This is a genomic window from Kitasatospora sp. NPDC004272 (genome assembly GCF_053603035.1).
The window spans coordinates 1-56245 of record NZ_JBSGET010000001.1 but is presented as its reverse complement, the minus strand read 5'-3'; the positions used below and the strand labels follow the sequence as shown (position 1 = coordinate 56245).

Genomic DNA, 56245 nt, shown 5'->3' with positions numbered 1-56245 from the left:
AGCGGATGGCGAGCAGGCCGCCGGCCACCGTGCCCGCGCCGAGCGCGCAGTTGACCAGGCCGAACGCGGTGGGGCCGTGGGTGGGCACCACGACGCCCGCGGCGAGCGAGAGTTGCGGTCCCCAGGCGAGGACGGCGTAGACCATCCAGATCAGGATCACGCCCCAGAGCCAGCTGCGGGAGCGGAACTCGTGCCAGCCGACGGCCAGGTCGTGCCAGAGCGAGTGCCCGGCGGGCGGGGCCGGGACCGGCCCCGGCCGCAGCGCGAACAGGCAGCCGGCGCTGGTGGCGTAGGCGAGCGCGGACAGCGCCATCACCCAGCCGGTGGAGCCGAAGCCGACCAGGACGCCGGCCAGCGCGGGCCCGCCCAGGCCGGTGATCGCCTCCGAGGTGCGCAGCACGCCGTTGGCGCCTTGGACGTCGCGGGAGACCAGCGGGACGGTCGAGGAGGCGCCGGGCTGGAACAGGGCGTTGGCGGTGCCCGCCAACGCGAGCAGCGCGTACAGCTGCCAGAGCCGGTCGACGCCGTGCCAGAACAGGACGGCCAGCAGGACGTGCGCGGTGAGGTTGGTCAGGTCGGCGAGGATCATCATCCGGCGGGCGGTGAACCGGTCGGCGAGGACGCCGCCGAACAGCACCAGCCCGGCGAACGGGGCGATCAGGAAGGCCATCGCGTAGCCCGCCGTGTCCAGGCCGCGGCCGGCCGAGAGCAGCCCGGCCGAGACGGCGACCGGGAGCATCGCCCAGCTGAGCAGGCCCGCGCTGCGGGCGGTGAAGTAGCGGCGGAAGTTCCGCGACCAGATGGCGGGTTCGGGAGCGGCCGGGGTCGCGGCCGCGGGGTGGTCGGTCAGACTGGCGGGCACGGCGGCGTCAGCCCTTCGGGGTGGGGGAGGAGCGCACGGCGGGGTCAGTCCTGCGCGGGGGAGGCGGGTGCCCGGCCGGTGGCGGCGGCGAGTTCGGCGCGCAGCAGGGCGTTCTCCCGTTCCAGCCGGTCGAGCCGTTCCAGCCGGTCGCGGACCGGGCCCAGGACGTCGGCGAGTTCGCGCTCGGTGAAGCGCGGGGTGATGTGCTGGGAGCAGTTCCAGGCGTGCGCCTCGACGCGGATGGTGACCAGCTGTTCGACCCGGCCCTCGGTGCGCGGGGTGGCGAGCCGCTCGGCGAGGACTGGGTCCCGGTCGGCCGGGACGGCGGTGGCGCGGCCGAACACCTTGAGGCGGGCCTGCCGGGCGTGGTCGAGGAAGAACAGGGCGACCCGGCCGTCACCGCCGCGCAGGTTGCCGGTGGTGAGGTACTGCCGGTTGCCGCGCACGTCGAGGTAGCCGAGGGTGTGCGGGTCCAGGACGTGGACGAAGCCGGGCGGGCCGCCGCGGTGCTGGACGTACGGCCAGCCGTCCTCGTTGACGGTCGCGAACAGGAAGCCGTCGAGGCCCTGGACGAAGGCGGTCTCGGCGGCGCCGAGCGGTTCGGGCCCGGCGTCGGGCGTGCGCAGCCGGCGCTCGGCTGCGTCCGCGCTGCCCATCTCCTGCTGGACGCGGCGCACGGCGGGGGTGCGGGCGAGTCGGTCGTAACGGCTCAAGGGGTCACCTCGGGGTCCGGAGGGGAGGTGCGACCACGGTAGGGAGCCGGGCTGTACGGGCGGCCGGAACCGGACTGGCGGCGAGCGGGCCGGCGGCGGTGCCGCTGAGCTGCGAAGGCGCGGCGGGGCGGAAGTTCCGTGGAACTTCCGGGTCAGTGCAGCGGAGTTCCGCCCATCGCCCGGGCGAGGTGCAGCGCCTCCCGGCGGTGCCGGACCGCGTCGGCGTCGGCCCCGAGGGCGGCGGCGGCCAGCGCGAGCACCAGGCGGGTCCGGGCCTCGCCGGGGCGGTGGCCGGTCGCGCGGTGCAGGGCGAGGGCGTCGGCGCCGGGGGCCAGGGCGGCGTGCGGCTCGCCGAGGCGGACCCGGACCCGGGCGAGGACGGTCAGGGCGTCGCCCTCGAACATGCGGAACCCGGCGTCGCGGGCCAGGACGAGGGCGCGTTCGGCCGTGCGCAGCGCGCCGCGCGGATCGCTGTCGAGCCGGGCCGCGGCGAGCCCGACCAGGGCGGCGGCCTGCGGGTGCCGGTCGCCCGCGGCCTCGGCCAGCCGCAGCGCCCCCCGGTACGCGGCCGCCGCCCCGGCGGGGCGCCGGGCGCGCAAGTACGCGGTGGCGAGGGCGAGTCGGGCGTTGGCCTGGAGCGCCCGGCTGCGGACGCCCCGGGCGACGGCGAGCGCGGTGTGGGCGAGCAACTGCCCGCTGGCGTGGTCGCCGAGGTCGGTGTGCGCGCCGGAGAGGCAGGTCAGCGCGACGGCCTCGCTGAACCGGTTGCCGTGCCGCCGGTGCACCGGCAGGGTCCGGCCGATCTCGCGGACCGCCTCGCCGGGGAGCCCGAGCGCCCGCTGCACGACCGCCAGGTTGGTCCGGGCGATGGCCTCCCGTTCGTCGGTGCCGCCGGCGTCGTTGGTGCCGTCGGTACCGTCCGGGCCGGGGGAGGCGCCGAGGACGCGGGCGGCCCGGGTGAAGTGCTCGGCGGACTCGGGCAGTCGGCCGAGCTTCCAGCAGATCAGGCCCAGCACGGTGACGTCGTCGGGGTGCGGGGCGTTCCGCCGCCCGGCCGGGTGCCGGTGGCCGGCCGGCTGATCGTCGACCGGCTGATCGCCGAGTAGCTGATCGTCAACCAGCTGATCGTCAATCAGTTGATTGTCCTCGCCCGATTGATCGGTATCGCACAACGCATTGATGTCGGCCCCCACCCGGACGGCCTGCGTGACCGGCCCGGCCACCCGCTGCACGCCCCGTTCGGTCTCCGGCTCTGCCGCCAGCCCCGCCGCGTACGGGTGGAGCAGGCCGGGCAGCCGGTGGTGGCCGGGGGGCTGCTCCCGGACGAGGTGGGCGTCGGCGAGGCGGGCCAGCAGGGCGGCGGCCCCGGGGCGGTCGGTGCCGGTGAGGGCGGCGGCCTCGTCGGTGCCGAGACCGGGGGCGGGGGCCGAGCCGAGGAGGCGGAACAGTCGGCGGGCGGGGGCGGGGAGGGCGCGGTAGGAGAGGTCGAAGGCGGCGCGGAGGCCGGTGCGCGGGTCGTCGGCGAGGTCGAGCCGGGCGAGCAGGGCGGCGTCGGGCCCGGCGGGGGCGTAGTCGGCGAGGGCGGTCCCGCGGGAGGCCAGGTCGGCGGCGGCGATCCGCAGGGCCAGCGGGAGGCCGCCGCAGGCGTGGACGAGCCGGCGGGCGGCGGTGGGTTCGGCGGCGACCCGGCCGGGGCCGAGGACGGTGCCGAGCAGCAGGGCGCCCTCCGCCGGGTCGAGGGCGTCCAGGGTGAGGCGGCGGGCGCCGTCGGCGGCGAGCAGGCCGGTGAGGCGGTTGCGGCCGGTGACCAGGACGGCGCAGCCGGGGGCGCCGGGGAGCAGCGGGCGGACCTGTTCGGCGTCGCGGGCGTCGTCGAGGACGATCAGCACCCGGCGGTCGGCGAGCAGCGTGCGGTAGAGCGCGGCGGCCTCGTCCGGGTCGGCGGGCAGCCGGTCGGGCGGGGTGCCGAGGGCGCGCAGGAAGCGGGCGAGCAGGTCGTCCGGGTGCGGGGCGGGCCGGGGGGAGTGCCCGCGCAGGTCGGCGTGCAGCTGTCCGTCCGGGAAGCGGTCGCGGTGCCGGTGCGCCCAGTGGGTGACGAGGGCGGTCTTGCCGATGCCGGGCGGGCCGGTCACCAGGACGAGCGGCGGGCGGTCGGCCGGCCCGGTCGGGTCGCCGGGGCCGGCCGGGAGCAGGCCGTCGAGTTCGCGCAGCTTCCGGTGCCGCCCGACTAACTGCCCGGGTACGTAAGGGAGTTGGGCGGGCTTCGGGAGGGCGTCGAGCGGGCGCGGCGCGGACGGGCCGGTGGCGGGCGGGCGGTCGGCGGGCGGGCTGCCGGCGGCCAGGTCGGTGGTGGAGCGGCCGGTGGTGGAGCGGCGGTCGGCGGGGCGCCCCGCCGGGTTGCGCGGGCCGCGTAGGACCCGCAGGTGGGCGTCGTGGAGTTCGGGGCCGGGGGTGACGCCGAGCTCCTCGTCGAGCCGGGTGCGCAGCCGGGTGTAGGTGTCGAGGGCGGCGGCCTGGTGGCCGCTCGCGGCGAGGGTGAGGACCAGCCGGGCGTGCAGGGCCTCGTGCAGGGGCTCGGTGTGGGCCAGCTCCCGGAGCAGCGGGACGGCCTGTTCGGGGCGGTGCAGCAGCAGGGCTGTGTCGGCGTGCAGCAGGGCGGCGCGGATCCGGCGTTCGTTGGCGGCGACCGCGGCGGGGTGCCGGCGCAGGGCGGGGTCGGCGTCGGCGAGGACGGGACCGCGCCAGTGCCGCAGGGCGCGGGTGAGGTCCCGGTGGGCGGCGTCCGGGTCGGGGGCGTGCCACAGGCAGGTGGTGCGGGTCATCAGGTCGTCGAAGCGGCCGAGGTCGGTCCGGTGCCGGGGCAGGCCGAGCCGGTAGCCGGTGGGGGTGCGGACGACGCCGGCCGCGGGGTCGTCGGGGGTTCCGCGGCCTCCGGGGTCTTCGGGGCCGAGCAGTCGGCGCAGCCGGCTGACGTGGGTGTGCAGCAGGCTCTGCTGCGAGTCCGGCGGTCCGGCGGGCCACAGGGTGTCGGTGATCTCCTGCCGGGTGGCGGCGGCGGGGTGGGTGAGGGCGAGCAGGCCGAGCAGGCGGCGCAGGGTGGGGCTGCCGATCGGCACGGTGTCGCGGCCGCGGCGCAGCAGCAGCGGGCCGAGCAGCAGCAGGGTGGTGCCGCGGCCGGTGCCGGGCGGGCCGTCGTCCCGGGCGGCGCTCCGCAGCGCGTCGGCCTGCGGTCCGGTCAGGGCGAGCGCGTCGACGAGGCGCTGGACGGTGGACTCCCGGGGTCGGCGGACCCGGTCGTGTTCGAGGTCGCGCAGCGCCCGGGCGCTCAGTCCGGCCCGGGCGGCGGCGGTCTGCTGGCTGAGCCCGGCGCGGGTGCGCAGGTCGCGCAGCAGCGCCCCGAAACCGGCCGGGTCGGCCGGATCGGCCGGTTGCTGCTCCGTCATGACGCCCCCTCGGTTCCGGACGATCAGTGTGGGTTCCGCCGACAGCCCCGGGCAAGGCACCCGGGCAAGGCACCCGGGCAAGGCACCCGGGCAAGGCACCCGGGCAAGGCACCCGGGCGGGGCGCCCGGACGGGGCGCCCGGGCGGGGCAGCCGAGGCGGGGCCGTCCAGGTGCTGGGACGGGTCCGGAAGACCCCTGGGAAGGCATGTGGAGGCTGCATATGCTCGGGGGCGTCAAGATCGCTGCTGGGGCGGTCAGTTCGAGCGGAACACGGTATGGAGGCCGCGGTGACTGTCTGTGTGATCGGTGCGGGGCTGTCGGGATTGGCGGCGGCGTACGCGCTGCGCGAGCGCGGACTTGACTTCGTCTGCCTGGAGAAGTCGCCGGGGGTGGGCGGGATCTGGCGGCGGCCGTCGGCGGGCGAGCCCGGCCCGGCGTACCAGGCGCTGCACCTGAACAGCGCCAAGCAGTTGACGGGTTTCGCGGCGTTCCCGATGTCCGACGAGCTGCCGCTCTACCCGCGGCACAGCGACGTGGCCGGGTATCTGCGGGAGTTCGCCGAGTGGGCGGGGCTGCTGCCGTACGTCGAGTTCCGCACCGAGGTGGTGTCGGTGCGTCAGGACGGCCACGGCGGTTGGACGGTGGTGAGCCGGGACGCCTCGGGGCTGGAGACCCGGCGGGTGTTCGACCAGGTGGTGGTGGCTTCCGGGCACCACAACGTGCCGGCGATGCCGGACCCGCTGCCGCCGGGCGCGGAGTCCTTCACCGGGGCGCTGCTGCACTCCTCGGACTTCATGGACGGCCGGGACTTCGCCGGGCAGCGGGTGGTCGTGGTGGGCATGGGCGCGTCCGGGGTGGACGTCGCGGCGGACCTGTCCCGGTACGCGGCCCGGACGGTGCTCTCGGTGCGCCGGGGCCTGCACGTCATCCCGAAGCAGCTGTACGGCATGTCGGTGGACCTGATAGCGGAGGCGCCCTGGTTCACCGCCAAGTCCCTGGAGGAGCAGCGGGATTTCGTGGAGCAGGCCCTGGAGGTGGCGCGCGGCCGGATGTCGGACTACGGGCTGCCCGAGCCGGACCACCGGATCTTCTCCTCCGCGGTGACCATCTCGGACGAGATCCTGAGCCGGATCCGGCACGGCGCGGTGCTGCCGAAGCCCGGTGTCGCCTCGCTGGAGGGCTCTACCGTCCGGTTCGCGGACGGGAGTTCGACGGAGGCGGACGCGGTGGTGTTCTGCACCGGGTTCGACTGGCGGTTCGGGTTCCTCCCGGACGGCCACCCGGCGGGCGCGGCCGGTCCGGTCCGGCTGTACCGGCGGGTGGTGGCGCCGCAGTGGCCGGGGTTGCTGTTCCTGGGGCTGATCCGTCCGGTGGGGTCGATCACCAGGCTGGTGGAGGCGCAGGCGCAGTGGGTGGCGCGGCTGCTGTCCGGGGAGGCGCTGCTGCCCGCGGCGGACGTGATGGGCAAGGAGATCGACGGGTACCTGGCCGGGATCGAGCGCCGGTACGGGCTGTCGACGGGGTCCTCGATCCAGGTGGACGTCGGCTCGTACCTGCGGGAGCTGCGGGAGGCGTAGCCGCGACGGGGGGAGCGGAGCCGCCCGTGGGTGGGGGTGCCACGGCGGCTCCGCCCGCTGTCCCGTTCAGGGGCGGACGTCGGTCGGCGGTCACAGGGGAGGGACGGCCGGCCGGGGGGTCAGCGGATGTTCGGGGGACGGACCCGGTACGCCTCGGAGGAGAGGTACGCGGTGACCCGCGGCGTGCGGCCGTGCTGGTGGGCCAGGGCGAGGTAGGAGATCAGTCCGACGCCGTCCTCCAGCGGGCGCGGCGTCAGCGCGCCGAGGGCGTCGCGCAGGCCGGCCGGGTCGATGCCGTAGCGGTCGAGCAGCAGGACCGCGCGGTCGAGCACCTCGCCGTCGTGCCGGGCGTAGTCGCGGACCGGCACGTACGCGGTGAACGCCCCGGCCGGGCCGGCGGTGTCGGTGTAGCCGTGGCAGGTCTGGACGGGGCGTAACGCGAGACGGGGGTTCTCGCGGGGACCGAGTCCGGCCGCGGTGCGGACGAAGGACTCCAGTTCGTCGGGGGTGGGGCCGTCCGGTGTCCGGCCGAGGGAGCGGGCGCCGGTCGGGGTGAGGCCGTGGTGGCTGGTGTAGATCTTGAGCCGGGGCTCGGGCCAGTCGCCGAGGTCGAGGGCGAGGAAGAGCAGTTGGTCGCCCTCGGGCAGGTCGGCGTCGGCGTGGTGGTGGCCGAGCCGGCGCAGGGCGGTGCGGACGGTCTCCTCGGCCCGGCGGGCGCCGTTGGCGGCCGGGTTGAGGTACGCCTTCATCCGCGGGGTGCCGCCGGGGAGCAGCTCCAGGGCGATCCACAGGGAGAAGCAGCCCTGCGGCGCGTCCGGGAGGAACAGGTCGGAGACGGCGTCGAGCTGTTCGGTGGAGATCCCCCAGTGGCCGGCCAGTCCGCGCAGGGCGCGCTGGGCGAGGAGGCTGCTCTCGGCGGGGGTGCCGAAGCCGCTGGCGGGTTCGAACAGCACGCGCAGGGTGGGGGCGCGGTCGGGGGAGAAGGACAGCGAGAACTCGACCGGGGTGTGGTCGTCGGAGAGGAAGGACGGGATGCCGGGCGGCAGGTGGAGCGGGCGCTCGGAGACCGGGCCGAGGGCGGCGTTGACGGCGCGGGCGTAGGCGGCGGACTCGGCGGCCCCCAGGCCCGCGAGGTCGCACAGGGCCAGGAGTTGGCGGGCGGTGTGGGCGCCCACCGTCCTGGTCGTCGGTCTGGACGGGCAGAGCGTTTCCGGGCGGTCGGCGGTTCGTAGGAGAGGACGGGGCGGACGGCCGCCGCCCCCTCGTACCGGGCCGGGTATCGGCGGGTGCGAGGGGGCGGCGGTAGGAGGCCAGGCGTCCTTGGAGACTCTCTCCACGACACCCTCCTGTTCTCGGTCAGTGGGCAACCGCATGTGGCGGAGGCAATTGCGCAGCTGAATACCCGAGTCGTTCAGTGTTCATGCGGTGACCGGAAGGTGATTACTGTTGCAAAGATCACTTGGTCAACCAGTTGAGGAACTGGCTCCAACGACCCGTCTTCTCGCTTGCCCTGGGCTTGTCCTGACGGTCCGTCGCGTTCGCGGCGGGCACCGGGCGGGCCGCCTCGACCGGGGTGAACCGGGTGGGCAGCGCGACCAGGCCGCGGTTGAACGGGCCCGGGCGCCAGCTCAGGCTGCTCTCCGGGACGGCCAGTTCGATGTCCGGCAGCTTGTTGAACAGGTTCTCGATCGCGGTCATGGCGATCTGCCGCGCCGGGTCCTTGGAGGGGCAGGCGTGCGGTCCGGCGCTCCAGGCCAGGTGCGCCCGGCTGCCGACCTTCCGCTCGCCGGCCAGGATCGGGCTGCGGTTGGCGGCCGCGAAGGAGACCAGCATCAGGTCGCCGGCCTTCAGCTGCTCGCCCGCGAACTCGGTGTCCACCGCCGGGTAGTGCGGGGCGAGGTTCGCCATCGGCGGGTTCTCCCACAGCGTGTCGTCGATCGCCTCGTAGATCAGGCCGCCCTGGTGGGCGTACGCGTCGTGGGTGAGCAGCCGGTGCAGGGTGGACCCGATGAAGTTGCCCTCCGGGTCGGTCCCCGACAGCAGCAGGGCGAGCTGGTGGACCATCTCCTCGTCGGTGAGCCGCGAGGTGTGCTCCATCATCCAGGAGGCGACGTCGTCGCCCGGACGGCTGCGCTTGAGCGCGACCAGTTCGCCGACGGCGCCGTACAGCACCTCGGCGGCCTGTTCGGCGTTGATGCCGTCGAACATGTTGGAGATGCCGAACAGCACCCGGTCGCCGATGTCGGCGGGGCAGCCGAACAGCTCGTTGAAGACGAACAGCGGCAGCTGCCGGGCGTAGCTGCCGACCAGGTCGACCGAGCCGCGGTAGCCGAACTGGGCGATGAGGAAGTCCGAGACCTGCTGGGTGACCCGGGCCAGGCGGCGGGTGTCGATCCGGGCCATGGTGTCGGTGATCGCCTGGCGCAGCCGCAGGTGCTCGGCGCCGTCGGCGAACATGGCGTTGGGCCGGTGCATGAGCAGCGGCACCACCGGGCTGTCCATCGGGACGGCACCCTCGTTGAACTCGCGCCAGCGCCGCCCGTCCTTGCGGAAGGTGGCGGAGTCCTGCAGCAGCTGCAGGGCGGCCGAGTACTCGGTCACCAGGGTGGCGTTGACCCCGGGGGCGAGCTCGACCGGAGCGGTGGCGCCGTAGTGCCGCAGGTAGTCGTAGTAGGACTGCGGGTTGGCGGCGAAGTCCGGCCCGTACAGCGGCACTCGGCCGCCGTGGGCCGGGCACCCGGGCGGGGGTACCGGGGCGGAGGAGTGAGCGTCCATGACTGCGTGTTGCTCCTAGCTGGCGCGGTCCAGCAAATAGCGGACGAGAGTGGTGAGTGCGGCGGCCGACGATTGCTCGTTGCGCGCGTCGCAGGTGACGACCGGGGTTTCGTCGAGCAGGTCGAGCGCCTCCCGCAGCGCCCGTTCGGCGCGTTCCGGGTTGCCGTCGAAGTGGTTGACGGCGATGGCGTAGTCCAGGCCGTACTGCTCGATCAGGTCGATGACGGGGAAGGAGTCGGCGAGGCGTTCGGGGTCGACCAGGATCAGTGCGCCGAGGGCGCCCCGGGCCATGTCCTCCCACATCTGGACGAAGCGGGTCTGGCCCGGGGTGCCGAACAGGTACAGCACCACGCGTTCGCTGAGGGTGAGCCGGCCGAAGTCCAGGGCGACCGTGGTGGTGGTCTTGCCCCGGACGCCCTTGAGGTCGTCGACGCTCTCGGAGACCCGGGTCATGGTCTCTTCGGTGGACAGCGGCTCGATCTCGGAGATCGATCCGATGAAGGTGGTCTTGCCGACGGCGAAGTGCCCGACGACGAGGATCTTCACGGCGGTCTGGGTCGCACCGCCGGGGACGTAGTCGTCGGTGGTCAGGTCGCGGCGGTCAGCCGAACTTGCGGGTGAGCCCATTGAGCACCTCCTCCAGAAGGTCCTTGTCGGCGTTCCGGGCCCGGGGGACCGGCGGACGGGTCATCAGGTGGCCGCTCTCGGTGAGCGAGGCCAGCACGATCCGGACCACGCCCAGCGGGAGCCGGGTGTGGCCCGCCACCTCGGCGACCGACAGGTAGCCGGCCGAGCAGATGTCGAGCAGCCGCTCCTCCTCCGGCGTGAGCCGGGTGGGGCGGCGCCCCTCGGTCGGGGCTGCGGTGACCAGGGTGATCAGGGAGAGCTCCTGGTCGTCGGGCAGCTCCCGGCCCTTGGTGATGACGTAGGCGCGGACTAAGTCCACCGGCTCGAACTCGAAGTCCTCGCCGCCCGCCCTCACCGGCGGGCCCCGAGGTCCTCGCGCGGCGGGGCGGCGAGGAACTTGCCGAGCTGGCCGACGAGTTGCTGCATCCGGAAGGTGATGTCCTGCATGTCGACGTCCGGCAGCGCGGAGACGCCGAGGTAGGCGCCGTCACCGGCGGAGATCAGGAACACCCAGCCGCCGTCGAACTCGACCAGGGTCTGCTGCCAGCGCTGGGTCGGGTTGTCGCAGAAGAAGCCGAGCGAGCGGCTGAGCGACTGCACGCCGCTCATCGCGGCGGCCACCCGGTCCGCGTTGTCCTTGTCGATGTCCCTGGTGCGGGCCATCAGCAGGCCGTCGGCGGAGATCAGGACCGCGTGCAGGGCCCCCGGGATCTCCAGCGCGCTGTCGAGCATCCAAGACAGATCGTCGTTCACGAGAACTCATGCCCTTCACTGCTTGCACCGCGGGTGCTGGTCGTCTGGTTCGCGTCGTCCCGCTGGGTGGCGCGACCGGACCTGGTGCCGCGCTGGAAGGCCCCCAGGATCGCCGCGGTCTGCTCACCGGAACGGGAAGCGGCCGGGGCGGACGCCGCGGGCGCGCCGTAGGGGGCGGGTTCGGTGGCCGGGACGATCGCCATCGGCCGCTTGCGGCGGCGGATCGGCAGGCCGTCCTCGGTGGCGCCGAACGACTCGGCCGCCGGGGGAGGAACCGCGGCGGCGGGCAGCGCGGCCGGCTGCGCTGCCGGTCGTGCCGCGGGAACGGGTGCCTGGGCCGGGGCCTGGGCGCCCGGGTGGGCGGAGCCGGTGGCGGCGGACGGCTGGGGACGCCGCTCGGGCATGCCGGTCAGCAGCTCGTGCGGCAGCAGCAGCACGGAGCGGACGCCGCCGTACGGGGAGGAGGAGTCCACCGAGACCTCGAAGCCGAAGCGCTCGGAGAGCACGCCGATCACCGCGAGGCCGAACTGCGGGGGGTTGCCGAGGCCGGCGACGCCGGTGACCCGCTCGGTGGTCAACAGCCTTTCTGCGCGGGCCCGTTCCTCGTCGTTCATGCCGACGCCGGCGTCGTCCACCACGATCACCACGCCCTTGGGCACGGTGCGGATGTTGATCTCCACCACGGTGTCGGGGCTGGAGTACGAGGTCGCGTTGTCGAGCAGCTCGGCCAGCGCCAGGGCGACCGGTTCCACCGCCCGGCTGGAGATGCCGAAGTCCACCTGGGAGAGGATCTCCACCCGGCGGTAGTGCCGGATGCGGCCCTGGGCGGAACGCACCACGTCGTACACCGAGGCGACGTCGCGGTGGCGGCCGAGCCAGCCGCCGCACAGGACGGCGATGGACTGGGCGCGGCGGCCGAACTGGGAGTTGGTGTGGTCGACCTCCAGCAGGTCCTGCAGGATGACCGACTCGCCGTACTTGCCCTGCAAGCGGGAGAGGACCAACTGCTGTTCCGCGGCGAGGCCCTGGAGCGTCCGCATGGCGGACTTCAATACCGTTCTGGTTGCTTCGTCCGCTTGTTCCTGAGCGGAGGCGACCGACTGCGTATAGTGGTGCTCCAGGTCGGTGTAGTGCTCCCGGAGCCCGTCGATCTCCTGTCGGAGCGCCGCGGACGCCTTGCGCTGGCGGACCACGACGAGGACCGCGGCGGCCAGGACGAGGAAGAGAACCCAGAGCAACGGGTTCGCTGTGTATTTCGTCATAAGACTCTCTTCAGGCGACTGGCGGCCGACTGCTGAATCCCCGACATCGCAGGGTGAACCCGCCGCTCCCCCAAGCGGGATGATCGTATCATCGGGCGAACAGGTGAACGATCGTCCACATGAATGTGAAGATCCGTCTCATCCCGGATGGACAGGGGTAGTTGGAACCCCAGGTCAGTGCCCTGATTCCGGGTCAACCCGACCCTCGGACGAGCCGCTCCGGCCCGCGCATCGCCTCCCACCGGGCCGTTTATCACAGGGCGCCGGGGTCGGGTGGGACCGACGCGGAGGTTCGGGGGATTTTCTGACGAAACCTCAAGGAGCCGGTCGGCGGACTGCTATCCGGCCACCTGCGGCCAGGGCGCCACGGGGCGCAACCCTCCGTTAAGGCGCGGTCATTCGGTTCACCCCGCCCCCGCACCGTGCACACCGGTTCTGCACCGAACCCGCCGCCTGTGTGCGCCGCGCGCGCGTCGGCCCCCGGGCACCCGGCCGGGCACCCGGGGGCCGACGCGCGCTCAGCCGACCAGGCCGGCCAGCTCCGCCACCACCGCGCCGAGCGCCACCTCGCGGACGGCGCCGTCCGCCCGGGCGGTCAGCTCCACCACCCCGGCGGCCAGCGAACGCGCGCCGACCGTCAGCCGCCAGGGCACGCCGATCAGTTCGGCGTCGGCGAACTTCACCCCGGGCCGCTCCGCCCGGTCGTCCAGCAGCACCCGCACGCCCGCCGCGCCCAACTCCCCGTACAGCCGCTCGGCGGCCCCGGCGACCGTGCCGTCCCGGTCCGGCAGCACCGTCAGCACCAGGTCGAACGGGGCGACCGCGGCGGGCCAGCGGATGCCCCGCCCGTCGTGGTGCGCCTCCACCAGGGCGGCCAGCACCCGCTCCACGCCGATGCCGTAACTGCCCATCAGCGGCACCACCCGCTCGCCGCCGGGCCCGGAGACCGCCACGTCCAGCGCCTCGGTGTAGCGGCGGCCGAGCTGGAAGATGTGCCCGACCTCGATGGTGCGCAGCACCTCCAGGGCCGCCCCGCACTCCGCGCAGGGCTCGCCCGCCGCGACCTCCCGCAGGTCCGCCCAGCGGTCGACCGCGACGTCCCGCCCGACCGACACCCCGCGCAGGTGGACGCCGTCCCGGTTGGCCCCGCAGGTCAGGCCGGTGCGGCCGCGCAGCGCTCCGTCCGCGACCACCGGCAGGCCGTGCCCGCCCAGCGGGCCCAGGCTGCCGGGGGACGCGCCGAGCGCCGCGGTGATCTCCTCGGCGGTCGCGGGCCGGACGGCCGAGGCGCCCAGCGCGTCCAGCAGCTTCTGCTCGACCAGGGCGTGGTCGCCGCGCAGCAGCACCAGCGTCAGCGCCCCGTCGACCACCTGCACCAGGGTCTTCAACTGCCGCTCGGGCGCGACGCCGTGCCGCTCCGCCAGCTCCTCGATGCTGCGCGCCGAGGGCGTCGCGAACTCCTCGGGCGCCTCCTCGCCGGACGGGTCGGCGACGGCGGGCAGCGCGGACAGCGCCTTCTCGGTGTTGGCCGCGTACCCGCAGCCCGGGCAGCGCACCACCAGGTCCTCGCCGGCCTCCGAGGGGCTCATGAACTCCACCGAGGCGCTGCCGCCCATGGTGCCGCTGGAGGCCCGCACCCCGAACGCGGGCAGCCCGAGCCGCTCGAAGATCCGCAGGTACGCCTGCCGGTGCGCCTCGAAGGAGCGCTCCAGCCCGGCCTCGTCGAGGTCGAAGCTGTACGAGTCCTTCATGGTGAACTCGCGCACCCGCAGCAGGCCCGAGCGGGGCCGCGCCTCGTCCCGGAACTTGGTCTGGAACTGGTACCAGACCTGCGGCAGCTGCCGGTACGAGCGCAACTCCTCGGCGAGGTGGGCGAACACCTCCTCGTGGGTCATCCCGAGGGCCTGCTCGGCGCCCTTGCGGTCGGTCAGGCGGAACATCTCCTCGCCCATCGACTCCCAGCGCCCGGTGCGCCGCCACAGCTCGGCCGGGTGCAGCGCGGGCAGCAGGAACTCCTGCGCCCCGATCCGCTCCATCTCCTCGCGGACCACCGCGACGATCCGGGCCCGGACCCGGGCCGCCAGCGGGAGCAGCGAGTAGTGGCCGGCGGACAACTGCCGCACGTACCCGGCGCGGACCAGCAGCCGGTGGCTCGCGGCGTCGGCGTCGGCCGGGTCCTCCCGCAGGGTGGGTACGTACAACTGCGACCAGCGCATGGGACACCGTCCTCTCGGCCCGCGGAAAAGGAGTTCGGAGTCTACGCGCGGAGCGGAGCGGCCCGCTCCGAATAAATCCGCGTCGTCGCAGGTGGCGGGCGGTGGTCGGGCGCGGGGCCGGGCCGGGCCGGGCCGTTGGGATTCTCCGGGACCCTCAGGGCTTCTTCGGGACGAAGCAGACCGTGAAGCTCTTCCGCTTCCTGGTCTCCGAGTACCAGCCGGGGTGCTCCGGCATCGAGCTGCAGGCGGTGGTGTCGCTGCTCTGCACCACCTTGACCACCTTGTAGGTGGCCTTGGCGTCGGTGCACGGCACCACGGTGAAGCTGGGCCGGACCGAGCTGCCGCCGGACTTGTACATGCAGTCGCCGACCTTGGCGGTGCTCGCGCCGTTGTTCGGCACGAACAGCCAGAAGACGAGCATCGCGATCGCGCCCAGCCCGGCCGTGACCAGCGACAGGACCTGCTTGGGCCGCCAGCGGGACACGGTGCGCGCCCCGTAGCCGCCGGGGGGCGCGTACACCACCGGCTGGCCGGGCGCGCCCTGCGGCGGCGGGTACTGGCCCGGCGGCGGGGCGTACTGCCCGGGCGGCGGGTACTGCGCCTGCGGCGGCGGGTAGCCACCGGCCTGCGGCGGGGGGTACTGGCCCGGCGGCGGGTACGGGCCGGGCTGCTGGGCGTACGGGCCGGGCTGCTGGGCGTACGGGCCGGGCTGCTGGGCGTACGGACCGGGCGGCGGCGGGTAGCCACCGGCCTGCGGCGGGGGGTACTGGCCCGGCGGCGGGTAGTGGCCAGGCTGGGGAGTGCTCACGGAGTGCTTCCTTCACGGCGCGAAAGGCGTACGGCCGACGAAGCGTAGTCACGCGTTCGGGAAGGAATGCGGCAACAACGGGGAAAGTATTGCCCGCTCTTTACCTGAATATCGCCAGGAACCCGGCATCTGCCCATGAATTGCCCGCGCATTGCGAAGCGGCCCGGAGTGGTTATTGCCGCTCGGGGGCGGTACGAACCCCCGTTCACTCGCAGGTTTCTGACGACCGCTCCGGCCCGGCCAGCAGGAAGGGCCGCAGCCCGCGCTCCAGCAGCGCGTCGCACCAGGCGGTGCGGGCGTCGGCCAGCCGCTGCTCGTGCCGCGGAGGGTCGGCCGGTCCGGCGCGCCGCCAGGCGGCGGTCAGCAGCAGGCCGATCAGCCCGGTCAGCGCGCCGAGCACCGCGATCGCGACGGCGGTCCAGGCGGCGGTGCGCAGCGGGGCGGTCAGCCCGGCGTGCGGGCGGGACAGGCCGAGGACGGCGCCGAGCAGGAAGAACCCGGCGGCGGCGCTGCCGCTGACGACCGGCACCACCAGGGCCAGCGCGCCGAGCCAGCCGGTCAGCCGCTCGCCCGGGTCGCGGGCCGGGGCGGCCGGTTCGGGCGTGCTGTCCCGCAGCCGGCGGTAGGCCAGGTACTCGGGTCGGGCGGCGGCCAGGATCCGGGCGGAGTGCCGCCGGGCCAGGGTCCGCAGCCGGGCGGCCCGCAGCGGGTCGTCGGCCAGGGCCAGTGCGGCGCGCACCGCCGGGTCGGTCAGGGCCCGGCCGAGGGCGTGCTCGAAGTCGGCCCGGTCCTGCCGGGCGGGGCCGTCGCCGGGGTGCGGGTCCATCGCCGTCGTCCGCTCCGTCCGCCGGTCGGGCTCAGCCGTAGGTGAGGTCGGAGCAGGCGTCCTCGTCGGCGGAGCGGGCCTGGCTGACGCTGGTGGGCAGCGGGCCGGTGGGCACCGGCGGGGCGGCGGTGGTGCCGCCGCCGGCGTAGTCGGCGCCGAGGGTGAGGGCGATCCCGGCCCGGCCCGCGGCCTGCAGCTGGGCGCCGGGGAAGAGCGCGGCGACCTTCTCGGCCTGCGCCTTCTCGCCGGGGCCGTACTCGACCAGGGTGCTGCGGTGGGTGCGGGTGGCGGCGTTGGCCCGGCCGGTGACGGTGAACCCGGAGCCCTCCAGGGTCTCGGCGGCCCGGGCGGTCAGTCCGGCGGTCCCGGTGCCGTTGTAGACGGCGACCTTGATCCCGGCGCCGTCGGCCCGCGCGGGCGCGGAGGGTGCCGAGGGTGAGGGGGAGGGGGCGATGGAGGGGTCGGCGGCCGGGGTGGCGGAGGCGTCCTGCCCGTCCAGGGTGCGGTCGGCCCTGAGGGCGGCCCACAGCTGGTCGACGTCGGGGTGCACCAGGGCGACCCGTTCGCCCTGGTAGCGCCAGGGCACGGTGAGGAACTTGATGTCGTGCAGGTCGACGTCCTTGAGCGACATGGCGAAGTCGAGCAGTTTCGAGGCCGAGCCGAGGCCCTGGTCGACGGTGAGCGACTTGGTGGCGGCGTCGGCCAGCGGCAGCAGCGTGGTGGGGTCCATGCCCTCCGACTTGACCTGCTTGATCAGTGAGGAGAGGAACGCCTGCTGGCGCTTGGTGCGGCCGATGTCGGAGCCGTCGCCGAGGCCGTGCCGGATCCGGACGTAGTCGAGCGCGGCCTGCCCGGAGATGGTCTGGTGGCCGGCCGTGAACAGCTGCTTGCCGCGGTGGCCGAGGTTGGGGTTCAGGTCGCCCTCGTAGACGGCCTCGGGCAGGCAGACGTCGACGCCGCCGACCGCCTCGGTCATGTCGGCGAAGCCCTGGAAGTTGACCACCATGGTGTGGTCGACCCGCAGTCCGGTGAGCTTCTCCACGGTGTTCTGGGTGCAGGCCGGGTTGCCCTTGTCGGTGTCGCCGACCGAGAAGGCGCTGTTGAACATGGCGCTGGGCTGGTCCTTGGTCCAGGTCTTGTCCGGCAGCATGCAGGGCGGCACCTCGACCAGCGAGTCGCGCGGGATGGACACCCCGACGGCGTGCCGGTGGTCGGCGTAGACGTGCAGCAGGATCGCGGTGTCCGAGCGGGCCCCGCCGTCGTCGCCGCCGCCGAGGTCCTTGTTGGTGCCGTCCCGGGCGTCGGAGCCGATCAGCAGCAGGTTGACGGGGGTGCGGCCCTGGGCGTCGGCACTGGCGGCGGCCGGCCGGTCCTTGCTGACGCCGTCGTCGCCGAAGGTGCTGAGGTTGCCGTTCAGCCGCCAGTAGACCAGGCCGCCGGCCAGGACGGCCAGCGAGAGCGTGCCCGCGGTGGACCACAGCACGATCCTGCGCGCCCGGTGGCCGCGGCTCCGCGCGCCGCCGTGACCGCCCTTCGCCCTGCGTGCGGACATGACGCCCCCTCACCCGTTGCCGTCGCCCGAACTTCTACAGAGCTGTAGAAGTCGAGCGAAGCATACAAACCCCGCCCGGTGAAGTCACACCCGTCAGCGGCCGACGCCCCCCGGGTACCCGCACGGCGCGCCGCCACCCGCTCGGCGCAACCCCGATCGTGCCGGTCGCCCGGGGTTCTCACACTCGGTGACGGGGGCGCCGTCCACAGGAAGAGGGCATCATGCACACCGGTCTCCGTCGGATCGCCGTCGCCGTCGCCGCCACCGCGGCCGCGCTCGCCGTGGGCCTGTCCGCCTGCGGCAGTGCCAAGCAGTCGTCCGGCTCCTCGGGCTCCTCCGGCAGTGCGAACCAGGCGGTGAAGATCGGCCTGCTGCTGCCGGAGTCCAAGACCACCCGCTACGAGCAGTTCGACCGCCCGCTGATCGAGGCGAAGATCAAGTCGCTGGTGCCGGACGCGCAGATCGACTACTACAACGCCAACCAGGACGCGACCCAGCAGCAGACCCAGGTGGACACCGCGCTGACCAAGGGCGACCAGGTGCTGATCCTGGACGCGGTGGACTCCAAGGCGATCCAGTCCTCGGTGCAGAAGGCGCACGACGCGGGCGTCAAGGTGATCGCCTACGACCGGCTCGCCCAGGGCCCGGTGGACGCGTACGTCTCCTTCGACAACCACAAGGTCGGCGAACTGCAGGGCGAGGCGCTGGTCACGGCGGTCGGCGACAAGGCGGGCAGCGGCCAGATCATCATGATCAACGGCTCGCCGACCGACCCGAACGCGGCCGACTTCAAGGCCGGCGCGCACAGCGCGATCGACGGCAAGTTGAAGGTCGGCAAGGAGTACGACACCCCGCAGTGGGACCCGAACACCGCCAACCAGGAGGCTGCTGCCGCGATCACCGCGATCGGCGCCCCGAACGTGGTGGGCGTCTACTCCGCCAACGACGGCATGGCGGCCGGCATCGCCACCGCCCTCAAGGCCGCCAACCTGAGCGTCCCGCTGACCGGTCAGGACGCCCAACTCGACGCCGTGCAGCGGATCCTGGCCGGGACGCAGACCATGTCGATCTACAAGCCGTACAAGCCGGAGGCGGACGCGGCCGGCGAGATGGCGGTGCAGTTCGCCCAGGGCAAGAGCCTGGGCGCCTCGCTGAAGCCGACCACCTCGACCAACGGCAGCGGCGCCACGGTCGACTCGCTGCTGATCGCCCCGACCGTGCTCACCAAGGACAACGTCAAGTCCACCGTGATCGCCGACGGCCTCTACACCGCCCAGCAGATCTGCACCCCGGACTACGCCTCGGCCTGCCAGGCCGCCGGGATCCAGTAACCGCCTTCTACACCGGAGAGGAGGTGGTCGCGGTGACGGGCGAGACCGTGCTGGCACTGCGGGGGATCTCGAAGCGGTTCGGCGCCGTCCAGGCGCTCACCGACATCGAGCTGGAGGTCCGGGCCGGCGAGGTGGTCGCGCTGGTCGGCGACAACGGCGCCGGGAAGTCGACCCTGGTGAAGACCGTCGCCGGGGTCAACCAGCCGGACGAGGGCGTGATCGAGTGGGAGGGCCGGCCGGTGGCCGTCCACCGGCCGCAGGACGCCCAGCACCTGGGCATCGCCACCGTCTACCAGGACCTCGCGCTCTGCGACAACCTGGACGTGGTCGGCAACCTGTTCCTCGGCCGGGAGCTCAAGCAGTTCGGGCTGGTCCTGGACGAGGTCGCGATGGAGCAGCGCTCCCGGCAACTGCTGGACAGCCTCTCGATCCGGATCCCCAGCGTGCGGATCCCGATCGCCTCGCTCTCCGGCGGCCAGCGCCAGGTGGTGGCGATCGCCCGGGCCCTGATCGGCTCGCCCAAGGTGGTCATCCTGGACGAACCGACCGCCGCGCTCGGCGTCGAGCAGACCGCGCAGGTCCTCGACCTGGTCGAGCGGCTGCGCGACCAGCGCCTCGGGGTGATCCTGATCAGCCACAACATGGCCGACGTGATGGCGGTCGCCGACACCGTCGCGGTGCTGCGGCTGGGACGCAACAACGGGGTCTTCGACAAGCGCTCCACCAACCAGGAGCAGATCATCTCGGCCATCACCGGTGCCACGGACAACGCCGTGACCCGCCGGCGGGCCCGCGGCGAGGGAGGCGAGCGATGAGCGGGGACACCCCGGGGCCGGAGCACCGGCCGCTGCCGGAGGACTCGATGCCGACCGGCGGGGTCAACGCGCCCGTCCCGGTCGCGGCGGAGGCCACCCCGGCCGTCGACCCGCGGCTGATCGTCCGGCAGGAGGGCCTCAAGGGCTACCTGATCGAGTTCAAGCGGCGGCTGACCAGCGGCGAGCTGGGCTCGGCCCCGGTGGTGGTCGCGCTGATCGTCATCTGGGCCGTGTTCGGCTCGCTGAACAGCAGCTTCCTGTCCGCGCAGAACCTCTCCAACCTGTCCCAGCAGATCGTCGGCACCGGCATGATCGCGCTGGGCGTGGTGTTCGTGCTGCTGCTCGGCGAGATCGACCTGTCGGTCGGCTCGGTCAGCGGCCTGTGCGCGGCGATCTTCGCGGTCATGAACGTCACCCACGGCGTCAACCAGTGGGTGGCGCTGCTGTCCGCGATCGCCGGCGGCGCGCTGGTCGGCCTGATCCAGGGCCTGTTCTTCGCCAAGGTCGGCGTCCCGGCGTTCGTCGTCACGCTGGCCGGCAACCTCGGCTGGAACGGCCTGATGCTCCAGATCCTCGGCGCCAGCGGCACCGTCAACCTGTCCGGCAAGGACATCGTCTCCCGGCTGTACTCCACCATCTACGGGCAGCAGATCGCCGCGTACGGGATGGCGGCGGCCGGGGTGGTGCTGTTCCTCGGCTCCTCGCTGCTGGACGGCCGGCGGCGGCGGGCGGCCGGGGTGCCGTACCGGACGCTCACCGACGTCCTGGTGCGCACCGCGGCGCTGGCGGTGGTCGGGTTCCTGGTCGCCTACACGCTCAACCAGTACAAGGGGCTGCCGCTGGCGCTGCTGGTGTTCGTGGTCTTCGTGGTGGTGCTGGAGTTCGTGCTGCGCCGCACCCCGTACGGGCGGAAGGTGTTCGCGCTGGGCGGGAACATCGAGGGCGCCCGGCGGGCCGGCATCAACGTCTCGCTGGTGCGGATCACGGTGTTCATGATCTGTTCCACCATGGCGGCGATCGGCGGCCTGTTCCTGGCCGCGCAGATCCAGTCGGCCTCGCAGACCTCCGGCGGCGGCAACCTGCTGATGAACGCGATCGCGGCGGCCGTCATCGGCGGCACCAGCCTGTTCGGCGGGCGGGGGTCGACCTGGTCGGCGCTGCTGGGTGCGCTGGTGATCGGCTCGATCCAGTCCGGGATGAACATCCAGGGCCTGAGCAACGCGATCCAGTTCATGATCACCGGAGCGGTGCTGCTGGCCGCCGTGGTGATCGACTCGCTGGCGCGGCGGACCCAGAAGTCGGCCGGGCGGGCTTAGCGCCCGGGAACGGCGGATCCCCCGGCGGCCCGGCGGCCGGCGGGGGATCAGTGCGTGCGGAGCAGTCCGAGGTGGACCACGGTGACCTGGGCCAGGTCGAGGTCGGCGTCGCGGCGGTGGCGGCGGGCCTCGGCCGACTCGGCGCGCTCGATCGCCTCGCGGCGGGCGTCCTCCTCGGCGTCGGCGTCCACGATGAACAGGTGGCGGCCGGAGCGGATCTCGTTGGCGTGCGGAATCTCGACGCACCAGCGATGACGGCTCTGGATGGCGTTCATCGGCCTTCCTCTCCCGGCGCGTCCTGCGTACCGGCACATGAGGTGCTACTGCTGCCCTAGACGATAGGTATAGGCCAATTCGTCCGTCAAGAGGACGAGCAGACTGATAAATAATCCGTTCAACGGTGAAAATGGGCGGCGAGTCCGCTACCGTTCCGTGCATGACAGCCCCCGCCACCCCGGCCCCCTCGGCCCGCCGCCTGCGCACCCGGGCCACCCTGCTCGCCGTCCTCGGCGAACACGGCACGCTCAGCCGGGCCGAGATCAGCCGGCTCACCGGGCTCTCCCGCTCCGCCGTCAGCAGCGCCGTCACCGACCTGCTCGACGAGGGCCTGGTCAGCGAGACCACGGCCCCCGCGCCCTCGGCCGCCGGGCGCGGCCGCCGCGCCGCCGCCGTCACCCTGCGCCGCGCCCACGCCCTGGTGCTCGCCTTCGACTTCGGCCACACCCACGTCACCGCCGCCGTCGCCGACAGCGCCGGCACCGTCCTCGGCGAGGCCACCGCCCACCTCGACGTCGACAACCACCCCCGCGAGGTCCTCGCCGCCGCCCGCACCCTCGCCGGAGCGGCCCTCGACGCCGCCGGGCACCACCTCGACGAGATCACCGCCATCGCCGCCGGCATCCCCGGCGCCCTCGACACCCGCACCAACGTGGTCCGCGCCCCCTCCACCCTCTCCCAGTGGATCGGCATGGACCCCGCCGCCGAACTCGGCCGGGTCTTCGACCGCCCGGTCACCGTCGGCAACGACGCCGAGATGGGCGCCCGCGGCGAACGCGCCTACGGCACCGGCCGCACCGTCAACGACCTGGTCTACGTCAAGGCGTCCACCGGCATCGGCGCCGGACTCCTGCTCGACGGACGCATCTACCGCGGCGCCAGCGGCATCTCCGGCGAGATCGGCCACATCCAGCTGCCCGACACCGGCACCTGGTGCCGGTGCGGCAACCGCGGCTGCCTGGAGTCCGTCGCCTCCATCGTCGAGGTCCGCCGCCGGCTGGTCCACGTGCTGTCCCCCGGCGCCCGCCCCGGCGAAGCCGTCGACCTCCCGCCGCTCGACCGGCTCGCCGACGTCCCCGCCGCCGCCCGGGTCATCGGCGAAGCCGGCCGCACCATCGGCCGGGTCCTCGCCGACCTGGTCAACTGCCTCAACCCCGCCGCCATCATCATCGGCGGCGAACTCGGCCAGGCCGGCGCCCCGCTCGTCCACGGCATCCGCGAGTCCGTCGACCGCTACGCCCAGCCCGCCGTCGCCGAGGCCGTCGACATCCGCGCCAGCCGCCTCGGCCTGCGCTCCGAGCTCTACGGTGCGATCGACGCGGCCGTGGCGATCGCCGTCGGACGCTGACCCGCTGCGCGGGGCAGGTGGAGGGGGACGGGGGAGAGGGCCCGGGGCGGGCCCGCCGCCGCCGGGCGGCAAGATCCGTCCGCTGCGCGGGGCACGTGGAGGGGGACGGGGAGAGGGTCCAGGGTTGCCGCGCACCGGGCCCGCCACCGCCGGGCGGGGCGCTGGGGTGCCGGTCGGGCGTGCGCCTTGCGCCGCTGCGCACCGGGCCCGCCGCCGGGCGGCAAGATCTGTTCGCTGCGCGGGGCACGTGGAGGGGGGACGGGGGGAGGGTCCGGGGTTGCCGCGCACCGGCCCCGCCACTGCCGGAGGGCGGGGCCCCCGCCGGGTGGGGCGCCGGGGTGCCGGCCGGGCGTGCGCCTCGTACCGCTGCGCACCGGGCCCGCCACCGCCGGGCGGCTATGCGTCGGGGCCGGTGCGGGCGGGGCGGCGGGCCCGCTCGGTGAGGTGGCGGCGTTCAGGCAGGGACGGGGCGAGGGCGGCGCCGCGGCGGAAGGTGGCGGTAGCGGCGGGGGCGTCGCCGGTGCGCAGCAGCAGCTCGCCGCGGACCGCGTGGTAGCGGTGGTTGCGGTCCAACTCGCCCGCCAGGGCGTCGAGTTCCTTCAGTGCGGCGGCCGGGCCGCGGACTTCGGCGAGGGCCACCACCCGGTTCAGCGCGGGCACCGGGCCCGGGGCGACCCGCAGCAGCAGGTCGTACAGGGCGAGGATCTGCGGCCAGTCGGTGGCCGCCACGTCCGGTGCCTCGTCGTGCAGGGCCGCGATCGCCGCCTGCAACTGGTAGGGCCCCACCCGCCCGGCGGGGAGGGCGCGTTCGACCAGGGCGGTGCCCTCGGCGATCGCCGCCGCGTCCCAGCGGCCGCGGTCCTGCTCCGCCAGCGGGACGAGTCCGCCGTCGGGGCCGGTGCGGGCGGGGCGGCGGGCGTCGGTGAGGAGCATCAGCGCGAGCAGCCCCATCACCTCGGCGTCCCGGGGGAGCAGCCGGTGCAGCAGCCTGGTCAGCCGGATCGCCTCGTCCGACAGCGCCGGGGCGGTCAGGCCGTCGCCCGCGGTGGCCGTGTAGCCCTCGTTGAAGACCAGGTAGAGCACCTGCAGGACCTCGCGCAGCCGCCCGTCCGCCTCCTCGGGGCCGGGCAGCGCGAACGGCAGGCCGGAGCCGCGGATGGTCTGCTTGGCCCGGCTGATCCGCTGCGCCATCGTCGCCTCCGGGACGAGGAACGCGGCCGCGATCTGCGCGGTGCTCAGGCCGCCGACCGCGCGCAGGGTCAGCGCGATCCGGCTCGGCGCGGTCAGCGCGGGGTGGCAGCAGAGGAAGAGCAGGGCCAGCGAGTCGTCCCGGTCGGCGTCCGGGCCGGCGTCGGCGGGGCGGCCGAGCAGTTCGGACTGCGGGGTGGCCAGGAACAGCCGCTCCTCGCGCTCGCGCCGGGCCCGGTCGCTGCGGACCAGGTCGACCAGCCGGCGGGAGGCCACCGTCACCAGCCAGCCGCGCGGGTTGTCCGGCCGCCCGTCCCGGGGCCACTGCTCGGCGGCCGCGAGCAGCGCCTCCTGCACCGCGTCCTCGCAGGCGTCGAACGCCCCGGCGTGCCGGCGCAGCAGCGCCGCCAGGACCTGCGGCGCGAGGGTGCGCAGCAGGTCCTGGTCGGCGGGGGCGGGGAGGCTCACTTGGCCTCGTGCAGGATCGGCCACAGCTCGACCGGCTCGCGGTCGGCCCAGGGCATGTCGGCGGCGATCTCCAGGGCGCGCTGCTCGCTGTCGACGTCGAGCAGGTAGAAGCTGGCCATGTACTCCTTGGTCTCCAGGTAGGGGCCGTCGCTGACCACCGGCAGCCCGTCCTCGCGCCCCACCATCCGGCAGGCCGCGGCGTCGCCGAGGCCGTAGGCGCCGATCAGTTCGCCGCTCTCCTGGTAGCGCTTGTTGAAGGCGTCCTGCTGGGCGATCGCCTCGGTCCAGCCCTCGGCCGGCAGCGAGTCCCACTTCTCCTGGTTGCCGTAGGTCATCAGCAGGTACTTCACGGGGACCACGTCCTCTGTTCGTCTCGTCGTGCGGTTCGTGCTTGCGTCCAGTGGTCGGAGCCGGGGAGGCGGTCTCTACATGCTGCCGGATCTTTTTCGCGGAGATCTTCCGGTGGCGCGTCCTCGCAGGTCAGTCGGCGGGCGGGGTCCAGACGTACGGGGTGGTGGTGGTCACGGCGTGCATGCCGAGGCGGCGGAGGATCGGGGTGCTGTCGGGGGAGGCGTCGACCTGGAGGTGCCGGATGCCGTGGTCGAGGGCCCAGCGGGCGCGGTGGGCGACCAGCGAGCGGTAGATGCCGCGGCCGCGCCAGGCGGCCAGGGTGGAGCCGCCCCAGAGGCCGCCGAAGCCGGTGCCGGGGGTGCTGGTGAGCCAGGCGGCGGAGACCACCTCGGGGCGCGGGGCGTCGGTCTCGGCGACCAGGACGAGGAAGTTCTCGGCGTCGGCCGCGCGGGAGGCGAGGTCGTCGGCGAGCCAGGACCAGTCCTCGCCCCAGACCTCGCTCTGCAGCGCGGCGATCCGCCGGGTGTCGGCGGGGTCGGTGACCCGGCGGACGGTGACGCCCTCGGGGGCGGGGGCGGGGACGGCGAGTTCGGCGGCGAGGCCGATCAGGACGGTTTCGGGCTCCTCGCCGACGAACCCGGCGGCGGTGAGCCGCTCGGGCAGGTCGGCGGGCAGGTCGTGGCCGCGGGTCTTCCACTCGACGGCCTCGCCCCGCGCGGCGAAGAAGTCGCGCTGGCGGGCGATGAGTTCGTCGAGTTCCCGGCCGCGCAGGCCGAGGTCGGGGCGGGGGGAGGTGACGAAGCCGCGGAAGCCGCCGTACTTGCGCAGCAGCGGGCCGTCGCTCCCGTGGGTCTCGCCCTCGCCGCGGGTGCCGAGCCCGCGCATGTGCTCGTCGTAGGCCGCGAGCAGGGCCGTGGTCGGGTCGGTCATCAGGTGAGCGTAACGATCGGTGCAAGCGGGTTTCCGGGGCTGGCGTTGACGCCGGGGTGAAGGTCTACCGTCGGGGCATGCGGATCGGCGAGCTGGCTCAGCGGGCGGGGACCACCACCAGGGCGCTGCGGTACTACGAGTCGCGGGGGCTGCTGCCCGCGCGGCGCGGCGGCAACGGGTACCGGGCGTACGACGAGGAGGACCTGCGGCTGCTGCGGCAGATCCGGGTGCTGCAGGACTTCGGGTTCGGGCTGGAGGACACCAGGCCGTTCGTGGAGTGCCTGCGGGCGGGTCATCCGGAGGGTGACTCGTGCCCGGCCTCGCTGGAGGTGTACCGGGCGAAGCTGGCCGAACTGGACGCCATGGTGGCCAGGTTGAGCGAGGTCCGGGAGGAGGTGGCGGGGCAGCTGGCCCGGGCCGAGGCGGCGCGCGACGCGCTGGCCGGGGCCGGGGGCGGCGAGCCGCGCTGCGAGCTGGTCCGCGCCGAGGAGTGACGGCGGGCGTCGGCGGGTGTCGGCGCGCGTCGCCGGGTGACGACGGGCGACGACGGACGACGACGATCGCCGACGAGAGCGAGGAGGAGCCGATGAGCGGTGTGCGGACGGTGACGGACCGGGACTTCGCGACCGAGGTGCTGGCGGCCGAGGGCCCGGTGCTGGTGGAGTTCACCGCCGAGTGGTGCCCGCCGTGCAAGCAGCTGGCGCCGGTGCTGGCGGAGCTGGCCCGGGAGCAGGAGGGCCGGCTGGCGGTGGTGGCGCTGGACGTGGACGCGAACCCGGAGACCCGGATCGCGTACGGGGTGCTGTCGATGCCGACCCTGATGGTGTTCAAGGGCGGCGAGCCGGTGCGGTCGATGGTGGGGGCGCGGGCGAAGAGCCGGTTGCTGCGGGACATCGACGACCTGCTGTAGCCGGGTGAGCTGTGCCACAGGGCGGGGCGGGGGATGGATGCGAACCATTCTCGCGTTGTAAAGTGCAACTAAATATTAGTTGTACTTGCCAACCATGGAGTCGTGATGTCCTCGCTGTCAGCGGTGTCCCGCCCCGCCCTGCGGCACGTCCTCGTCCACCTGGTCACACCGCTGCTGATGTGCCTCGGCATGGGGATCGCCTACCTCTCCGCCTTCCACGCCCCCGCCCCGCACCGGCTGCCGGTCGCCGTGGTCGGCCAGGGCCCGCAGGCCCAGGCGCTGGCCCAGGGCCTCCAGGACAAGGCCGGCGACAAGCTGGAGGTCACCACCGCCGGCGACGCCGACGCCGCCCGCGCCCGGCTGCTCGACCGCGAGCTGGCCGCCGCGTACCTGCCGGACGCCGACGCGCCGACTCTGCTGGTGGCCACCGCGAACTCGGAGACCTCGGCGAGCGCCGCCGAGAAGGTCTTCACCCAGGTCGCCGCCCAGCAGGGCAAGCCGCTCGCCGTCCAGGAGCTGACCCCGATGGCGGCCGGCGACCCCACCGGGCAGGGCCTGTTCTTCCTGCTGGTGGCGCTGAGCATCGGCTCCTACGGCTCGGTCGCGGTGCTCGGCGCGGCCGGCGCGGCGCTGGCGATGCGGGCGCGGGCGCTGCTCGGCCTCGGCGTGGCGCTGGTGGTCAGCCTGTTCGGCGCGGCGCTGGCCGGGCCGGTCTTCCACCTGGTCGACCACGGCCTGTTCGGCGTCTGGGCGATGAGCTGGCTGTACTCGGCGGGCATCATCGCGATCGGCACCGCCCTGCACACCTTCCTCGGCCGGTGGACCACGCTGACCATGATGGCGCTGTTCGTGATGCTCAACTTCACCAGCTCCGGCGGCATCTTCCAGCCCGAGCTGCAGAACGGCTTCTACGGCGCCCTGCACTCGTTCTGGAACGGCGCGGGCTTCCTGGAGGGCGCCCGCGACCACGTCTACTTCGGCGGCCGGGCCGGGCTCGGCGGCCACGTCGCCACCCTGTTCGGCTGGCTCGCGGCCGGCGCGGCGCTGCTCGTCCTGGCCGCCCGCACCGAGCGGCGGCGGGCCCGGGCGCTGGCCGCCGAGCAGCCCGCCGAGGAGGAGATGGAGGAGGCGGTCGGCGTCTGACCGCGGCTACCCCTACCGTGGTCCGCAACACCGCGCACGACGAAGGAGCCACCGCCATGCCCGACCGCGACGCCGCGCTGGAGACCATCCAGCGGGAGCTCACCGCGTTCGCCCGCCGGGCCCGCCACAAGGCAGCCCAGCTGCACCCCGAACTCTCGCTGGTCACGTACAGCATGCTCGACCTGGTCAAGGAGCGCGGGTCCTGCCGGGCCGCCGACCTGGCCTCGCACTTCATGCTCGACAAGTCCACCGTCAGCCGGCAGGTCGGCGCGCTGGAACGGCTCGGGCTGCTGGGCCGCAAGGCCGATCCGGACGACCAGCGCGGCCAGTTGCTGCACCTGACCGACGCCGGCGAGCAGCTCCTGGCGGAGGCGTACGAGCAGCGGCGGCGGGCCTTCACCGACCGCTTCACCTCCTGGGGGGACGAGGACCTGGACCGGTTCGCCGCCTACCTGGTCCGCTACGGCGAGTCCGAGTAGGCGGCCCGGGCGGGAGCCGGGAGGATGGCGGCCATGCCCACGATGACCGAGCCCGAGTGGCGCGCCTTCCTCTCCCACGGCACCCGCACCGGCAAGCTCGCCACCACCCGCGCCGACGGCCGCCCGCACCTGGCCCCGGTCTGGTTCCTGCTCGACGGCGACGACCTGGTGTTCAACACCGGCCGGGACACCGTCAAGGGCCGCACCCTGCGCCGCGACGGCCGGGCCGCGCTGTGCGTGGACGACGACCGGCCGCCGTTCGCCTTCGTGCTGGTCGAGGGCGTCGCCGCGGTCAGCGAGGAGCTGGACGAGGTCCGGCACTGGGCGGGCCGGATCGCCGCCCGCTACATGGGCGAGGACCGGGCCGCGGAGTACGCCGCCCGCAACGGCGTCCCGGGCGAACTGCTGGTGCGGCTGCGGATCGGCAAGGTGCTCGCCCAGGGCGGCGTCGCCGACTGAGCGACCGGGCTTGACCCTCACGCCGCGTCAGGCCCCAGGCTGGTCGCAACAGCGGCGGGAAGGAGGGAACGCGATGGACGGGGGCTACCCGGTCGGACGGCTGGCGGCGATCGCCGGGGTCACGGTGCGCACCCTGCACCACTACGACCGGATCGGCCTGCTGTCGCCGAGCGGCCGCACCGCGGCCGGCTACCGGTGCTACGGCGAGGCCGAGCTGGACCGGCTGCAGCAGATCCTGTTCTACCGCGAACTCGGCTTCCCGCTGGAGGAGATCGCGGCGATCCTGGACGACCGGACGGTCGGCCCGAGCGAGCACCTGCGCCGGCAGCGCGAGCTGATCGGCGACCGGATCCGCAAGCTGGAGGAACTCGCCGCGGCGGTCGAGCGAGCGATGGAGGCGAGGACCTTGGGGATCCAGTTGACCCCGGAGGAGAAGTTCGAGGTGTTCGGCGAGGACTACCGGGAGGACTGGGAGGGCGAGGCCGAGCAGCGCTGGGGCGAGACCGCCGCCTGGGAGCAGTCCCGGCGGCGGACCGCCCGCTACACCAAGGCGGACTGGGAGCGGATCAAGGCCGAGGCCGACGGCATCGACGACGCCCTGGTCGCGGTGTTCACCGCCGGAGCGGCCCCCGACGACGAGCGGGCGACGGCGGTCGCCGAGCAGCACCGGCAGCACATCGGGCTGAACTTCTACGACTGCGGCCCGGCGATGCACCGCTGCCTCGGCGACATGTACGTCGCCGACCCGCGGTTCACCGAGACGTACGAGAAGCTCGCCCCCGGCCTGGCGCCGTGGCTGCGGGACGCGATCCACGCCAACGCCGACCGGCTGGAGCGGGGGGCCTGACCCGCCGCCGGGCCGCCCGGCGCCGTGCCGCCCGGCGCCGTGCCGCCCGCCGTCAGGCGGCCCGGCCGAAGGTGCGCCGGTAGGCGGTCGGGGAGGTGCGCATGGTGCGGCCGAAGTGGTGGCGGAAGGTCGCCGCCGACTCGAAGCCCACCGCCGCGGCGATCTCCTCCACGCTGCCCTCCGGCGACTCCAGCAGCGGCAGGCTGGCCGCGATCCGCTGGACCGCCACCCAGCGCATCGGGCTGACCCCGTTGCGGGCGGTGAAGTGCCGCAGGTACGAGCGGTCGGACATGCCGGCCGCCCGGGCCAGCAGCGGCACGGTCAGCGGCCGGGCGAGGTGGTCCAGCGCCCAGCGCATCGAGCGGGCCACCCCGTCCTCCGGCTCCTCCACCGGCCGCACCGCGGCCTGGATGAACTGGGCCTGCCCGCCGTCCCGGTGCGGCGGCACCACGAAGCGGCGGGCCACCGTGTTGGCGACCTTGGCGCCGTGGTCCTGCCGGACCAGGTGCAGGCACAGGTCGATGCCGGCGGCGCTGCCCGCGCTGGTCAGCACCTGCCCGTTGTCGACGTACAGCACGTCCGGGTCGACCCGGACGGCCGGGTAGCGGCGGTGCAGTTCCGGCGCGTACCGCCAGTGCGTGGTGGCGGGCAGGCCGTCCAGCAGGCCGGCGGCGGCCAGCGCGAAGGCGCCGGAGCAGATCGACACCACCCGGGCGCCGCGGGCGTGCGCGGTGCGCAGCGCGGCGGTGACGGCGGGCGGGACGTCGCCGTACGGGTCGGGCACCCCGACCACCACGACGGTGTCGGCGGCGGCCAGTTCCTCCAGGCCGTGCCGGGGCGTCAGGGAGAACCCGCCGACCGCCTCCAGCGGGTGGCCGGGGCGCTCGGCGCACACCCGGACGTCGTACCAGGGGGCGGCGAGCAGCCCGGCGAGTTCGGGCCGGGCGAGGGCGAACACCTCGACCACCACCCCGAGTTCGAACGGGGCCATGCCCGCGAAGGCGTACACCGCGACGGTGTGCACCGGCGCCGGGCGCCTTCCGATGGTGATGGGCACGGGCTCGGCCATGTGGTGCTCCCCGGGCGGCCGCGGGCGGTTTCGCGCCGAGTGTAGTCGTCCGGGCGGCCGCGGCGCCGCGACCGGTCGCCGGGGGGACGGGTGCGCACGGACGGGTGCGGAGGCTGATCGGACGGGTGCGGAGGCTGATCGGACGGGGACGGACCGGAGCGGACCGGGGCGGAAAACCTTTGGAATCCGGGGGCAACCTCCCGGGAGGATGAGGAGTCATCACCCGGGGGGCCGGTGCGGCCACTCCCCGTGTCCTTTTCCCGCCACGTTCGGAGAGCGTCCGATGCCCACGTCGATCCATGCCCGTTATGAGAAGAACGTCATGATCTGTTCGGCCCGTTCGGGCTGGGGCCGGCGCCACTGAGCGCGACCGGCCCCGGCCCGGCGCCCCGGGTCAGGAGGTCAGCGAGGCCATCCAGGACTCGACCTCGTCGGCCTGCCGGGGCAGGCCCGCGGAGAGGTTCTCGTTGCCGTCGGCGGTGACCAGGATGTCGTCCTCGATCCGCACGCCCAGGCCGCGGTACTCCTCGGGGACGGTCAGGTCGTCGGCCTGGAAGTACAGGCCGGGCTCGACGGTCAGCACCATGCCGGGCTCCAGCGGCGCGTCCACGTACTGCTCGCGGCGGGCGTGCGCGCAGTCGTGCACGTCGAGGCCGAGCATGTGGCCGGTGCCGTGCAGGGTCCAGCGGCGCTGCAGGCCCAGCTCCAGGACCTTCTCCAGGTCGTACACCGCGGAGTCGATCAGGCCCCACTCCAGCAGGCGGGCGGCGAGCACCCGCTGCGCGGCGTCGTGGAAGTCGCGGAACTTCGCGCCCGGCCTGACCGCGGCGATGCCGGCCTCCTGGGCCTCGTACACCGCTTCGTAGACCTTGCGCTGCAGCGGGGAGAAGGTGCCGTTGATCGGCAGGGTGCGGGTGACGTCGGCGGTGTAGAGGGTGTGGGTCTCCACGCCCGCGTCCAGCAGCAGCAGTTCGCCGGGGCGCACGTCGCCGTCGTTGCGGACCCAGTGCAGGGTGGTGGCGTGCGGGCCGGCCGCGGCGATCGAGCCGTAGCCGACGTCGTTGCCCTCGACCCGGGCGCGGCGCCAGAAGGTGCCCTCGATCCAGCGCTCGGAGGTTGCCACGGCCCGGTCCAGCTCGCGCACCACGTCGGTGAAGCCGTTCACGGTGGCGTCGCAGGCGGCGCGCAGCTCACCGATCTCCCAGGCGTCCTTGACCAGGCGCAGCCCGGACAGGAAGACCTTCAGCTCGTCGTCCTTCTCCTCGTCGAGCCGCTCGGCGAGGGCGGCCTCCAGGCCGGCGTCGTAGCCGCGGACGATCCGGGTCGGGACGTCGACCGCGGCCAGCTCCTCGGCGGCCTTGCGCACGTCGCGCACCGGCAGGCCGTACAGCTGCTCGGACTCGGCCAGCGAGTGGCGGCGGCCGACCCACAGCTCGCCCTGGCCGCTCAGCCAGAACTCGCCGTTCTCCCGGTCGGAGCGCGGCAGCAGGTACAGCGCGAACGCGTGCCCGCCGTCGACCGGCTCGCCGACCAGGACGGCGTCCTCGGTCCGGTTGCCGGTCAGGTGGACGTACTCGCTGGCGGCCCGGAAGGCGTACTCGGTGTCGTTGGCGCGGGTGCGCAGGTTGCCCGCGGGGACGATCAGGCGCTCGCCGGGGAACGCGGCGGACAGCTTCGCCCTGCGCGCGGCCGCGTACGGGGCCTGGACGTCGGGCAGCAGGCCGCGCAGCTCGGTGTCGGCCCAGCCGGTGCGCATGGACGCGGCCAGCTCGTCGGAGATGCCGTCGTACAGCCCGTTCTTGCGGCTCTTGACCGGCTGCTCCTCCTCGCCCTCGGCGGAACCCTCGGGGTTCTCGGACACCGCCGGGCTGCGGTCCTCGGTCACTACGTCGCCTCCTCGCGCGCGCTGCCGCCCGCCCGTCCCCGGGTCGCGGGGCGTGCGGGCGGATGTCGCCCCCATGGTACGTAGCGCCCGTTCGAGCGGAAGAAGGGCGTCCGGTATCCGGCCGGGCCCGTCCGACCCGGCTCGACCGGCCCGGCTCGACCGGCCCGCGCGGAGCGGACGGCCTACTCGAAGCGGACGGCCAGCAGCACCAGGTCGTCCACGCCGGGCTCGCCGCCGCCGGCCCGCTCCAGCAGGTGGGCGCAGAGCCGGTCCGGGTCGAGCCGGACGTCGCGCGGGGCGTCGGCGGCGGCCCGGCGCAGCGCGCTCTGCCCGGCGTGCAGGTTCGGGGCGAAGCGGCGGGCTAGGCCCTCGGTGTACAGCACCAGCACGTCGCCGCGCTCCGCGGTGAGCTCCACCCCGGGCGCCTCCCAGCAGCTCAGCATGCCCAGCGGCGCGGACAGCGAGGTCTCCACGAAGTTGGCGCCGTAGCGGGTGAGCAGCACCGGCGGGCAGTTGGCCGCCCCGGCCAGCGCGATCCGGCGCTCGGTCGGATCGACGCAGGCGTAGACGGCGGTGGCGGAGCGGGTCGGCTCGGTGGTCTTCAGCAGCAGTTCGAGGTCACCGAGCACCGAGACCGGGTCCTCGCCCTCCAGCACCGCGTAGGCGCGCAGCGCGGCCCGCACCCGGCCCATCGCGGCGGCGGCGCCCACGCCCGCGCCGGGCCCGGCGCTCGGGCCGCCGCCGAGCACGCTGCCCACGGTCAGGCCCAGGGTGTCGTCGGGCAGCGCGATCGCGTCGTACCAGTCGCTCCCGGCGGCCCGCTCCAGCGCGGCGGGCACGCAGCGGACGGCGACCTTCAGCCCGGTGCGGGCGGGCAGGTGGTCGGGCAGCAGCGAGCGGCGCAGCGCTTCGGCGGCGCGCACCGCCCGGTCCGCCTCCAGCTGGCGGGCCAGCAGCGGGGCGGCGAACTCGCAGTAGCGGCGCACCAGGTGCTCGCGGCGCTCGTCGGGGCTGCCGGGCTCGTCGTAGAACCAGGCGGCGGCGCCGAGCGGCGGCCCGTCGGCGGAGGTCAGCGGCAGCGCGTAGCAGGCGCCGAGGCCGAGCTGCCCGGCGACCTCGCGGAAGCGCGGGCCGACGGCCGGGTCGGCGGCCAGGTCGGCGATCAGCAGCCGGCCCTCCGGTCCGGGGCGGCCGAGCAGCCCGGCGAACGGGCCGTGCTCGACCGGGACGGTCTCCAGCGCGCCGAGCATCGCCCGGTCCAGGCCGAGCCCGACCGGGCGGGCCGGCTGGCGGTCGGGGCCGGGCGGCAGCGTCACCACCAGGCCGCGGCGGGCGCCGAGCAGGGCCGCGCCGGAGTCCAGCACCGCCTCCAGGGTGCCGGTCAGGCCGTCGGCCCGGGCCAGCAGCTCCAGGTGCTCCTGCAGGCTGGTGAAATCGGACAGCCATCCGGCCAAACGGTCCTGCAGGTCGGCGGCGGGCGCCCCGCCCAGCACCGACAGCAGCTCGGGCAGCGGGTCGGGCAGCGGCTCCGGCAGCCCCTCCGGCGGCACCGGAGCGCCCGCCGGGGCGGGTGTCAGCGCCGTGGCCGCGGGCGCCGTGGACGTCAACGGGTGGACGTCGGTCATGTCGCAACTCCCCACAATCCGGAACCTGTCACGCAAGACCACCGAGACCGACCGAAACGATGTCTTTACTCACTACTCGGCATGTTTCCCCCACTTGTACACAGGCCGATCGGGGCATGTCCAGGAGTGCGGCGGCCGAACGTGCCAGGGATCGTACGTGCGGGCCGCCGGGCCGCCACCCGGGGCGGAACGCACTCACTCGTACGGTGGAACCGGGGGCCGGGCGGCCGCGTCCATCCGGACGTATGGGGGATTCTCGTTCCAGCAGCGGGTAGCCGAGACGCACACGCACCGCCCGCGACCCCGACCACGCCGTCCAACCGGTCAGACGATCGCACCGACCGTGCCGTGCGCCCCGATGCGAACGCGGAAAGGAACGAGCTGCCATGCGCCCACCCCGCCGAGAGCTGCTGTCCGAGCGCGCCGGCCGGTGGTGGCCGGGCCGCCGGAGCCGCGTGCTGGCGCTGGCCGCCGCGCTGGAGGCCGCCGGGTGCGGCTGGCCGGTGGTGCCGGGTGCGCGGGCGCTGCGCGGGGCGCCGGGGCCGTGCTCGTGCGGCGACCGGGCCTGCGCGATGCCCGGCGGGCACCCGCACGACCCGCCGCTGGAGGCGGCCACCACCGACCCGCGGATGGTGCGCTGGTGGTGGGAGCGGCGCGCGCCGGGCGCCCCGGTGCTGGTGGCGACCGGGCGGGCGCTGGGCGCGGTGAGCCTGCCGCGCCCGGCCGGGCCGTGGCTGCTGCGGCACCTGGACGAGATCGGCGTCCCGTACGGGCCGGTGCTCGGCACGCCGGGCCGGTTCGTGCTGCTGACCGCGCCGTACACGCTGGCCGAGCTGGGCGGACAGCTGGCCGAACGGCCGTGGGTGCCGGGGGTGCTGCGCTACCACGGGCCGGGCGGCTACCTGGTGCTGCCGCCGTCCCGGACGGGGGCGGGCCCGGTGCACTGGGTGCGCCGGCCGGGGCCGGGGCGGCCGTGGCTGCCGGAGGTCGGGACGCTGCTGAGCGGGTTGATCACGGCCAGCGCGGTCGCGCTGCCGCAGCGCTGACCCGGCGCCCGTCCGGCCTGTTTTGATGATGCTCAGTCAGATAGGCTGCGCGGAGCGGCCCGGAACGAGAAATGTCCGACCGCTGGCGACGGGGGATGCACCAGCGGTCGGACGTTCCAAACAGTAACAAAGATCCGGCTCCGCGCCAATTTGTCCACGCCGAAAGGGCTTTGGGAATCCTCCCGGCCTCCCGGGAGGCGGCGTGAAACGTGACGCGGGTCACTCCCGGCTAGTTCAGGGTGACCTGACGGCTGACCAGGTTGGCCCGGGCCCGGCGCTCCTCGGCGGTCAGCGGCGCGGGCGCGGCCAGCACCTCGGCCAGCTTCGCGGCGAACTCCACGGCCGGCTTCTCCACCTCGGCGGCGGTCATCTCCACCGGCAGGTCCCACACCGGGACGGTCAGGCCGTGCGCCCGGAACGAGCCCACCAGCTTGGTGCCCTCGCCCAGCGAGCTGTCACCGGCCGCCGACAGCCGGGCCAGCGCGTCCAGCAGCTGCTCCTCGGGGACGGTCATCACCCAGCGCAGGTGGTTCTTGTCCGGGGTGCCGCACCAGTACGCGGAGTCCACCCCGGCCAGCTTCTCGGTCGGGATCGCCGAGGCGTTGGCCCGCTCCAGCGAGGCCGCCACCTCCCCGGTCGCCGACTCGGCGTCCTCCAGCCAGAACTCGAAGCCGGTGTGCACCTCGGGCTCGAACGCGGCCGAGGTGTCCAGCAGTTCCTGCAGGCGGCGGCCGCCCGGGTTGGTCCGGCGGGCCGGCACCGGGGTGCCCGGCTCGGTGGCCAGCGCCAGCTCCAGCGCGTCCGCCAGGTCACGGCTCAGGTCGCCCGAGGAGGACTGGGTCTGCAGGCCCAGCAGGATCGACCCGTCCGGACGGCGCAGCGCCGGCCAGGCCAGCGGCAGCACCGTCGCCAGCGTCACCGACGGGACGTCGCCGACGGCCCCGTCCGCCACCCCGTCGGCCAGCGCCAGCGGCACCGTGGCGGCCGGGACCAGCTCGCGCAGGGCCACCCAGTCGGCCTCGCCCGGCAGGCCCTCGAACGGGCGGTGCACCAACTCCTGCACCGCGTGCGCCGCCTGACGGCCGTGGCACGCCTTGTACCGGCGGCCCGAACCGCACGGGCACGCCTCGCGCGCCCCGACGACCGGGACCTCGCCCTCGACGGCGGTGGACTGGCTGGGCTGCTTCTTCGCGGCCTTCTTGGCCATGGTGCGGCTCTCCCGGAGACGTCGGACGTTGCACCGGGCAGCCTACTTCGCCCGCGCGGCCCCGCCCCGGCCCCGCTCAGGCGCTGCGCCGCCGCCGGCCGCCCGCGACCTGCCCGAACGCCGGGAGCTGCGCCCACACCGTCACCTGACCGGGTGCGTGCCGCACGCCCCACTCCCGGGCCAGCTTGCCCACGATGCTCAGGCCCCGGCCGCCGTGCGCCGACACCGACGGACTGGCCGGAACCGGCCGGGTCACCGCCCCGCCGTCCGTCACCTCCAGGGTCAGCAGGCCGTCCCCGCGCATCTGCCAACTCACCAGCACCGTCCCGCCGTCCGGCTCCGCGTCGGCCGCGCCGCCCTCGGCTTCCAGCGGTCTCGCGTGCCGACAGGAATTGCTGAGCAGTTCGGAGAGGATCAACACCGCGTCGTCAATCACCGCTTCCGGTATCGACCGGTCGCCGAGATCGCTGCGCAGCCTGCGCCGCGCGGTCGAAACACTGGCCGGCCCGTGCGGAACCGCCATGGCCGATGAGGTCGACCCGGCCTGAACTGGCACAGCTCGCGCCACCATCAACGCCACCCCCGGACCTCCTTCAGCTTCTGCCGAGGGATGGATGCCCGCAGGTAATGCGTCGGAAACGGGCGTTCGACGATCCGATGGCGGCATTAACGACATCCGCGCGGACCGCGGGCAAAAGGTGAGGTGTGCCTCACGTTCGGCGGCGGTGATCTGCGGGAAACACCGTCCGGAAATACCCCGTTCGGTATTTCTGTCACGCGATTGGACCTCGGGTGTCACCCCGGGGGCCGTCTCTGGTGCCGTCTCGGGGGCCGTCTCGGGTGCCGACCGTCGGTCGGTCGATCGCGCGGTCGGCGGTCGGTCGGTCGCGCGCTCAGCGGCCGAGTCGGGCCAGCACCTCCGCCGGGCGGTTGGTGATCAGCGCCTCCACCCCGAGCTCCAGGCAGAGTTCGACGTCCTCCGGCCGGTCCACCGTCCACACGTGCACCCGGTGCCCGGCCCGGCGCAGCGCCGCCACCATGCCCGGGTCGCGCCGCACCAGCTCGATGCCCGGGCCGGCGATCGACGCCCCGCCCGGCAGCGACCTGGTCCGGCCCAGCACCGGCAGCCGGCGCTCCCACAGGTACACCCGGGGCACCGCCGGGGCGGCCCGCCGGACCCGGTGCAGGGCCAGCTCCGAGAAGCTCATCACCCGCACCACCGACTCCTCCGGGGCGGCCGGCAGCAGCCCGAACCGGCCCAGCACCCGCAGCAGTTCGGACTCCACCCGGCCCGCGTACCGCACCGGGTGCTTGGTCTCCACCGCCAGCTCCACCCGGCGTCCGGCGTCCGCGACCAGCTCCAGCAGCCGCTCGAAGGTGAGCACCGGGCTGCGCCGCGGCTCCCCCGGGTGCTTCCAGGAGCCGAAGTCCAGCGCCGAGAGCTGGGCCAGCGTCATCGCCGACACCGTGCCCCGCCCGTCCGAGGTCCGCTCCACCGTGCGGTCGTGCACGCACACCAACTGCCCGTCGGCGGTGAGCCGGACGTCGCACTCCAGCCCGTCCGCGCCCTCCTCCAGCGCCCGCCGGTACGCCTCCTCGGTGTGCTCCGGGAGCGCCGCCGAGGAACCCCGGTGGGCGATCACCTTGACCGCCGAGCGGTCGGTGCGGTCCGTGCGGTCCGTCCGGGCGGCGGGCGAACCGGCCGCGCTGTGCTGGGTGTCCACGCCGACCACCGTACGCGGCGCCCGGTGGCCGCCGTCCCCCGGCGCGGTGGCGGGCGGGTGAACAGCCGCTCCCCCGGCAGCCTCCCGCGGCCCCTCAGGAACGCCCTGCGGGCTCCGCGGTCCCCGGGCGCTCCAGCGCGGTCACCGCGAGGGTGGCCAGCGCCGCCACCAGGAACGAGAACAGCGAGGCCGAGGACCACGCCCGCGGGGTGAAGTGCACCGCCCGCTGGACGCCCTCCCAGAACCCGGTCCACCAGCCGCCGATGTCGGACGGGGCGAGCAGCTGGTACACCGCGAAGCCCACCACCCACGGCAGCAGCATCGACCAGCGCGCCGGGGCGTCCTGCCCCAGGTTCCAGCCGCGCCGGCCCGCGCCCAGGAAGTAGTCCGCCGCCAGCACCGCGAACAGCGGCACGAACACCGAGCCGATCAGGCCCAGGAACCCGTAGTACGAGTCGGTGAACTCCTTGATCTGCAGCGCCAGCACCGTCACCAGCACGCCGATCGCGCCGGTCAGCACCCGGCGGTCCACCCGCGGCCACAGGTTGTGGATCGACATCGCCGTCGAGTACACGTTCGCGAACGACTGGTCGGTCTCCCGCAGCACCAGCACCAGCAGGAACGCCCAGCCCGCCGCCACGCCGGTGAACGACTCGAAGATCCGGCTCTCGTCGCCGCCCGACTGCAGCAGCGCGACGATGCCCAGCACGTAGCACCAGACCTGGGCCACCGTGTAGCCGGAGAAGGTCGCCCAGAACGCCTTCGCGGAGCTGCGCGCGTGCCGGGTGTAGTCCGCGGCCAGCGGCACGAAGGACACCGACACCGCGATCACCGCGTCCGTCGCGTGCAGGAAGCCGTGCCAGTTGCCCGCGCCCGGGTCCGGGAAGCCCCGCCGGGCGAACTGCACCGTGAAGTACACCATCGCCACGCCCACGGCGACCGCCACGTACTTGCGCAGCACCGCGATCGCGCCCAGCGGCCAGATCGTCAGCACCGTGGTCAGCACGCCCGCCAGCAGCACGAACAGCCAGCGCCAGCCCGCGGTGCCGGACACGGTCTGCGCGCCCCAGGCCACCACCGTCAGCTCGTACACCCCCCAGCCGACGCACTGCACGATGTTCAGCACCGTCGGCAGGTACGACAGCCGGGTGCCGAACAGGCCGCGCAGCACCGCCATCGCCGGGGCGCCGGTCCGGGCGCCCACCAGGGCCGCCACCGCCAGCATCGCGGTGCCGATCGCGGTGCCCGCGACCACCGCCGTCACGGCGGCCGCGAAGCCCAGCTCCCCGCCCGGCTCGCCGAGCACCGTCGCGGCGCTGGTGAAGCCGATCAGGCTCACCCCGAGGTTGGCCCAGAGCGCGAACAGCGCCCGGAAGTCCAGGGTGCGCGGCGGGGCGGTGTCGAGGGTCAGCGGGGCCTCGGGACGCGCCCCGGGCGCGCCATCGGAAATTTGGGCAGACGGAACAGCCGTCATGGCCGATACTCCCTACGCCGGCATTACCCGGACAGGTTCCGGCGGTCAGCGCCCCCTCGGCCGTGGTGGCGTCACCGCCATGCCCTACGGTCGAACCGGCGCACTCTCAGCCTGGCTGGTCCAAGCTCCCGCGACGTTCTTCGGTTTACAGGAGCGACAGGCTAGCCTCCGGCCGGGGGAACGCCAAGACCGGGGGGCGGGGCGTCCGCATCGCGGGACTGCCGGCGCGCACGTCCTGGTGTGCATGTCAGGGCGGCCTAAGGCTTCTCATGATTTCTTCAGGGCCCCGCTTACGGTGTCCGAATCCGGCATAGGAAAAACTGTGCCCCGAGGTTGTGAAGCGTGATCCCGGCGCCGCGGTTCGCGGCCGAAGGTTCTGTTCAGCGATGGAGGTCGTCCGTGAGCACCGAGCACACGAGTGGTACCACCCAGCCGGAGAAGGCCACCGGGCCCACCGGCACCGAGGCGGTGGCCGCCGGCTCCGGTACGCCCGCCGCGCCCGCCGCCCCGGCCTACCTGGACGCGCCGCCGCCGGTGCTGCCCCAGGTCCCGGCTCCGGCCCCGGAGGCGCCCGCGGCCGACCAGACCATCCAGCTCGGCAAGGTGCCCGCCGCCCCCGCCGCCCCGGCCCCGGCTCCGCTGGACACCCCGCCGCCGTTCCAGAACCCGTACGGCTCGGTCTCCGAACCGGCCAGCCCGTTCGCCCGCCCGGACGAGGCCGCCGCCCCGGTCGCCGCCGCGCCCGCCCCGGCCGTGACCGAGACCGCGCTGCCGACCCTGCCCGCGCCCGTCCTCCAGGAGGGCCCGGCCGCCCCCGGCGACCCGAACGCCCCCCAGCACCCGCAGCACCCGCAGCACCCGTTCGGCGCCGGCCAGCCGGTCGGCGGCTGGGGCCACCCCACCGGCGGCGACCCCGCGGGCGGCGCCGGCAGCGGCGGCCCCGGCAGCCCCTGGGGCGCCCCGCAGCCCGGCGACGGCGGCCCCCGCAAGCGCAAGCGCGGCGGACTGGTCGCCCTGGTCGCGGCCGTCGCCCTGGTCGCCGGCCTGGTCGGCGGCGCGATCGGCGCCTCCGTCACCGACCACGGCAAGAACGGCGGCAGCAGCAGCGCCGGCCACAGCAGCACCACCGTCTCGGTCGGCGACACCCACCAGAACCTCGACCGGGCCCCCGACTCGGTCGCCGGGATCGCCGCCAAGGCGCTGCCCTCCACCGTCACCATCAAGGCCGAGGGCTCCAGCGAGTCCGGCACCGGCACCGGGTTCGTCTTCGACACCGAGGGCCACATCCTGACCAACAACCACGTGGTCGCCCCCGCCGCCAACGGCGGCAAGCTCACCGTCAAGTTCTCCGACGGCTCCTCCTACGGCGCCTCGGTCGTCGGCCGCGCCCAGGGCTACGACGTCGCGGTCGTCCGCCTCGACAACCCGCCGACCGACAAGCTCACCCCGCTGCCGCTCGGCGACTCCGACAAGGTCGCCATCGGCGACGCCACCATCGCCATCGGCGCCCCCTACGGCCTGGAGGGCACCGTCACCACCGGCATCGTCTCCGCCAAGGACCGCCCGGTGGCCTCCGGCGACGAGACCGGCGCGCAGGCCTCCTACATGAACGCCCTGCAGACCGACGCCTCGATCAACCCGGGCAACTCCGGCGGCCCGCTGCTCGACGCCTCCGGCTCGGTGATCGGCATCAACTCCGCCATCCAGTCCAACACCAGCGGCAACGGCCGGGCCGGCTCCATCGGCCTCGGCTTCGCCATCCCGATCAACCAGGCCAAGTGGGTCGCCCAGACCCTGATCAAGGACGGCACCCCCGTCTACGCGATCCTCGGCGTCCTGCGCAACGACAACTACACCGGCGACGGCGCCCAGATCTCCACCACCGCCGTCCAGGGCACCCCCGCCGTCACCCCCGGCGGCCCCGCCGACCAGGCCGGCCTCAAGGCCGGCGACGTCATCACCAAGCTCGGCGGCATCGCCATCGACAGCGGCCCGACCCTGGTCAGCGAGATCTGGACGCACAAGCCCGGCGAGAAGGTCGAGGTCGAGTACAAGCGCGACGGCAAGGCCGCCAAGACCACCGTCACCCTCGGCGAGCGCAAGGGCGACAACTGACCCCGCCCACCCCGCCCCGGAAACGGTGTGCACCCGGGCCGCTCCGACCCGTTAGGCTGACCCCCACCGAGGAGGGTTGCCCGAGCGGCCTAAGGGACCAGTCTTGAAAACTGTCGTGGCCTCGCGCCACCGTGGGTTCAAATCCCACACCCTCCGCGCAGGCGGATGAAACCGCACCTCAGGGCGGGTACCGGAGAGATTCCGGTACCCGCCCTGAGTCGTTCCGTGCCGGGCTGTTGAACGGGGCGCGCACCTGGCGGGCGTCAGGGTTTTCGGACCCGGTCCGCCCTTCCGCTCCGTTCAGTGCCAGCAGGGCGGCACATCCTCGGGTGTTGCCCGGTTCGCTGCCGCCACCGACGTCACTCGCCCGCCCGGGGCCCTCTGCCTCGTCCCGCCGCACACCGTGAGACCTCGCTGGATCTCTCGGTCCTCCGGCCGCTCGCACGAATCGATCGGCTCGGCCGGATTCACCCGCCCCATGCCCGCCAGGACAGCCGCGAGGCTCAAGGCCTCATCTTCACCGGCGGTGCCCCGAGTGCTTGCGCGACTCGGGGCACCGTCTTCTGGTTCTGTGTCCTGCCGTGCGGCGCGGTGGTGGTCAGCCCTGTGCGGCCCGGCGGCGCTGGGAGTAGAGGATCGCGCCGGCACCGAGCACCACCATGGCGCCGCCGGCACCGACCAGCGGGAGGGCGCTGCTGCCGCCGCCGGTGGAGGCGAGGTTGTGGGCGGCAGGAGTGGTGGTGTCGTTGGTGAGCGTGGCGGCGACCGGGGCGCCGGCGACCGGGGCGACCAGGGCGGCGGGCACCGCGGCACCCGCAGGCTTGGTGGCGGACGAACCCTGACCGGTGGACGAACCGGCCGGGTCGGGGTTGGTGATCGGGGTGATCGGGATGGTGACCGAGCCGAGGTTGGTGCTGTTGTCCGCGTCGTTCGCCAGGGTGAAGGTCAGGGCGGAGTCAGCTGCGGCGAGGCGAGCGGTGGCGCCGACGGAGACCGACCAGGTGTAGGTCTGGTGGGCCGGCACGGTGAACTGGCTGGAGGGCATCCCGTGGTCCGGCAGCACCCAGCCGCCGGACTGGTTCTCGCTCCAGGTCGCCAGCCCCCAGGTCGGCGGCGCGTCGATCGCCTGGGCGCTGAAGCTGTACGGGTCGTCCATGGTCAGTGCCGGACCGGTCGGGGTCACGAGGACCTCCGGGTGGAACGGCTGTGCCTGGTCCGAGTCGTTGGTGACCGTCAGCGTCATGCTCTCGGTGCTGCCACCACGCGTCAGCGGAGTGATCTCCGAGGGCGCCGACAGCTTCGCGGTCAGCGGCTTGGCGGCGGCCGGGTCGGGGTTGGTGATCGGGGTGATCGGGATGGTGACCGAGCCGAGGTTGGTGCTGTTGTCCGCGTCGTTCGCCAGGGTGAAGGTCAGGGCGGAGTCAGCTGCGGCGAGGCGAGCGGTGGCGCCGACGGAGACCGACCAGGTGTAGGTCTGGTGGGCCGGCACGGTGAACTGGCTGGAGGGCATCCCGTGGTCCGGCAGCACCCAGCCGCCGGACTGGTTCTCGCTCCAGGTCGCCAGCCCCCAGGTCGGCGGCGCGTCGATCGCCTGGGCGCTGAAGCTGTACGGGTCGTCCATGGTCAGTGCCGGACCGGTCGGGGTCACGAGGACCTCCGGGTGGAACGGCTGTGCCTGGTCCGAGTCGTTGGTGACCGTCAGCGTCATGCTCTCGGTGCTGCCACCACGCGTCAGCGGAGTGATCTCCGAGGGCGCCGACAGCTTCGCGGTCAGCGGCTTGGCGGCGGCCGGGTCGGAGGAGGCGGACGAAGTAGCGGACGGGGTGGCGGCCGGGTCGGAGGGGGCGGACGAAGTAGCGGACGGCGTGGCGGCCGGAGCGGACGAAGCAGCGGACGGGGTGTCGGCCGAGGTGCCGGCGAATGCGGTCGCCGGGGTGAGCACGGCGGCACCGGTGGCGACGGCGAGGGTGATCGCGGAGAGCAGGCGGGAGCGGCGAGCGAACGGGCGTGCGGACATGGTGGTTCCCCCCAGGAACTGGTCAATTGGATGAGCGTCAGAAATCAGCCCGCTGCTCGTTCGTGAACCTCAGCGGCTGCGATGTGAAGATCCTGTCAGATCATTGATTGGCTCATCGTCGTGATCCTGTCACCACTGTGTAACCGCTCACGAGACGCCTCCTGCAACCCGCCCGGTCCCTTCGCGCACCCCCGTCGTACGCCCCCGACCCATGTCCGAGTTTCACGGTCCCTTCCCCTCGGCGGGGCCACCGGTTGACGCTCCGGCGGAGATCGTACGACGCCGGTTCCGCCACGATCCGTCCGCAAACAACTGAATTGTCGGGGGAGATTTCGTGCGATCGACCTGCACACGACGTTCCGGAGCTGCATCGCCTTCTCGGGCAGGTCCGCCCCGTGCCCCAGACGTGCCTGGTCAAGCGGGGAGCGGGAGGCGCGCAGCCGACTGCGGTTGTCGAAGTGCTCCGGCTGGTCGGTGCCGAGGCGGCACGCGGCGGGGCCGTTGAGTTCGGGCAGCAGGCGGCTGAGGAACGGCTGCGCGGGGTCGGCGGTCCGGGCCCGGGCCAGGATCAGGTCCGCGGCCTCCCGGTACGACCGGGCGCCGTGCAGGTGGACCCGGAACGGGTGGTGGTCGACGGCGGCGCCGGTCCTGGCCCGCAGGGTGCGTGAGGAGTCGAGCGACTCCAAGTACTGGTACCGGGCGGTGCCGTGCTGCGTCATGGGTGTCCCCTGGATGCCGGCCTGCGGGACGGGATGCTCCCCGGAGCGGCGGAGGGTGGTCAGCCTCCGCCGGGGCCGGTCTCAGCCGGAGCCGGACGGGCCGGGGTCAGAACAGGGTGGGCGGGGCCTCCGGACCGGGGAGGCCGGGGAGGGCGTCCTGCCAGAGGGTGGCTTCGCTGAGGGGGAGTTGGCGCATGCTGCCGGTGCACAGGGCGAGCGAGCGGCGGTCGCGCTTGTGGTCGTGGACGACGCCGTAGCCGGTGCGGCGGGTGGGCATGAGGGCGACCGGGCGGTCGCAGTCGGGGCACTGGATCCGTGGTGCGCGCATGGGCCCAGGGTGCCCGATCGGACCGACACCGCGGGAGGGGGCGGCGGGAGGGGCGGCGGGAGGTTGTCCGGACGGCGGAGGGGGAGGAGAGTGCCGGACGAGACGAGTGGAGGTTGTCGTGGGTGGGTTGGTCGAACGGCTGCGCGCGGGGCTGCCGGACGGGGCGGTCGCGGTCGATCCGGACGTGACGGCCGCGTACGCGCGGGACATGGCCGGGTTCTGCGCGGCGGGCGAGCCCGCGGTGCTGGTGTTCCCGGAGACGGTCGAGCAGGTGCAGTTCGTGCTGCGGACGGCGACCGAGCTGCGGGTGCCGGTGGTTCCGCAGGGCGCCCGGACGGGACTGTCGGGCGGGGCGAACGCGGTGGACGGCTGCGTGCTGCTGTCGCTGACCCGGATGAACCGGATCCTGCGCCTCGACCCGGTCGACCGGATCGCCGTGGTGCAGCCGGGCGTGGTCAACGCCGAACTGTCCCGCGCCGCCGAGGCCCTGGGGCTGGCCTACCCGCCGGACCCGTCGAGCTGGGAGTCCTGCACCATCGGCGGCAACATCGGCACCGGCGCCGGCGGCCTGTGCTGCGTGAAGTACGGCGTGACCGCCGAGTACGTGCTCGGCCTGGACGTGGTGCTGGCCGACGGGCGACTGCTGCGGACGGGGCGGCGCACCGCGAAGGGCGTGGCCGGGTACGACCTGACCCGGCTGCTGGTCGGTTCGGAGGGCACGCTGGGCGTGGTCGTCGAGGCGGTGCTGGCGCTACGGCCCGCACCGGGGCCGCAGTTGGTGCTGGCGGCTGAGTTCGACTCGGTGGACGCCGCAGGGGCGGCGGTGTGCGAGGTGATGGCGGCCGGGCACACGCCCTCGCTGATGGAGCTGATGGACGCCACCACCGTCCGGGCGGTGAACGAGATGGCCCGGATGGGGCTGCCGGAGTCGACCCGGGCGCTGCTGCTGGTCGCCTTCGACGGCCCGGACCAGCGGGAGCGGCTGGCCGCGGTCGGCGAGCTGTGCACCGCGGCCGGGGCCACCGGCGTGGTGCCGGCCGAGGACCGGGCGGAGTCCGAACTGCTGCTGCAGGCACGGAGGTTGTCGCTGCCCGCACTGGAACGGCTGGGCACCACGATGATCGACGACGTGGCGGTGCCGCGCAGCGCGCTGGCCGCGATGCTGAGCGGCGTCGCGGAGATCGCCGACCGGCACCGGCTGACCATCGGTGTGGTCGCGCACGCGGGCGACGGCAACACCCACCCGGTGGTGATCTTCGACGCCAAGGACGAGGAGCAGACCGCCCGGGCCCGCAGTTCCTTCGACGAGATCATGGCGCTCGGCCTGGAGCTGGGCGGGACGGTGACCGGCGAGCACGGCATCGGCCTGCTGAAGCGCGAGTGGCTGGCCCGGGAGCTCGGCCCGGTCGGGCTGGAGCTGCAGCGGCAGATCAAGGCGGCGTTCGACCCGCTGGGCATCCTCAACCCCGGGAAGGTGCTCTGACGGGGGCCGGCGGGGCGGCGGCCGCACCGCCCCGGACCGGCGGAGGTATTTCCCGACCATCACAAGATGATGGTCGGGAAATTCGCGCGCAATTTACCTGACCATCATAATCCGGCATCCGCATGATAGGAGAAATCCGGCCGGGTGGCTTGAAATATCGACTTGGCGCGGTCATTCGACCTGAAAGGGGCGTGGGCCGACCGTTCGTGCGCCCCGGGGCTCGCACGACTCGCCGGAAACCGGTGGCCGCGCCCCCGCCCGAACGGGGTGCCGGGCCCCGCCGTTCGGGCCAAGTCGCAGCTGGTGAGCGGTGTGTCTGTCGACGAACCGATCGTCCCGGGGTTATGCGCCCTTGCCCCCGCGTCACGCTAATGGGGGAAAAGACTCAGCGGTGCTGGTGCTTTGTCGATTTGTTGCGGAAGTCTGTTCCTCGGCGTCGCAGCCCCCGGAGCCCCGTCTGGCCACGGACTCCGGAACGACTTTCCATCTAGCAATGACCGGTAAGTACCAACGGAGGGAATCCCATGGCGCGCTCCCGCACCACACGTCTGGCCGCGCTGGTCGCGTCCGTCCCGCTCGCCGCCGGCCTGCTGCTGGCCGGAGCGGGTGCCGCGGCGGCCGACAGCGGTGCGGCTGCCGACCACGGCTCGAACAGCGGCGTGGTCTCGGACTTCGGCAGCGGCAACATCTTCGGGTCGGTCGACGGCAACTACAACTCCGCCCAGCAGACGGCCACCGGCGCCGGTGCGTCGAACCAGAACAACACCCTCGGGGTGAAGGGCAACTCGGGCGTCGTCTACGCGGACCAGTCCAACAAGAACTTCAACTTCGTCTTCGCGCCGGTCTACTCGTACTGACCTCCCGGCGGGAGGTGCGGACGGACCGGCGGGGGCGCCGGACCGGACGGAGCACGGACCGCCGGAGCACCCGGGAACGGAAAGGGTCACCGCCTCGGGGCACACGACGAACGACGATCAGCACCCCTCGGGGGCGCGGTGCCGCTACGGCGGCCGCCGCGCCCCCGAGGCGCTTCCCGGTCCCAGCGGAACCGGAGCGGACCCGGAACGGGGCAGGAGCGGAGTCCGGCCCCCGCCGGGGCTCAGCGGCGCGCGGTGAGCGTCGCCCCCACGCTGGCGACGACCACGCAGCAGATGCCGAGCACCTGCGGCAGGCCCAGCACCTGGCCGAGCACCAGCAGCCCGACCAGGGCGCTGACCGCCGGGTCCAGGCTGACGACCACGCTGAACACCCGCTGCGACATCCGGCGCAGCGCGGTCATCTCCAGCGCGTACGGCAGCACCGGGAAGAGCAGGGCGACGCCCGCGACGGCGAGCAGCAGCAGGACGGGGGAGGAGGAGCCGGACAGGCCGTGCAACGCCTCGGCGGCGCCGAACGGGGCGAGCACGACGGTGCCGATGGTGAACGAGACCGCCAGGCCCTCGAAGCCCTGGAAGGCCGCGCCGACCTTGTCGGTGAACAGGATGTAGCCCGCGTAGCAGGCGGCCGCGCCGAACGCGCAGGCCAGACCGACCGGGTCGAGGCCGCCGGAGCCGCCACCGCCGAGCAGGGTGAGCAGGGCGACCCCGGCGGCGGCCAGCACCGCCCACAGCACGTGCCCGGCGCGGCGGGCGAAGACCAGGGCGACGGCCAGCGGGCCGAGGAACTCGATGGTGGCGGCGGTGCCCATCGGCAGCCGGTCGACGGCCGCCGCGAACAGCAGCGTCATCCCGGCGGAGGCGACGCCCAGCAGCCCGGCCAGCGCCAGGTCGCGGGGGCTGCGGCCGCGCAGCCGGGGCCGGGTGACGGCGAGCAGTACGACGGCGGCGAAGGAGATCCGCAGGAAGGTCGCGCCCGCCACGCCCAGCACGCCGAACAGCGGCTTGGACGCCGCCACGCCGAGCTGCACCGCCAGCATCGACACCAGGCACAGCACCGGCGCCGGAACGCTCCCCAGCCGCCGCCGCACCCGCCGCCGCACACCGCGTTCGGCCGGGCGGGTTCGACCGGATCCGGTATCGACCTTCGAAACGGTGGTGGCGATCGGGATTTCGCTTGTTCTTTCAACGGTGAGGGGCGCGCCTGACATGGGATCGAGTCTGGCGTAAGGAGCACAAATGGTCAAAGCCGGTTACCGGCAGGGTGCGGCACGGAGCCGCCCGGGTGACCCGGCGGCACCGGCAGCGTGTCCTGCCGGACGACCCGGCGCCGCGTCGGTAGTCCTGGAGGGATGCGCTACCTCGGCCCGGCGGCCCTGACGGCCGCGTCCCTCGTCCTGCTGCTCGCCACCGACCAGGACGCCGTCGGAATGCTGGCGGCCGGCCCGTCGGCCACCCCCGCCCGGGCCGAAGCCCGCCCCGCGCCCCCGGCCGCAGCACGGCAGCAGGGGCAGAGGCAGGGGCAGAGGCAGGAGCAGCAGCTCACCCCCGAGCTCACCGCCCAGCGGCTGCCCGCCGTGGCCCACCAGGCCGCCCCGCTGACGGCCGCCGGGACGGTCGCCCGGACGGCCCCCGGAGCCGCGACCGGGGTCGTGACCAGGGTCGTGACCGGGGTCGTGACCGGAACGGCGACCGGGACGGCGACCGGGTCCGCCGCCGAGCCGCCACTGGTCCGGCTGAGCCGTACGGTGCTGTCCGACCCGCTGCGTTCGCGCCGCTCCCCGTTGCCCGTGGAGGTGTTCACCGGCGCCGGGTTCGACGCCTGCACGGCGCCCCCGCTGGAGACCATGCGCGCCTGGTGGGGCACCTCCCCGTACGAGGCGGTCGGGATCTACACCAGCGGACGGCAGCGGGCTTGTGCGCAGCCCCGGCTGACCGCGGCCTGGGTGCGGGAGGTCCGGGCGATGGGCTGGCGGGTGGTGCCGACCCACGTCGGTCGGCAGGCCCCGTGCATGACGGCGGCCGGAAAGGCGCAGCGGATCGACCCGGCGAAGGCGGTGCAGCAGGGCAAGGAGGAGGCCGCCGAGGCGGTGCGCGCGGTGAAGGACCTCGGCCTGCGCACCGGCACCCCCGTCTACCTGGACGTCGAGGCGTACCCGCGCGGCGACTCGGCGTGCAGCCAGGCGGTGATGGACTTCACCGTCGGCTGGACGCAGGCGCTGCACCGGGCGGGCTACCGCTCCGGCTTCTACTCCTCCACCGACGCGGGCGTGGCCGACCTGGCCGCCGCCGCCCGGGCCGGCAGCGCGCCGCTGCCGGACGCGGTCTGGTACGCCCGCTGGGACGACCGGGCCACCACCACCGACGGCGCGGGCCGGCTCGGCGACGACCTGTGGGCCGACCACGCCCGGATCCACCAGCACCACGGCAACGCCCAGGAGACGTACGGCGGCGCCGCGCTGACCATCGACCGCGACCAGCTGGACGGCCCGGTCGCCCGCTGAGCGACCGGCGCGGCCACGACGCGAGGCCGGCGGGGCTACGGCGCGAGGTCGGCGCGGCCACGGCGCGAGGCCGGCGTCCCGCGGCCCGGGGCCGGCGCGGGGAGCGGACGGACGGGTGGTCCTCCGCCGTTCGAAGCGGTCGGCCCGGCGGGGCCGCCGACCGGGGTTCCGCCACGCCCCGGACTCGGGCGTGCACGTCCCGCGACCTGGGCGGGAGCCGTCGGTCTCATCTCGGTTGCGACTACTGACAGCGGGGGAGGAGCGGGGAAACAATCGAAAGCATCGGTTGCTACCTGTCGGTAGCAACGTGCCGGCCGGTCAAGGAGGACCCGTGTACAGCACGATGCAGGACGTTCCGCTCACAGTCGCCCGAATTCTGCAGCACGGGTCCACCATCCACGGCCGGTCGACCGTCACCACCTGGACCGAGGACGGCCCGGTGGTGCGCACCTTCGCCGAGGTCGGGGCCCGCGCCGCCCAGCTCGCGCACGCGCTGCACGAGCAGCTCGGGGTGGTCGACGGCGAGCCGGTCGGCACCCTGATGTGGAACAACACCGAGCACCAGGAGGCGTACCTGGCGATACCGTCGATGGGCGCCGTCCTGCACACCCTGAACCTGCGGCTGCCCGCCCACCAGCTGGTCTACATCGTCCAGCACGCCGCGGACCGGGTGGTGATCGTCAACGGCTCGGTGCTGCCGCTGCTGGCCGCCGTGCTGCCGCAGCTGGCCGGCACGGTCGAGCACGTGGTGGTGTCCGGCGGGTACGACCCGGCGCTGCTGGCCGGGTTCGGCGGCACGGTGCACGACTACGAGGAACTGCTCGCGGGCCGGCCGACCGACTACCCGTGGCAGACCGACATCGACGAGAAGCAGGCCGCCGCGCTCTGCTACACCTCCGGCACCACCGGCGACCCCAAGGGCGTGGTCTACAGCCACCGCTCGATCTACCTGCACTCGATGCAGATCATCGCCGCCTCCAGCTTCGGCCTGACCGCCCGCGACACCGTGCTGCCGGTCGTGCCGATGTTCCACGTGAACGCCTGGGGCATTCCGCACGCGGCGTTCATGACCGGCGCGAGCCTGCTGATGCCGGACCGCTTCCTGCAGCCCGAGCCGCTCGCCACGATGATCGACCGGGTCAAGCCGACCTTCGGCGCCGCCGTCCCGACCATCTGGACCGGCCTGCTGGACGAGCTGGACGCGGGCGACTACGACACCTCGACCCTGGAGACCGTCGTCATCGGCGGCTCGGCCTGTCCGCCCGCGCTGATGAAGGCGTTCGAGGAGCGGCACGGCATCCGGGTCATCCACGCCTGGGGCATGACCGAGACCTCCCCGCTGGGCACCGTCGCCCACCCGCCGGCCGGCGTCACCGGCGAGGAGGAGTGGGCCTACCGGGTCACCCAGGGCGTCTTCCCGTCCTCCGTGCAGGCCCGGCTGATCGGCCCCGGCGGCGAGGCGGTGCCGCACGACGGCGTCGCCGAGGGCGAGCTGGAGGTGCGCGGCCCGTGGATCGCCGGGGCGTACTTCGGCGGTGCGGGCAACGAGGCCGACGCGCCCGAGGACAAGTTCAGCCCGGACGGCTGGCTGCGCACCGGCGACGTCGGCACCATCACCGCCGACGGCTACCTGACGCTCACCGACCGCGCCAAGGACGTGATCAAGTCCGGCGGCGAGTGGATCAGCTCGGTCGCCCTGGAGAACCACCTGATGGCCCACCCCGAGGTCGCCGAGGCCGCCGTGGTGGCCGTCCCGGACGAGAAGTGGGGCGAGCGCCCGCTGGCCACTGTGGTGCTGCGCCCCGGCGCCACGGCCGGACTCCCCGAGCTGCGGGCCTTCCTGGCCGAGCGGGTCGCCTCCTGGCAGCTGCCGGAGCGCTGGTCGGTGATCGAGTCGGTGCCGAAGACCTCGGTCGGCAAGTTCGACAAGAAGGTGATCCGCGCGGACTACGCGGCCGACCGCCTCGCCGTGACGCTGCTCGGCAAGGGCGAGCAGGGTGGCCAGGGCGAGCAGGGCGGCCGGGCCGAGCAGGGCTGAGCCGGGACTCCTGACGGCCTTCCCCGGGAGGATCCCGGCAGCCGGTTCGAAATACCCCAGGGGGGTATAACGTTCCTTGCGACCGGGAGAACCCGCCGGACCGGACGAGGAGGGCCGTCATGGAGCACAGCGCGCACCCCGGGCACGAGCACGCCGGCCACGGAGGCCACCCGCACCACGGCGTCGGCGGCAGCAGCTGGCGCACCGCCGCACAGGCGACGCTGCACTGCCTCACCGGCTGCGCCATCGGCGAGGTGCTCGGCCAGGTGATCGGCGTCGGCCTCGGCCTGCACAACGGCGCGACCGTGGTGCTGTCGACCGCGCTCGCCTTCGTGTTCGGCTACGCGCTGACCATGCGCGGCGTGCTGCGGGCCGGCCTGTCCTTCCGGGCCGCGCTCAAGGTCGCGCTGGCCGCCGACACCGTGTCGATCGTGGTCATGGAGCTGATCGACAACGGCGTCATGGTGGCCGTGCCGGGAGCGATGGACGCCGGCCTGGGCCAACTCCTGTTCTGGGCGTCGCTGGCCGGTTCCCTGGTGCTGGCCTTCCTGGTCACCGTCCCGGTCAACCGCTGGCTGATCGGCCGGGGCCGGGGCCACGCGGTGGTCCACGCCTACCACTGACCCCGGCAGCCCGGACCCCGGCGGCCTCAGCGCCCGGCGGCCTCAGCGCCCGGCGGCCTCAGCGCCCGGCGGCCTCAGCGCCCGGCGGCGACGGTGTTGCCGGTGACCGACCCGTCCGTGCCGTCCACCGTCACCAGGTGGCGCACGCCGTCCGCACCGAGCACCTCCACCGACCAGGAGCTCCCGCCGCCCTCGCGGCCGACCACCGCGAGGGCGGCGGCCTTGCCGTCCGGAACGGCCGCGAGGGCCTTGGCCAGGGCCTGGTCGGCGGGGACGGCGGGCAGCGCGGCGGGCGCGAGCTTCCCGTCCCCGGGGCCGGCGCCCTGCCCGACGGAGACGCCGGGCGGCAGCGCCCCGTCGCCGGGGACGACCTCGACCGAGCCGTCCTCGCCGCGGATCACCAGCTTGCCGACCCCGTCCGGCAGTTCGGGGACGCCCGGGGCACGAACCGGGCCCCACCCCGCGTGGGCGCGGTCGAAGACGGGCACCGAGCGGTCGTGGTGGCGCTCCAGCGCGGCACCCGCGCCGACGGCCACCGCGCCCAGCACCACCACCACGGCGGCGCCCAGCAGCCAGCGGACCCCGCGCCGCCGGGGCAGCAGCCGCCGCGGGCGCGGGGAGGCGGGCGCGGCCGTCCCGGGCTCCGGCGGCGCGAGCTTGGTCAGATCGGTCGGTTCGGAACCGGAGGCGGGAGCAGGAGCGGCAACGGACTCGGACGCGGACGCGGGCTCGGACGCGGACCCGGCCCCGGGCTCGGGCGACTGCGGTGCGGACATCTGGGTGGACCCCCTCGTGGGAAAGCGGCCGGGGAACGGTCCCGTTCGGCCGGGCGCCCAGCATGCAGCCGCCCGCCTGAAGCCAGGCTGAAGCCGCCCCACCGCTCGGGCCGGACGCCTGCGACGCTGTCTGCCATGCGCGTACTGGTGGTGGAGGACGAACGGCGGCTCGCCGCCACGCTGCAGCGCGGGCTGCGGGCCGAGGGCTTCGCCGTCGACCTCGCCCACGACGGCGAGGAGGGGCTGTGGCTGGCCACCGAGCACGACTACGACGTGATCGTGCTCGACATCATGCTGCCCCGGCTGAACGGCTACCGGGTCTGCTCCCGGCTGCGCGCGGCCGGTGACGAGACGCCGATCCTGATGCTCACCGCCAAGGACGGCGAACTCGACGAGGCCGAGGCGCTGGACACCGGCGCCGACGACTTCCTTTCCAAGCCGTTCTCGTACGTGGTGCTGGTCGCCCGGCTGCGCGCGCTGGTCCGCCGCACCGGGCGCCGGCTGCCGCAGACCCTGGAGTTCGGTGACCTGTCGATCGACCCGGCCCGCCGGACCTGCACCCGGGCGGGCATCGAAGTACGGCTGACCACAAGGGAGTTCGCGGTGCTGGAGTGTCTGGCCCGGGCGTCCGGCGGGGTGGTGTCCAAGCGGGAGATCCTGGAGAGCGTCTGGGACTCCGCCTTCGACGGCGACCCCAACATCGTCGAGGTGCACGTCAGCGCCCTGCGCCGGAAGATCGACGCCCCGTTCGGCCGCAGCGCGGTCGGGACGGTCCGCGGGGCCGGCTACCGGCTGGCGGTGGACGGTGGCTGACCACGACGAGGAGCACGGTGCCCCGCGCCGCCGCCCGCACCGTGCCCTGCGCCGCCCGCACCGTGCCCTGCGCCGCCTGCTGCCGCGCTCGGTGCGGGCCCGGGCCACCTTCGCCGCCACCGCCGTGGTGGCCCTCGCCCTGAGCGGCACCGCGGTGGCCCTGCTCGGCGTGCTGCAGGCCAACCTGTCCCGGGACGTCCAGCAGTCCGCCGTCCGGCAGGCCGACAAGGTGGCCGCGCTGGCCGAGCGCGAGCACCTGCCGCCGGTCATCGCGGGCCCCGGCGGCACGATCGTCCGGGTGGTCGACTCCGGCGGGAAGCTGATCTCCACCACCCCCGACCTGGCGGCTTCCTACGGCGTCGTCCTCCCCCTGCCGCAGGCCCCGGAACTGCCCCGGCCGCCGGACGGTCCGCTCTCGTACCGGCAGACCTTCGAACCGGACGGCCGGGCGTACGTCGGCGCGTTGGTGCAGGACCCGGAGCAGCGGGTGGTCTCGGTGACCGTCAACGGCCCGGACGGGGAGCTCACCATCTACTCGGCCGCACCCACCGGCACGGTGGACGCGGCCGGGCGCACCGCCGCCGCCGCGCTCGCCGTCGCCCTGCCGCTGCTGGTGGCGCTGGTGGCCCTGGTGACCTGGCGGGTGACCGGCCGGGCGCTGGGCCCGGTGGAGGCGATCCGCTCCGAGGTCGCCGAGATCACCGGCCACGACCTGCACCGCCGGGTGCCGGTGCCGCGCACCGCCGACGAGGTCTCCCGGCTGGCCGTCACCGTCAACGCCACCCTGGACCGGCTGGAGGACGCCGGGCAGCGCCAGCGCCGCTTCATCGCCGACGCCTCGCACGAACTGCGCAGCCCGATCGCCGTGCTGCGCACCCAGTTGGAGGTCGCGCTGGCCCACCCCGATCCGGAGTCGTGGCCCGAACTGCTCGCCGACGCCCTGCAGGACACCGTCCGCCTGCAGGACCTCGCCGCCGATCTGCTGCTGCTCGCCCGGCTGGACGCCGCCGACCCGGTCGCCACCGAACTCCTGGACCTGGACGTGCTGTTCGCCGACGTGCTGGACGCCCGCCCGGCCGACCGCGTCCCGGTCCGGGCCGAACTGGCCGACGGGGTACGGGTGCTGGGGAACCGCACCTGGCTGACCCGGCTGCTCACCAACCTGGTGGACAATGCCCAGCGCTACGCGGAGGGCCGGGTGGAGGTCCGCCTCGCCGTCGAGGACGGCGCGGCGGTGCTGGAGGTGCGCGACGACGGCCCGGGCATCCCGGAGCCGGACCGGGAGCGGGTGTTCGAGCGCTTCACCCGGCTCGACGACGCCCGCAGCCGCGAACTCGGCGGCGCCGGGCTGGGGTTGGCCATCGCCCGGGACCTGGCCGAGCACCACGGCGGCACCCTGTGCGCCGCCGGGCAGCCGGACGGAGCCGAACTCCCCTGCGGTGCCCGCCTGGTGGCCCGCCTCCCACTGGCCGGGCCACTCTCGCGGGCAAATTGACGGAAGGTCAGAACGAGACGCCGCTGCCCGCCGCCACGACCTGGCCCAACGCGCCGATCCTGGCCAGGAGTTCGACGATCCGCCCCTGCACGTCCTCGGTGGTGGAGCGCTCGGCGAGGAACAGCACGTTCTCGCCGGTGCGCAGTCCGGCCCGGGCCTGCGGATCCAGGTCGGCCGAGGTGTAGACGACCAGCGGGGTGCGGTGCAGGCGGTCGTTGGCGCGCAGCCAGTCGAGCAGCCCGAGGTCGCGGCGCTCGATCCGCTGCAGGTCCAGCACCACCAGGTTCGGCTGGATGCTGCTGGCCCGGGCCACCGCCTCGTTCTCGTCGGCGGCGTGCTCGACGTGCATGCCGCGCCGTTCCAGGCTGGCCACCAGCGCCGCCGCGACCTCCGGGTCGGACTCCACCAGCAGCACCCGGGCCGCGTGGTTCTCGCCGTCCCGGGGCGCGAGCGCCCGCAGCAGCACCGCCGGGTCGGCGCCGTACGCGGCGTCCCGGGTGGCCTGGCCGAGGCCGGCCGCCAGCAGCACCGGCACCCGTCCGGCCAGCGCGGCGGTGCGCAGCGACTGCAGCGCGGTGCGGGTGATCGGCCCGGTCAGCGGGTCGACGAACAGCGCGGCGGGGGTCTGCGGCACCTGCGCGTCGACCTCCTCGCGGGAGGCGACGACGACCGGGCTGAAGCCGCGGGCCTCCAGCGCGCCCCGGGTGGACGGGTCGGGCTCGGGCCACACCAGCAGCGGGCGCGGGCCGTCCGGCGCCTGCCCGCGGGCCGGGGCGAGTTCGGCGACCGGCCGGGGCGGGGTGCGCCCCTCGACCGGGGCGCCGCCGGGCAGTGCCAGGGCCGCCCCGGGGCCGCCCTCGCCCGGCGCGCCCTGCGGGGCCTGCCCGTTCAGGCGCTGCCCGTTCAGCAGCGTCGGGTCGACCGCGGACGGGGTGCTCCCGCCCGCGGGCAGCGCGTTCGCGGCGGGCGCCTGGTGGGGGGTCGGGCTGCCGGGGGCCGGAGCGCCGGGCGCCGGGGTGCCGGGGAACGCGGCCGGGAAGGCGGCCTGGAAGCCGCCCAGCGGGCGGGGCGGCAGCAGCTCGCCCAGTCCGCTGCCGACCGGCTGCGGGCGGTCCTCCCCGGCGGCGGGGTCGGCGGCGGGCAGCGCCGGCGCG

49 protein-coding genes and 1 tRNA gene (1 of these 50 cut by a window edge) are annotated in these 56245 nt (G+C 74.4%); 21 read left to right on the top strand and 29 right to left on the bottom strand.

All coding sequences use genetic code 11. The annotated features are described in order from the left end of the window. From ACWEO5_RS00250 to ACWEO5_RS00240, 3 genes are all read right to left on the bottom strand, one after another. Positions 1-862 carry the 5' portion of an MFS transporter gene (locus tag ACWEO5_RS00250; protein ID WP_452158617.1) on the bottom strand. Its footprint begins 425 nt before the window's first position, so only the first 862 of its 1287 coding nucleotides appear in the window; its start codon is at positions 860-862; its stop codon lies off the left edge, out of view. Positions 863-906: 44 nt separating this feature from the next. Then, on the bottom strand, positions 907-1575 hold the full coding sequence (locus ACWEO5_RS00245) for a pyridoxamine 5'-phosphate oxidase family protein (RefSeq protein WP_344549705.1): 669 nt from the start codon (positions 1573-1575) through the stop codon (positions 907-909). A 152-nt stretch (positions 1576-1727) separates the two neighbouring features. Further along, complete coding sequence (locus ACWEO5_RS00240) at positions 1728-5018, bottom strand: BTAD domain-containing putative transcriptional regulator (RefSeq protein ID WP_452158614.1); 3291 nt, start codon at positions 5016-5018, stop codon at positions 1728-1730. Positions 5019-5305: 287 nt separating this feature from the next. Here ACWEO5_RS00240 and ACWEO5_RS00235 point away from each other — a divergent pair, with 287 nt between their 5' ends. Beyond that, complete coding sequence (locus ACWEO5_RS00235; protein WP_344549703.1) at positions 5306-6595, top strand: flavin-containing monooxygenase; 1290 nt, start codon at positions 5306-5308, stop codon at positions 6593-6595. 119 nt (positions 6596-6714) lie between these two features. Here the strand turns inward: ACWEO5_RS00235 and ACWEO5_RS00230 are convergent, their stop codons facing one another. The 10 genes from ACWEO5_RS00230 to ACWEO5_RS00185 all read right to left on the bottom strand — a co-directional run bounded on the left by ACWEO5_RS00230 (position 6715) and on the right by ACWEO5_RS00185 (position 17414). Further along, a complete protein-coding gene (locus ACWEO5_RS00230) occupies positions 6715-7770 on the bottom strand; it encodes a tryptophan dimethylallyltransferase family protein (RefSeq protein ID WP_452158612.1) in 1056 nt (351 codons plus the stop codon). 280 nt (positions 7771-8050) lie between these two features. Continuing rightward, the gene (locus ACWEO5_RS00225; RefSeq protein WP_452158610.1) at positions 8051-9370 is read right to left on the bottom strand and encodes a cytochrome P450; all 1320 of its coding nucleotides are present in this window, start codon (positions 9368-9370) and stop codon (positions 8051-8053) included. 15 nt (positions 9371-9385) lie between these two features. After that, positions 9386-9997, bottom strand: coding sequence for a GTP-binding protein (locus ACWEO5_RS00220; RefSeq protein WP_344549700.1), 612 nt, complete (start codon positions 9995-9997; stop codon positions 9386-9388). Further along, a complete protein-coding gene (locus ACWEO5_RS00215; protein WP_344549699.1) occupies positions 9972-10352 on the bottom strand; it encodes a DUF742 domain-containing protein in 381 nt (126 codons plus the stop codon). Before ACWEO5_RS00215 ends, ACWEO5_RS00220 begins: the two co-directional genes overlap by 26 nt. Then, complete coding sequence (locus ACWEO5_RS00210) at positions 10349-10750, bottom strand: roadblock/LC7 domain-containing protein (protein ID WP_033214323.1); 402 nt, start codon at positions 10748-10750, stop codon at positions 10349-10351. The genes ACWEO5_RS00215 and ACWEO5_RS00210 overlap by 4 nt, the downstream gene beginning before the upstream one ends. After that, positions 10747-12012: an ATP-binding protein gene (locus ACWEO5_RS00205; RefSeq protein ID WP_452158607.1), complete on the bottom strand. Its 1266-nt coding sequence runs from the start codon at positions 12010-12012 to the stop codon at positions 10747-10749. The genes ACWEO5_RS00210 and ACWEO5_RS00205 overlap by 4 nt, the downstream gene beginning before the upstream one ends. Positions 12013-12530: 518 nt before the next feature. After that, positions 12531-14228 (bottom strand): proline--tRNA ligase, encoded by a 1698-nt coding sequence (locus ACWEO5_RS00200; RefSeq protein WP_452158605.1) that lies wholly within the window; start codon positions 14226-14228, stop codon positions 12531-12533. A gap of 154 nt (positions 14229-14382) precedes the next feature. After that, a complete protein-coding gene (locus ACWEO5_RS00195; RefSeq protein WP_452158603.1) occupies positions 14383-15036 on the bottom strand; it encodes an LppU/SCO3897 family protein in 654 nt (217 codons plus the stop codon). A 205-nt stretch (positions 15037-15241) separates the two neighbouring features. Continuing rightward, a complete protein-coding gene (locus ACWEO5_RS00190) occupies positions 15242-15862 on the bottom strand; it encodes a hypothetical protein (RefSeq protein ID WP_452158601.1) in 621 nt (206 codons plus the stop codon). A gap of 31 nt (positions 15863-15893) precedes the next feature. Continuing rightward, positions 15894-17414 (bottom strand): LCP family protein, encoded by a 1521-nt coding sequence (locus ACWEO5_RS00185; protein WP_452158599.1) that lies wholly within the window; start codon positions 17412-17414, stop codon positions 15894-15896. Positions 17415-17635: 221 nt separating this feature from the next. Here ACWEO5_RS00185 and ACWEO5_RS00180 point away from each other — a divergent pair, with 221 nt between their 5' ends. The 3 genes from ACWEO5_RS00180 to ACWEO5_RS00170 are packed head-to-tail and all read left to right on the top strand — an operon-like array spanning position 17636 to position 20876. Beyond that, positions 17636-18745 carry a sugar ABC transporter substrate-binding protein gene (locus tag ACWEO5_RS00180; RefSeq protein ID WP_452158597.1) on the top strand — a complete coding sequence of 370 codons (1110 nt, stop codon included), beginning with the start codon at positions 17636-17638 and terminating at the stop codon, positions 18743-18745. Between the two features lie 32 nt (positions 18746-18777). Next, positions 18778-19560, top strand: a complete 783-nt coding sequence (locus ACWEO5_RS00175; RefSeq protein ID WP_425556738.1) for an ATP-binding cassette domain-containing protein — start codon at positions 18778-18780, stop codon at positions 19558-19560. A 47-nt stretch (positions 19561-19607) separates the two neighbouring features. Beyond that, positions 19608-20876 (top strand): sugar ABC transporter permease, encoded by a 1269-nt coding sequence (locus tag ACWEO5_RS00170; RefSeq protein ID WP_344549829.1) that lies wholly within the window; start codon positions 19608-19610, stop codon positions 20874-20876. A gap of 47 nt (positions 20877-20923) precedes the next feature. Here the strand turns inward: ACWEO5_RS00170 and ACWEO5_RS00165 are convergent, their stop codons facing one another. Then, entirely contained in the window at positions 20924-21151 is a 228-nt protein-coding gene (locus ACWEO5_RS00165) for a hypothetical protein (RefSeq protein WP_344549690.1), read from the bottom strand. Positions 21152-21312: 161 nt separating this feature from the next. Between ACWEO5_RS00165 and ACWEO5_RS00160 the strand changes: the two genes are divergently transcribed. Continuing rightward, positions 21313-22500 (top strand): ROK family transcriptional regulator, encoded by a 1188-nt coding sequence (locus ACWEO5_RS00160; protein WP_344549688.1) that lies wholly within the window; start codon positions 21313-21315, stop codon positions 22498-22500. A gap of 396 nt (positions 22501-22896) precedes the next feature. On the opposite strand, the gene ACWEO5_RS00155 is transcribed toward ACWEO5_RS00160, so the two are convergent. The 3 genes from ACWEO5_RS00155 to ACWEO5_RS00145 all read right to left on the bottom strand — a co-directional run bounded on the left by ACWEO5_RS00155 (position 22897) and on the right by ACWEO5_RS00145 (position 25437). Continuing rightward, the gene (locus ACWEO5_RS00155; RefSeq protein WP_452158594.1) at positions 22897-24156 is read right to left on the bottom strand and encodes an RNA polymerase sigma factor; all 1260 of its coding nucleotides are present in this window, start codon (positions 24154-24156) and stop codon (positions 22897-22899) included. After that, positions 24153-24506, bottom strand: coding sequence for a YciI family protein (locus ACWEO5_RS00150; RefSeq protein WP_344549686.1), 354 nt, complete (start codon positions 24504-24506; stop codon positions 24153-24155). Before ACWEO5_RS00150 ends, ACWEO5_RS00155 begins: the two co-directional genes overlap by 4 nt. A gap of 130 nt (positions 24507-24636) precedes the next feature. Beyond that, entirely contained in the window at positions 24637-25437 is an 801-nt protein-coding gene (locus tag ACWEO5_RS00145; protein ID WP_452158592.1) for a GNAT family N-acetyltransferase, read from the bottom strand. A 77-nt stretch (positions 25438-25514) separates the two neighbouring features. Here ACWEO5_RS00145 and ACWEO5_RS00140 point away from each other — a divergent pair, with 77 nt between their 5' ends. The 6 genes from ACWEO5_RS00140 to ACWEO5_RS00115 all read left to right on the top strand — a co-directional run bounded on the left by ACWEO5_RS00140 (position 25515) and on the right by ACWEO5_RS00115 (position 29275). Beyond that, a complete protein-coding gene (locus ACWEO5_RS00140) occupies positions 25515-25931 on the top strand; it encodes a MerR family transcriptional regulator (protein WP_344549684.1) in 417 nt (138 codons plus the stop codon). A gap of 92 nt (positions 25932-26023) precedes the next feature. Further along, complete coding sequence (trxA, locus tag ACWEO5_RS00135; protein ID WP_344549683.1) at positions 26024-26347, top strand: thioredoxin; 324 nt, start codon at positions 26024-26026, stop codon at positions 26345-26347. A gap of 105 nt (positions 26348-26452) precedes the next feature. Continuing rightward, positions 26453-27490, top strand: a complete 1038-nt coding sequence (locus ACWEO5_RS00130; protein ID WP_452158589.1) for a hypothetical protein — start codon at positions 26453-26455, stop codon at positions 27488-27490. Positions 27491-27546: 56 nt separating this feature from the next. Beyond that, complete coding sequence (locus ACWEO5_RS00125) at positions 27547-27969, top strand: MarR family winged helix-turn-helix transcriptional regulator (RefSeq protein ID WP_380233920.1); 423 nt, start codon at positions 27547-27549, stop codon at positions 27967-27969. Between the two features lie 42 nt (positions 27970-28011). Next, positions 28012-28428 carry a PPOX class F420-dependent oxidoreductase gene (locus tag ACWEO5_RS00120; protein ID WP_344549828.1) on the top strand — a complete coding sequence of 139 codons (417 nt, stop codon included), beginning with the start codon at positions 28012-28014 and terminating at the stop codon, positions 28426-28428. 73 nt (positions 28429-28501) lie between these two features. Further along, positions 28502-29275: a MerR family transcriptional regulator gene (locus ACWEO5_RS00115; RefSeq protein ID WP_452158587.1), complete on the top strand. Its 774-nt coding sequence runs from the start codon at positions 28502-28504 to the stop codon at positions 29273-29275. A gap of 52 nt (positions 29276-29327) precedes the next feature. Here the strand turns inward: ACWEO5_RS00115 and ACWEO5_RS00110 are convergent, their stop codons facing one another. The 3 genes from ACWEO5_RS00110 to ACWEO5_RS00100 all read right to left on the bottom strand — a co-directional run bounded on the left by ACWEO5_RS00110 (position 29328) and on the right by ACWEO5_RS00100 (position 33854). Beyond that, entirely contained in the window at positions 29328-30344 is a 1017-nt protein-coding gene (locus ACWEO5_RS00110) for a helix-turn-helix domain-containing protein (protein WP_344549679.1), read from the bottom strand. 394 nt (positions 30345-30738) lie between these two features. Continuing rightward, a complete protein-coding gene (locus tag ACWEO5_RS00105; protein ID WP_452158584.1) occupies positions 30739-32229 on the bottom strand; it encodes an aminopeptidase P family protein in 1491 nt (496 codons plus the stop codon). A 182-nt stretch (positions 32230-32411) separates the two neighbouring features. After that, positions 32412-33854 carry a PP2C family protein-serine/threonine phosphatase gene (locus tag ACWEO5_RS00100; protein WP_452158582.1) on the bottom strand — a complete coding sequence of 481 codons (1443 nt, stop codon included), beginning with the start codon at positions 33852-33854 and terminating at the stop codon, positions 32412-32414. A 386-nt stretch (positions 33855-34240) separates the two neighbouring features. Here ACWEO5_RS00100 and ACWEO5_RS00095 point away from each other — a divergent pair, with 386 nt between their 5' ends. After that, a complete protein-coding gene (locus ACWEO5_RS00095) occupies positions 34241-34900 on the top strand; it encodes a bifunctional DNA primase/polymerase (RefSeq protein WP_452158580.1) in 660 nt (219 codons plus the stop codon). Positions 34901-35129: 229 nt separating this feature from the next. On the opposite strand, the gene ACWEO5_RS00090 is transcribed toward ACWEO5_RS00095, so the two are convergent. From ACWEO5_RS00090 to ACWEO5_RS00075, 4 genes are all read right to left on the bottom strand, one after another. Further along, positions 35130-36107 carry a DUF5926 family protein gene (locus tag ACWEO5_RS00090; protein ID WP_452158578.1) on the bottom strand — a complete coding sequence of 326 codons (978 nt, stop codon included), beginning with the start codon at positions 36105-36107 and terminating at the stop codon, positions 35130-35132. Between the two features lie 76 nt (positions 36108-36183). Next, positions 36184-36678, bottom strand: a complete 495-nt coding sequence (locus ACWEO5_RS00085; RefSeq protein WP_452158795.1) for an ATP-binding protein — start codon at positions 36676-36678, stop codon at positions 36184-36186. A gap of 322 nt (positions 36679-37000) precedes the next feature. Continuing rightward, positions 37001-37831, bottom strand: a complete 831-nt coding sequence (locus ACWEO5_RS00080; RefSeq protein WP_452158576.1) for a glycerophosphodiester phosphodiesterase — start codon at positions 37829-37831, stop codon at positions 37001-37003. Positions 37832-37925: 94 nt separating this feature from the next. Continuing rightward, a complete protein-coding gene (locus ACWEO5_RS00075; protein ID WP_452158574.1) occupies positions 37926-39305 on the bottom strand; it encodes a purine-cytosine permease family protein in 1380 nt (459 codons plus the stop codon). A gap of 399 nt (positions 39306-39704) precedes the next feature. Here ACWEO5_RS00075 and ACWEO5_RS00070 point away from each other — a divergent pair, with 399 nt between their 5' ends. Together ACWEO5_RS00070 and ACWEO5_RS00065 are read left to right on the top strand one after the other, a co-directional pair. After that, positions 39705-41420 carry a S1C family serine protease gene (locus tag ACWEO5_RS00070; protein ID WP_452158572.1) on the top strand — a complete coding sequence of 572 codons (1716 nt, stop codon included), beginning with the start codon at positions 39705-39707 and terminating at the stop codon, positions 41418-41420. A 70-nt stretch (positions 41421-41490) separates the two neighbouring features. Then, positions 41491-41576, top strand: a tRNA-Ser gene (locus ACWEO5_RS00065). A gap of 442 nt (positions 41577-42018) precedes the next feature. Here the strand turns inward: ACWEO5_RS00065 and ACWEO5_RS00060 are convergent. Further along, entirely contained in the window at positions 42019-43437 is a 1419-nt protein-coding gene (locus tag ACWEO5_RS00060; protein ID WP_452158570.1) for a hypothetical protein, read from the bottom strand. An 825-nt stretch (positions 43438-44262) separates the two neighbouring features. After that, complete coding sequence (locus ACWEO5_RS00055) at positions 44263-44484, bottom strand: hypothetical protein (RefSeq protein ID WP_344549670.1); 222 nt, start codon at positions 44482-44484, stop codon at positions 44263-44265. Positions 44485-44602: 118 nt separating this feature from the next. Here ACWEO5_RS00055 and ACWEO5_RS00050 point away from each other — a divergent pair, with 118 nt between their 5' ends. Both ACWEO5_RS00050 and ACWEO5_RS00045 read left to right on the top strand, forming a co-directional pair. After that, positions 44603-45967: an FAD-binding oxidoreductase gene (locus tag ACWEO5_RS00050; RefSeq protein WP_452158568.1), complete on the top strand. Its 1365-nt coding sequence runs from the start codon at positions 44603-44605 to the stop codon at positions 45965-45967. A gap of 524 nt (positions 45968-46491) precedes the next feature. Next, positions 46492-46824: a hypothetical protein gene (locus ACWEO5_RS00045; protein ID WP_452158566.1), complete on the top strand. Its 333-nt coding sequence runs from the start codon at positions 46492-46494 to the stop codon at positions 46822-46824. A 242-nt stretch (positions 46825-47066) separates the two neighbouring features. Here the strand turns inward: ACWEO5_RS00045 and ACWEO5_RS00040 are convergent, their stop codons facing one another. Continuing rightward, the gene (locus ACWEO5_RS00040; protein WP_452158564.1) at positions 47067-47900 is read right to left on the bottom strand and encodes an EamA family transporter; all 834 of its coding nucleotides are present in this window, start codon (positions 47898-47900) and stop codon (positions 47067-47069) included. A 294-nt stretch (positions 47901-48194) separates the two neighbouring features. Between ACWEO5_RS00040 and ACWEO5_RS00035 the strand changes: the two genes are divergently transcribed. The 3 genes from ACWEO5_RS00035 (at position 48195) to ACWEO5_RS00025 (ending at position 52007) form a co-directional block, all read left to right on the top strand. Continuing rightward, entirely contained in the window at positions 48195-49346 is a 1152-nt protein-coding gene (locus tag ACWEO5_RS00035) for a DUF1906 domain-containing protein (protein WP_452158562.1), read from the top strand. A gap of 331 nt (positions 49347-49677) precedes the next feature. Next, positions 49678-51384, top strand: coding sequence for a long-chain fatty acid--CoA ligase (locus ACWEO5_RS00030; RefSeq protein ID WP_452158560.1), 1707 nt, complete (start codon positions 49678-49680; stop codon positions 51382-51384). A gap of 119 nt (positions 51385-51503) precedes the next feature. Next, positions 51504-52007, top strand: a complete 504-nt coding sequence (locus ACWEO5_RS00025) for a DUF4396 domain-containing protein (RefSeq protein WP_452158558.1) — start codon at positions 51504-51506, stop codon at positions 52005-52007. A gap of 74 nt (positions 52008-52081) precedes the next feature. On the opposite strand, the gene ACWEO5_RS00020 is transcribed toward ACWEO5_RS00025, so the two are convergent. Beyond that, positions 52082-52783: a PepSY domain-containing protein gene (locus tag ACWEO5_RS00020; RefSeq protein ID WP_452158556.1), complete on the bottom strand. Its 702-nt coding sequence runs from the start codon at positions 52781-52783 to the stop codon at positions 52082-52084. Positions 52784-52918: 135 nt separating this feature from the next. On the opposite strand from ACWEO5_RS00020, the gene ACWEO5_RS00015 reads away from it, so the two are divergent. Next, entirely contained in the window at positions 52919-53596 is a 678-nt protein-coding gene (locus ACWEO5_RS00015; protein WP_452158554.1) for a response regulator transcription factor, read from the top strand. Further along, positions 53589-55091, top strand: coding sequence for a sensor histidine kinase (locus tag ACWEO5_RS00010; RefSeq protein WP_452158552.1), 1503 nt, complete (start codon positions 53589-53591; stop codon positions 55089-55091). Before ACWEO5_RS00015 ends, ACWEO5_RS00010 begins: the two co-directional genes overlap by 8 nt. A 7-nt stretch (positions 55092-55098) precedes the next feature. Here the strand turns inward: ACWEO5_RS00010 and ACWEO5_RS00005 are convergent. Then, positions 55099-56245: response regulator (locus ACWEO5_RS00005; RefSeq protein ID WP_452158550.1), on the bottom strand; the 1147-nt coding region annotated here is incomplete at its 5' end.

Excerpts from the sequence above, each read along its gene's own strand:
- ACWEO5_RS00020 (WP_452158556.1), bottom strand. The coding sequence starts at position 52,783 with ATGTCCGCACCGCAGTCGCCCGAGCCCGGGGCCGGGTCCGCGTCCGAG.
- ACWEO5_RS00190 (WP_452158601.1), bottom strand. The coding sequence starts at position 15,862 with ATGGACCCGCACCCCGGCGACGGCCCCGCCCGGCAGGACCGGGCCGAC.
- ACWEO5_RS00075 (WP_452158574.1), bottom strand. The coding sequence starts at position 39,305 with ATGACGGCTGTTCCGTCTGCCCAAATTTCCGATGGCGCGCCCGGGGCG.
- ACWEO5_RS00185 (WP_452158599.1), bottom strand. The coding sequence starts at position 17,414 with ATGTCCGCACGCAGGGCGAAGGGCGGTCACGGCGGCGCGCGGAGCCGC.
- ACWEO5_RS00160 (WP_344549688.1), top strand. The coding sequence starts at position 21,313 with ATGACAGCCCCCGCCACCCCGGCCCCCTCGGCCCGCCGCCTGCGCACC.
- ACWEO5_RS00115 (WP_452158587.1), top strand. The coding sequence starts at position 28,502 with ATGGACGGGGGCTACCCGGTCGGACGGCTGGCGGCGATCGCCGGGGTC.
- ACWEO5_RS00095 (WP_452158580.1), top strand. The coding sequence starts at position 34,241 with ATGCGCCCACCCCGCCGAGAGCTGCTGTCCGAGCGCGCCGGCCGGTGG.
- ACWEO5_RS00100 (WP_452158582.1), bottom strand. The coding sequence starts at position 33,854 with ATGACCGACGTCCACCCGTTGACGTCCACGGCGCCCGCGGCCACGGCG.
- ACWEO5_RS00045 (WP_452158566.1), top strand. The coding sequence starts at position 46,492 with ATGGCGCGCTCCCGCACCACACGTCTGGCCGCGCTGGTCGCGTCCGTC.
- ACWEO5_RS00090 (WP_452158578.1), bottom strand. The coding sequence starts at position 36,107 with ATGGCCAAGAAGGCCGCGAAGAAGCAGCCCAGCCAGTCCACCGCCGTC.
- ACWEO5_RS00225 (WP_452158610.1), bottom strand. The coding sequence starts at position 9,370 with ATGGACGCTCACTCCTCCGCCCCGGTACCCCCGCCCGGGTGCCCGGCC.
- ACWEO5_RS00015 (WP_452158554.1), top strand. The coding sequence starts at position 52,919 with ATGCGCGTACTGGTGGTGGAGGACGAACGGCGGCTCGCCGCCACGCTG.
- ACWEO5_RS00110 (WP_344549679.1), bottom strand. The coding sequence starts at position 30,344 with ATGGCCGAGCCCGTGCCCATCACCATCGGAAGGCGCCCGGCGCCGGTG.
- trxA (WP_344549683.1), top strand. The coding sequence starts at position 26,024 with ATGAGCGGTGTGCGGACGGTGACGGACCGGGACTTCGCGACCGAGGTG.
- ACWEO5_RS00125 (WP_380233920.1), top strand. The coding sequence starts at position 27,547 with ATGCCCGACCGCGACGCCGCGCTGGAGACCATCCAGCGGGAGCTCACC.
- ACWEO5_RS00085 (WP_452158795.1), bottom strand. The coding sequence starts at position 36,678 with ATGGTGGCGCGAGCTGTGCCAGTTCAGGCCGGGTCGACCTCATCGGCC.
- ACWEO5_RS00055 (WP_344549670.1), bottom strand. The coding sequence starts at position 44,484 with ATGCGCGCACCACGGATCCAGTGCCCCGACTGCGACCGCCCGGTCGCC.
- ACWEO5_RS00025 (WP_452158558.1), top strand. The coding sequence starts at position 51,504 with ATGGAGCACAGCGCGCACCCCGGGCACGAGCACGCCGGCCACGGAGGC.
- ACWEO5_RS00140 (WP_344549684.1), top strand. The coding sequence starts at position 25,515 with ATGCGGATCGGCGAGCTGGCTCAGCGGGCGGGGACCACCACCAGGGCG.
- ACWEO5_RS00200 (WP_452158605.1), bottom strand. The coding sequence starts at position 14,228 with ATGCGCTGGTCGCAGTTGTACGTACCCACCCTGCGGGAGGACCCGGCC.
- ACWEO5_RS00120 (WP_344549828.1), top strand. The coding sequence starts at position 28,012 with ATGACCGAGCCCGAGTGGCGCGCCTTCCTCTCCCACGGCACCCGCACC.
- ACWEO5_RS00205 (WP_452158607.1), bottom strand. The coding sequence starts at position 12,012 with ATGACGAAATACACAGCGAACCCGTTGCTCTGGGTTCTCTTCCTCGTC.
- ACWEO5_RS00180 (WP_452158597.1), top strand. The coding sequence starts at position 17,636 with ATGCACACCGGTCTCCGTCGGATCGCCGTCGCCGTCGCCGCCACCGCG.
- ACWEO5_RS00240 (WP_452158614.1), bottom strand. The coding sequence starts at position 5,018 with ATGACGGAGCAGCAACCGGCCGATCCGGCCGACCCGGCCGGTTTCGGG.
- ACWEO5_RS00170 (WP_344549829.1), top strand. The coding sequence starts at position 19,608 with ATGCCGACCGGCGGGGTCAACGCGCCCGTCCCGGTCGCGGCGGAGGCC.
- ACWEO5_RS00035 (WP_452158562.1), top strand. The coding sequence starts at position 48,195 with ATGCGCTACCTCGGCCCGGCGGCCCTGACGGCCGCGTCCCTCGTCCTG.
- ACWEO5_RS00130 (WP_452158589.1), top strand. The coding sequence starts at position 26,453 with ATGTCCTCGCTGTCAGCGGTGTCCCGCCCCGCCCTGCGGCACGTCCTC.
- ACWEO5_RS00165 (WP_344549690.1), bottom strand. The coding sequence starts at position 21,151 with ATGAACGCCATCCAGAGCCGTCATCGCTGGTGCGTCGAGATTCCGCAC.
- ACWEO5_RS00145 (WP_452158592.1), bottom strand. The coding sequence starts at position 25,437 with ATGACCGACCCGACCACGGCCCTGCTCGCGGCCTACGACGAGCACATG.
- ACWEO5_RS00220 (WP_344549700.1), bottom strand. The coding sequence starts at position 9,997 with ATGGGCTCACCCGCAAGTTCGGCTGACCGCCGCGACCTGACCACCGAC.
- ACWEO5_RS00060 (WP_452158570.1), bottom strand. The coding sequence starts at position 43,437 with ATGTCCGCACGCCCGTTCGCTCGCCGCTCCCGCCTGCTCTCCGCGATC.